Consider the following 57,671-nt stretch of genomic DNA (forward strand, 5'->3'; position numbering starts at 1 on the left):
CGCCCTGACTCGGCTGCACGTACCCGTCCGTTGCCGCGAGCGCACTGCCATTCCTCCCGGCCTGCACTTCCGAATCCCTTGGACCACCGTGTCACTCCTGGACATCCCAGACGTATTCATCGGGTCCACCGACGACGGCCACACCTTCGTCATCCTCAACCGCCCCATCCGCGACGCCGACCGGCTGCTCACCGACGCCGGCTTCCTCCCTCGTGAACACCACGGCCGCAGGCTCCACCTGCTGCCTCCAGGCATCGCGCAGGACGTACACGAGCGCGCCGGCGTGGCGATGTACGGGCTCTTGGCCCACACCCACGACCTCGTCGACCTTTCCTGGACCACCCGCTGGAGTCCCGACCAGCGGGCAGGCGGCCCAGACCTGCACTTCCAGGTCAGGGACGGCACGGTTGCCGTGACTGCCTCGACCACCGCCACCCGGTTGCTGCTGGAGCAACACGGCTTCGTCCCCACAGCAGACGGCGCGTCCTACCGCACTCGGGACGGGCTGGACGAGCGCCAACTGCTCAGCGCCGTCACCGCTGCCGAGGCACACGCGTACACCCACGGTCTCAACGCGCGTGTCCACCTGGGCATCCCCACACCAGCCGACATCCCCGCCAGCACCCGCCGCCGCTCAGCTCACGCCACCGGTCCACGAACCACACCATCGGCCCCTCGCCGCACCCGCTGACCACCCCAACGCATCCAGCACCGCCATCCGAGGAGCTTCCACGTCCTCCAACACCCCCACCGTGCATGATCTCGACCGTGCCCTCGCCGACCAGCTCCACCCCGGTGCCGCTCCCCGGGACGTGACCGTCAGCTTCGGCGCCCGCCGGCAAGCCCCCATCGAGTACCGCAGCCGCGGTCGGGGCGGACCCGTGACGGTCTACGCCCACACCCTGCACGCCGCCCTCTACGACCTTCCCACGCCCGACGAGTCGCTGCCCACCGCCCTGGACGCGCTTCTGCAAGCCACACACACCGCGACCGCCCCGGAACAGAAAACCGCCGTCCTGCGGCAGGTCGCCGAGCAGCTGCGCAACGCCGCCGAGATCATCCAGCGCTACCAGTACCGAGCCCAGTGGGACCGGTTCCCCACCGATGTTGCCGAGCAGCTCGCTACTGCTCACGACCAGGCCCGGCAGATCGCCCAGGCCCTCGACCGCGTGGCCCCCGCCTTCAGCCACCAGCCCACCACGGACACCACGCCCCGTGCCCGGGCCGCCCACGGCCAGAGCGCCACCACCCTCGTAACCTCCCCGCCTTCACCGGCCCCACGCCACCGCTGACCTGCCGCGACAGCGCCCTCCGAGAAAGACATCTCCTGGCCACCACCGACTCCCTCCAAGCTCTCCTCGCCCAACCCCGCTGCGCGCTCGGCGTGTTCGTCCCCGCCGGACTGCATCCGGCCCGCGCCGAGCGCCGTCAGCTCGACCAGATCGCCCGAGCCGGCGCCGACCTGTTCGAGATCGGCCTCGCCCACCATGACGCCGGCCTCGACGGGTCCATCATCCAAGCCGCCTACCGCCGCGCCCTGAGCCGCGGAAACGTCCTCGCCCGCGCCCTGCGCGCGGTCGAGCACGCCGCTGGCCTTCGGCCGACCGTCGTTATGACCTACTGGGATCCAGTCCACCGGCACGGCCCCGAACGCCTGGCCCGGCTGCTCGCTGACGCGGGTGCCGCCGGGGCGATGGTCGTCGACCTGCCCGACGACCAGGCAGAGCGCTGGCAGGCCGCAACGAAGGACGCGAACCTCTCCACCCCACGCCTCGTCCCGCGCCACCTCGCCGACACCGGTCTCGCCACCGTGGCCGCCGGTGCGTCGGGATGGCTCTACGCACCCGCCAGCACCGGCCCCACCGGCTACCGCGGCCCGCTCGACGTGCCCGCGCTCGCCGACTTCACGACACGCCTTCGTGCCGCGAGTCCCCTGCCCGTCGTGTCGGGCGTGGGGATCTCCACCCCGGCCCTCGCGGAACGCGTGGCGCCACTGGTGGACGCCGTCGTCATCGGCACCCCCGTCGTCCGCGCCCTGATGGCCTCCCCCGAGCAGGCCCCAGTGCTCACCACCGCGTTCGCCCACGCCCTGTACCCGTACGCCACCACGGAGACCCGTGCCTGACCCCGCCGACCCGGCCCCGGTCCTCGCCCGCATCTCGTCCGACGCGGCCTCGCTGCACCAGGCCCTGCATTTCCTGCCCGCCGAACGAGGCGCATCCGCATCCACACTGGCCGCGCGCCTCACTGACGCCCAGGACCTCGCCGGCACCGCTTTGCGGCTGTTTCTCACCCTCAGCCGCCAGACGACGCGGCCCTCCCCTCCGGACCTGCTGCTCCTTCACCGCGTCGCGCAGATCGCCAAGGCCGCCCAGGACGCCGCCGCCGAACTGACGGCTGCTCTTGCCCGCGCCGTGGAGAACCAGCGCCGCCAGGCCGCCGCCACATCACGGCGGGTGGTTCTGATCGGGCCGACACCGCAGCAGTTCATCGAGTCGGCCACCGACCTCGTCGACCGCATCCCCGCCCTCTGCGACGCCGTATCCCGCGACCGGCCGCAATCCCCCTGCCGCTGACGCGACCGCGATTCGAGCACTCCCTCCCCTTTCCCTAAACCCAGGACAGACCATTTCAGATCAGCCCCGATTCCGCGCCCTCTCCCTCGGTGCGGGAGTTCAATCCAGCACGCTCCTTGCCCTGTCAGCCGAGGGCATTCTCCCCAGGGTCGACTATGCGATTTTCGCCGACACCGAATGGGAACCCGAAGCGGTTTATGCACACCTTGACCGCCTGGAAGAAGAGATAGCCGCCCCCGCCGGGATACCCATACTGCGCGTGTCGGCCGGAAATATCCGAGACGACGCCCTGAACCCGGATCACCGGTTCGCCTCCATGCCGCTCCACATCCTCAATCAGGACGGGCGACCTGGGATGACCCGGCGGCAGTGCACCGGCGAATATAAGGTCAAGCCAATCAAGCAGAAGGTCCGCGAACTGCTCGGCTACCCCTATCCGGCACGCATCCCAAAGGGAGTTTTCGTCGAGCAATGGGTAGGAATCTCCACGGATGAATTCCACCGCGCGAAGGACGCGGACGTCAAGTACATGCGTAACCGGCATCCCCTTCTGGACATGTCCTGGAGCAGGGCCGACTGTGCGCGCTACCTGACTTCCCTCGGTCTCGCCGATACCCCGAAATCGAGTTGCCTGGGATGCCCGTTCCATGGAAATGCGCAGTGGCGGCATATCAGGGACACATCTCCGTCCGAGTGGGCGGACGTCGTCGAATTCGACACGGCCATCCGGCAGGGCAACGCCCGCGCCAACGCCACCGGCAACAGACTGCTCGGCGAGGCGTTCCTGCACCGCTCCCGCGTCCCGCTCAGCGAAGCCCCCATCGATCACGTCACCGCCGCCGAGCGGGCCGCCCTGCGGATCAGCGCGGACGAGGCCGACGTCCTGGAGAACGGTGTCGAGGACGGCTGCTCGCCCTGGGCGTGCCGGGGCGACGCCGACGCGCTGACGCAGGACGACTTCGGGCTGGCCACGTGATACTCGACCTCTTCGCGGGGCCGGGCGGCTGGAGCAGGGCACTGCACGTCCTGGGCGTGCGCGACGTCGGCCTGGAATGGGACCCGTGGGCATGTAAGACCCGTGCTGCGGCGGGGCAGTTGACCATCCGGTGCGACGTGGCGAGGTATCCGGCCTGGCCGTTCCTCGGCCGCACCCGCGGTGTGATCGCTTCGCCGCCGTGTCAGGCGTGGAGCATGGCCGGCAAGCGCCTCGGCCTGGTCGACCAGCCGCTGGTGCACGCGGCGGTCGAAGACCTGGCCGCCGGGCGCGACACCCGCGAACGCCTCCTCACCGCCTGCCGCGACGAGCGCTCCCTGCTCGCCGCCGAGCCGATGCGCTACCTGCACGCGCTGAACGCGGTCGGCGAGCCCGACTGGTTGGCCATGGAGGAAGTACCGGACGTGCTGCCCTTGTGGAAGCAGTACGCGGCCGTCCTGCGCGGGTGGGGGTTCTCCGTCTGGTACGGGATCCTCAACGCCGCCGACTTCGGCGTCCCGCAGACCAGGAAGCGGGCAATCCTCCTGGCCTCCCGCGTCCGCACGGCGCAGCCGCCCACGCCCACGCACGCCCAGCTCGCCGAGCCGGAATCGCTGTTCGGTCCGGGCCGTGCCCGCTGGGTCAGCATGGCCGAAGCCCTGGGATGGGGCGCGACCGACCGGCCCGTCCCCACCGTCTGTGCAGGAGGTGGGCCTGGCGGCGGCCCCGAGCCGTTCCCGTCGGGCTCTCGCAAGACGCTGTCCGACGCGCGGGAGCGCGGCACCTGGATGCCGCGGCCGGACGGGGTGGTTCTGCAGTCCCGCCGGGAAGGCGCGGGGTGGGCGGCCCGGCACGGCACGCGCGAGAATCGTGCGTCCGACGCTCCGGCGCCCACGTTCACCGCCGAGGCGCACCGCTGGTCCTGGTCCCTGCGCAGCAACAACCAGGCCAACGCCACCGTCCGTCCGCTGTCCGAGCCGGCCGGCACGCTGTTCTTCGGGCACCGCGCCAACGAGTGCACCTGGGTCGCCGAACCCGCCACACCTTCGGCCACGGACACCGATGCGCCGGCCGTTCCCGAGCCGATCCGGATCACCGCCCGCGAGGCGGGCCTCCTGCAGACCTTTCCCGCCGACTACCCCTGGGCCGGCAACAAGGGCCAGCAGTTCTCCCAGATCGGCAACGCCGTTCCCCCGCTGCTCGCCGGCCACCTCCTCGCCCCGCACCTCGGCGTCACCCTCGACCCCGACGACTTCACCCTCGCCGCCTGATGCCCCACACCCCCGAACCCGACGAAGACAACGTCGACACCGTCACACCGCCCCAGCCGGTATTCCACGTCGAGCAGGCCCTCCTGGGGGCTCTCCTCCTCGACCCGCACCGCCTGGACGACGTGAACGGCATCGCCGCCGACTCGTTCTCCACCGCCGCGCACGCCGCCCTGTATGCCGCGATCAGTACCCTGCCGCGGCCCGACCCCGCCGAGCACGCGAAGAACACCACGTGGATCGACCGCGTCCTCGCCACCGCCCTGGAGGAGGCGCGCGGACTGACCGCCTCCTACCTGCACGCCCTCGTTCAGGTCTGCCCCTGGCCCCGCCACGCCCCCGCGTACGCCCGGATGGTCGAGGCCGAGCACGCCCGCCGTCGCCTGCTGACGGCCGCCGAACGCCTCGTCCACACCGTCCACGACGCCTCCCTCCCGCACCCCGTCCAGACAGCGCTCGCCGAGGCGGATGCACTTGCTGCGGTCGTGGACGACATCGCGAACCGCTTCCCCCCGCGCTCCGGTGCCCTTCCCCGCACCCCGGCACCACCTCCTCCCACCGCCGCCGACGACACCGAGGCGGTCGAGGAGGAGCAGCTCCTGCTCGCGACCGCCACCGCCCGCCCGGACGACATCGACGCCGTCCGGTGGCTGCTCCCCGACGACCTCACCCTGCCCCTGCACGCCGGCCTGTGGCAGTGCCTGACCACCCTCGCCCGCCGCGACGAGCCCATCGACCCCGTCACCGTCCTGTGGGAAGCCCAGCAGCGCGGCCTGCTCGACTACGGCCGTGAACCAAGCGAGGTCCTGCGCATGCTGGCCGAACCCGCCGGATCCGTCGAGCACTGGGCCGAACGCGCCCTGCGGCGCTCCCTGCTGGCAACGGCCGAACACACCGGACGGCGCGTCGAGGCGTACGCCGGCGACTCGGCGAACACCCCCTTCCAGTTCGTCGCCGGGGCCCGTCGCGCTCTCGCTGACATCGCCGCCGTCCGCACCCGCTGGCAGCACGCCGCCGGAGCCACTCCGCCGCAGCAGCGGCGAGCGGCCCCTGCCACCCGCGCCGGCCCGCCGACCACCACGGCCGCACACGCCGCCCGGCCCACACGAGCAACCCGATAACTCCCGATTACGCCGGTGGCCGGGCCCGCGAGTCCGGCCACCGGCAGAACGGATGAGACCCCCACGTGACTGCCTCCATCGACGCCCATGTCCGCCTCGACACCCACCCCACTCACCCGAGCGCCGTGCAAGCCCACCTGACCGGCACCCAGGCCCACGTCGCCTCCACGGCTCTGGAGGCTGCCGGCTGGAGTGCCGCCGCCACAAACGTCCTGGTCCTGGCCCGCATCGATCACGAGGAGCCCTACTGGGCCGCCGACGCCGCCCAGCACCTGACCGCCGAAGGGCCACCGTCGAGATCACCCCACGGCTCCAGGAGGCCATCGACGAGGAATGGACCTGGCCGAAGTACCCGATGCCCTGGTGCACGCGCAGCGAAATCCGCGAGGTCTCCCAACCATGCGCAGAAGATCCACGACGACATCCGCAACGGCCACCTCCTGATACACGCCCACGCCCACGACGGCCACACCACCGTCGCGGTCGGCACATACCTCCACCAGGGCGGCAAGACCGTCTACCTCCACGGCGAGGACCATCTGCGTCAGATCGCCGACACCTTCGACTCACCCGCGGAAGCACTGGTGGCCTTCGAGAACGCCCACGCGGCCGAAATGCGCCCCGGCCCAGCGCCCCTGACCGACACCGAACGCGCCGCCACCGCAGCGCGTTCCGTCTTCGACATCACCACAGCCAAGCCCGAACCGCCCCGCCCCCAGCTGGAGGCCGTCCCCATCTACCTGGCCGATGCCGACGACCACGACGCCCTCCTCGACACCTTCCTCGACACGCACGGCGAGTTCGAAAAGTGGCGCACCTGGTCCGATGAAACGACCCACGCCATCCACGAATCGCAGACCCTGCGCATCGAACGCGTCCACGAAACCCAGGCCCGCGAGACCGCCTGGACCGTAGCCGCCTACGAAACGCCTGTCTCCGACCGCATGTGGCACCTCACCGCGAGCGGCGCCACCCCCGCCCCAGTACTGCAGAATCTGCTGAACCACCTCGCCGACGGAGACGGCTGGGACACGGTCATCGGCGTCCCAGTGGGCGAGAGGACGGTCACCACAGCCACGCAGCCGCTCACTGAGGCCGGGTGGAAGCACACCCTGACAGGGCACGGGATCCGGTGGACGTCCCCCGACGGGCAGGCAGGCGTCCGGTTTGACCCACTGACCGCGCAGGCCCCCCAGAGCCCAGCCACCTGGACCATCTGGGCCGGCCCCGACCCGGACCGGCCCACCTGGGCCATCACCGCGTCCCCGCACACCCCGAGTTCGCTACTGGCCGACCTCTCCGAAACTCTCGCCCACGAGACCGGCACACGCCAGCCCCAGCCGGGCCGCCGCGATCACAGGACCCGCCTCGCAGCCAGTGCGCCGGCGGCTCCGGCGGTCACGTCCGGCCGACCCGCCAGCCGTTCACGCTGATCATCACCCCCGCACGAGCGGGGCAACATAGCTTGGGATCGCCGGTTGGCCAAACCGGCGATCCCACGCACCATAGATAGTCCACCGCCACGCCCTGCCCGCACGTCGAGAGGCTCCTCCCACGACCGCAGACACCACACGTAGCGCAGCCCGTCACGAGGCCGGGAGCGCCGGGCGATCACGCCGCCGCGTAGCTCGCCCGGAACAAGTCCTGCGCCCGCTCCACGTCCCTCAGCGTACGGAGCTGGACCTCCAGATCACCCGTGCCGTGGTGACCGAGACCGGACACGTCCCGAGTGAAGCCCGGAACAAGATCGACGTTCTTCGGATCGACCTTCAGATAGACCAGCAGCTTGCTTCGCTGCGGCGGGCACAGGCAGGCAAAGTTGCGCAGCCGCTGATACGCCCGATAGGTCTTGCGCTCCACCCGGTTCACACCATCCCCGAGCCCGAGCAGGACCTCGTCGACCGCACCCGCCAACTCGCGCATCGCCGCGCCCTGGACATCAGCCGCCGACTGGGCAACCGCCTGGCGCCGTGCCCGGCGGGCCACCTGCACGCCGCCGCTCACGGAGGCCACGGTCTCAAGCCCGAGCAGGTCCCTGCCGAAGAGTCGGTAGCGAACCAGGTCGATCGACCTCCGGTGCTCGCGCACGGCATGCACGTCGTAGCGGGTGAAGTCGCCGGCGATGCAGATCAGGCGTGGTCCGCTCCACAGGACCTGGGACGCGGCCGTCACCCCGAGCCGGTCGCGGACCAGGTGCTCGAACTCCGCCCGGTGGTCCATCAGCCAGGCCAGGTAGAACAGGCCCTGGTTGACGACGCCGGCGTCCGTGCCGCGCTTGTACTCAATGATGACCGGCGATCCGTTCTCGTCCAGCCCGAGCGAGTCGATCCGGCCCCCGTGGGCGGGCCCCGTGCTGTACTCGCTCGCCAGGAAGCGGACGCCCAGCAGCGTCTCCATGTGCGCCTCGACGAGAGCCTGCACATCGGCCTCGATCTCAGCAAGACGCGGCATGACCTCCGTCATGCCGCTGTTCGTCGTGTCCGTGCGGAACAGCTTCAGGCCCGACACCTTCCCCTCCTCGGCTCGGTGATCACCAACGCCGACGGGGTGCGGGATTGTTTCCGCGAGAGCCTTCGGGGGCGTGAAGATAGTGTGAGACCCTAAGTACTGCTCGACCAGGGAGCTCGCGCCCCCCGGTCACCGGGAATCCGCGATCCCCCCATGTGTCCCCCGCGACCTGGGGGACAGCTCCCGGAAGCTGCGTTTACGCAGGTCAGCCCCCGTAGCTCAGCGGATAGAGCACGTGCCTTCTAAGCGCCTACTGCGTCTTTCAACGCGTCGGCCTCCTTCAGGCAGTGGCCTCCCAGTGGGTCCACGAGCGCCACATCCACCAGGATCTTGCGCGGCTCATGCACTGCCTGCGGCTTGCGTTACGGTGCCACCAAGGTTGCCGGCATCGCCCGATCCAGGCAGGTTTTGCGGACCCGTCTCGTCCCGCAGCACCCCGCCGACTTGGACGCCACGGCGCGACCGCTGTCTTCGGTAGGTAAGACCCCGACCGCTTGCTCGCTTGGAGGGTGCGCCATCTTTCCTACGGCGACCAGCCCTAGGCGAGTCCCATCGCTGCAGGTCAGGCGCGCTCTACGCGTTTCTGGTCACTCATTGGGCGCTTACGCAAGATCGGGCTAGTTGTCGGCCAAATCCACATGCGACGGCCGTCATCGAAGTGCCACAGTATGGCTATGCTCGTAAGCCCCCTGCCCGGCGTCGACCGGAAGCACCTGCACCAGACGCTCGACGCTGTGCGGGAAAGCGTCTCGAACCTCTTCACCAGCGGCCCTCGTGAGTATTACGAGCGGCTCTTGGCATACCTCGACTGGGCGGCCGACGCCGTTGGTCGGCTGGACACGCTCATCAGCAGCGCCGACCTGGACCGGCTCGTCCTCACGAAACGGCACGACCAGTTGCTTGCCGGGTTGGACAACTTCACCATCGGGACGACCCAGCGGCTCGTCAACCAATTGGTGTACACCGAACTGCGGCAGCGGATGGAAGCGTTCGGGGCCGCCGTCGAAACGCTCGCGCAGGAATTGCAGCGCTGGCAACTGCGCGGGGTTCCGGTGGTGGCCGACAGCAGTTTCTACATCAAGCACCCCGACAAGTTGGAGCAGGTCGACTTCGGCATGCTGCTGGATGTGACACAGCACCCCGTTCACCTCGTGGTGCCGATGGTCGTGGTGGACGAGCTCGACCAGCTCAAGGAGAGCAAGGACAGGCACGTACGTTGGCGGGCGGGGTACACACTGGCCGTATTCGACCGGTTGTTCCAGCAGAACACCGAGCACGCAGTACTGCGCGAGGCGAACGCCCTGGTACAGCGACATACCGGCCTACGACGCGGCGGAGTAACCGTTCAGCTCATGTTCGACCCACCCAGGCACACGCGGCTGCCGATCAACGATGACGAGATCATCGACAGGGCGCTTGCGCTAGAACCGCTGTCTGGTCGCAAGGTGACCGTACTCACCTACGATACCGGCCAGGCAACGCGTGCGCGCGTTGCGGGCCTGCGTGACGTCAAGCTGAGCGTCCCGGTGGGCGACGAGCCGGTGGAGCAGACGACCACGACAAAAAAGCCCCCGGCGAAAGACCGAGGACTTCAGGTGCCAGTCAGCCGTAAGGATGAGCGGGCAGATGCAAGCGCGAACGGCACGGGGCGCAGAGCGCGCTAACCTCGGCCTATAGCCTTCTTCGCATGGATGCACCTCCGGAGCGTGCGGGAACAAGAACCTAGATAGCCCTGATTCTGGGCCTTGACCCCGGTTCCTGGACACGGGTTATGCGGCTTGCGTCAGCGTAGTTGATGTCGTGCGGAAGGTGTTCTCGTAGGCGATCGGACTGCGGTGTCCGAGGCGGGAGTGACGGCGTCGGGTGTTGTAGCGGTTCAGCCAGCGGAAGGCGTCGAGGCGGGCCTCGCCCTCGGTGGACCAGTGCTTTCGACCCTGAAGCGTCTCGCGTTTGAACGTCGCGTTGAAGGACTCGGCGAGCGCGTTGTCCGCGCTGGAGCCGATCGCGCTCATGGACTGGCGGACGCCTGCCGCGCGGCAGGCGTCGGCGAAGGCCCGGCTGGTGTACTGGGCGCCGTGATCGGTGTGCAGGACCGCCCCGGCGAGGCCGCCGCGGGTCCGCTCGGCGGCGGCCAGGGCGTCGGTGACGAGGTCGGTGCGCATGTGGTCCGCGATCGCCCAGCCGGCAAGACGCCGTGAGGCGAGGTCAATGACGGTGGCCAGATAGAGGAACTTCCCGCCGTCCAGCGGGAGATAGGTGATGTCGCCGACGTACTTCGTGTTCGGCCTGCTTGCGGTGAAGTCGCGGCCGATGAGGTCTGGGGCCTTGGCCGCGGCCGGGTCGGCAACAGTGGTGCGGTGTCTGCGGCGCAAGCGCACGCCCGCCAGACCGGCACCCCGCATCACGCGCGCGATCCGCTTGTGGTTGACGCGCTCGCCCGCCTCGCGGAGCTCGGCGGTGATCCTGGGGACGCCGTAGGTGCCGTCCGACTCGTGGTGCACGGCCCGTATCCGTGCGGCGAGGCGGGCGTCGGCCGCCTGCCGGGCGGCCCGGTCCGCAGCGGTGCGGCGCCAGTAGTAGAAGCTGGAGCGGGCGATGCCGAGGATGGTGCACAGCCGCTTCACGCCGTAGCGGCGGTGGTGGTCGGCGACGAACTGGAAGCGGTTCACCAGCGCGTCTCCCCGGCGAAATACTTCGCCGCCTTCCGCAGGATCTCGCGTTCCTCCTCCAGCTCGCGGACCTTCTTGCGCAGAGCGGCGTTCTCCGCCTCCAACGGCGTGGGCGGCTCGGCCGGCACCTCGGCTCGGCGTCCCCGGGGCCGGCTCGCACCAGCGGCCCGGACCCAGTTCCGCAGGGTCTCGGGATTGATCCCCAGATCGGCAGCGACCTGCCTGATCGTCGCTTCGGGCCGCGACTGGTACAGCGCGACCGCATCCGCCTTGAACTGCGGCGGATAGTTCTTCATGACCACGAGAAGTCCGTTCTCAGATCCTCAGGATCCAGTGTCTCGCGTGTCCAAGATCAGGGGTCAAGGCCCTCTCGCTGGTCAGAGGCAATTGCACAGTCTTGCCAATCCATCCGCGCATTGTTGCTGCCCGAACGGACAGCACCGCTGTGTTTTTGTGGGCGGCCCCAGTGAGACCTCAAGCTGCGAAGCGGTTAAGGCGCTTTTCGAATGCGTCGATGTCGGCGAGGTCCGGGGCGTTGGGGCCGCGCAGGCGTTCGGTTGCTTCACGCAGTTCCGCGACGGCGCGGCGGGCTTCGGGGAAGCGTTCACGGGCCGCATAGAGGCGAGCGAGGTTGGCGAGGGCGTCCAAGTGGCGGTCGACGGCTTCTGTGTCGTCGGGCTCCCGGGCATGGGCGGTGTAGGTGCGGAACGCTTCGATCGAGGCTGTCGACTCACCAAGGGCCATGCGGCACTGAGCGGCGTAGTAGAGGCAGAGTAGGGCCTGTTCGTCGTCGGCACCGTAGCGGGCACTCCAGGCAGCGCCGACCTCGTCAAAGAGCGCGGCGGCTTCGCGGTGGGCGCCGGCCAAGAATCGGACTTGGGCCAGGGAGAACGTGAGGTCGTCGTGCAGGACGCCGTCCTGGGCGCGGTGGATAGCACCGGCTAGGAGGTCTGCTGCTTGGACGAACTTGCCGTCCTGAGCGAGCTGTGCGGCGAGATCAGCGGCTTCGTTGGCCTCGGCGTCGGTGAGGAGGGCGGGGGCTGCCTCCGTGACAGCGTTCGGTTCGGCCAGGACGATTTGCGTCGGTGAGTAACCGGTCGGAGCGGGGCGCTTGGACGGGCCGCTGAAGGGACGGTGGAAGGGCTGGCGCGGGTCGTACTCGGCCCGCATAGTGTCGGAGTCATCCTGCCTGTAGACCCAGGGCAGCAGCGCGTCGTAAACCTGGGAAGCGGCCAGGCGGCGTTCGGGTTCCTTATTCAGCATGCCCAGGAGGAGGTCCTCCAGCTCCTGGGGAAGGTCGCGGCGCCTAGTGCGGATCGGCGGTGGGTCGGTACGCACGTGGTGCCAGGCGTGGGAGCCGTTGGCATCGGCAATAAATGGCGGTCGGCCGGTGAGAAGTTCGTACAGCACGCAAGCCAAGGCGTAGATGTCGGAGGCCGGGCCGACTTCGTTGGCAAGGCTCTGCTCAGGGGACATGTAGGGCGGGGTGCCGACCGTCATGCCCTCTTGGGTAAGGCGGGGGTGGTTGCCGGAGCCGCGCAGAGCGGCAACTCCGAAGTCGAGGACCTTGACGACGCCGTCGGGGGTGATCATGAGGTTGGCGGGTTTGATGTCGCGGTGCACGACGTCGTTGCGGTGCACCTCGTCCAATACGGAGGCGATCTGTACGCCTGCTGCTGCGGCCCAGGAGATGGCCAGCGGTGAGACGTCGTAATCCGTGTCATCGATGAGGGCCTGCACTTCGCGTCCACGCAGCAGCTGCATGACCACATAGAGCTGGTATGTGGTCTCGTCGATGCCCGTGTCGTAGATGGCCGGGATGCCGAGGTGTTCCAGGGCTGCAGTGGTGCGGACTTCACGCAGGAAGCGGTCGCGGCGGTTGGCCAGCATCTCGCTGGCGCCGAGGCCGGGGACGCCGGGCAGACCGCGGGTGTCAGTGAGCATCATCTTGACCGCGACACGGCGGTCTAGGCGCTCATCGTAGGCATGCCAGACCTCGCCCATGCCGCCGGCGCCGATCGGTCGGTCCAACCGGTAGCGTCCCGCGATCACGCGGGACGACGGCCCTCCGGCGCCCTCGGTCAGCGCATCATGGAGCCCATCGTGCGGCACTGCAGCGATCCCTTCGGCCACGGTGCCTGCCCAGCACCGGAGTTCGACATGAGGCGGGACTTTCGTTGCAGGTTACGCATCGGCCGGCAGGGTGGTTCCCGCTTCGCCAGATTTGATCGCTGCGGCCCGCTCGGCGGTGGCTCGTCGCTCCGCTTCCCGGCGGGCGGGCCGGCGAATGAGCCCGTACGCCTGCTGGGTAGCGACCTGTTTGAAGATCTTATTGATGAGAGGGTCGTCGTAATACCGCACGAGCAGGGCGTCGTTGGACTTCGCCTGGTCAATCACGATGCGGTCCATGTCCTTGTCGACCTCGCGTCGGAAGGTCTCCTCGTCGTTGTGCAGGCCGATTCGCTTCAGGTCCGGATCCTCCGAGACGGCGACGACAAGCTGGCCGAGAAGGATCTGGTCGGTGGTGGACAGACCGATTCCGTACTCGTCGTTGACCGACTCGATGACCTGGGCGAGGGACTTCTCCTCGACCTCCGGGCCTGCGCCAGCGGGCTGTGGGACAAGACCGGGCAACAGTTGGAGACCCTCCGCCTTCAGGTTGAGCTCGGCCGTTCCGGTCTTGCGGACATTCATGTGGCTAGGAGTGACCTCGCCAATGTCCGCGCTTGCTGAGCCGACCGGGAGCCGGAGGCGGCGTACCAGGAACCTCCCGTATTGGTAGAGACGCTCCAGGTCCTCGTTCTCGAAGCCGATGACGTGGGAGAGCCAGCCGTACGCTTTGACGTAGGAGTCCAGGGCGCGTCGGAACTCCTGTGCTGCGTCCGGCTCGTCCTCGGCCAGGGCGTTGAACCGGTCCACGGCGGGCTGGGTATAGGCGTACAGCTTCGAGTGTGCCTTGGAGACCGCAGCGTCGGTGGCGGTGCCGTTCTTGAAGGCGGCGAAGTAGGCGGTGACGAAGGCGTCCATCTCCGCCTCGATCAGCAGCCGATAGGCCATCACCTCGTCGTGCCGGGTGAACAGAAAGTCCGGGTCAGTCGGCTCAGAGATCGACGCCTCGTAGTACTGCTGAAACGCCTCCTCGATCACCTCCGGTTTGTTCGCGAAGTCCATCACAAACAAGTCCTCGGCCGACTTCAAGGGGTGCGTGCGATTCAGCCGAGACAGTGTCTGCACAGCGGCGAGGCCGGCGAGTAGCTTGTCGACGTACATCGTCGTCAGCAGGGGCTGGTCAAAGCCGGTCTGGTACTTGTCAGCGACAACCAGGATGCGGTACTCGGGCCTGGGGACGGACGGCGGCTTGGGATCGTCCAGACGGCTGTAGGCGAAGGCTTCGGGCAGCTTGCTCTCTGGGAAGCCGTTCAACTTGGCCTCGGTGTACTCGATCTCGTCCAGAGTGAGGGTCCCGGAGAACGCCACCAGAGTGCCGCAGTCGGTGTAGCCGCAGCGCTCCACGTAGCCGCGGATCGCCTGGTAGAGGCGCACGGCGTGCTCGCGGCTGGGAGTGACGACCATGGCGCGCGCTCGGCCGCCGAGCCGATTCATGGTGTGGGTACGGAAGTGATCCACGATGATCTTCGCCCTGGACTCCAGGGAGGCCGCCGACATCAGCGCGGCCCGCACCAGCTTCGCTTTCGCCTTGCGCGGATCAACCTGCCGCTCAGCCTCGTCCGCGGCGGCCTGCTGCAGCTTGAAGTACGTGCCGTAAGTGACGTAAGTACCGAGCACGTCGAGGATGAAGCCCTCTTCGATGGCCTGCCGCATCGAGTAGATGTGGAACGGCTCCATCTGGCCCGTGACGGGTGACTCGGTCCCGAACAGCTTGAGGGTCTTGTCCTTCGGGGTTGCGGTGAACGCGAAGAAGGACAGGTTGGGCTGCTTTCCGCGGGCCAGCGCGGCCGCAGTCAGCGGATCGCCGTCATCATCGACCGAGCCATCGCCCAGCTTGCCCAGCATCCGCTTCAGCGCGTCAGTGCCCTTACCTCCCTGAGATGAGTGCGCCTCGTCGATGACGACCGCGTAGCGGCGCTCGCTACCAAGCCCGGACGCTTTATCCAGGATGAACGGGAACTTCTGGAGTGTCGTGATGACGATGCGGGCAGTCGCCCCGGTCAGTGCGTCAGCAAGCTGCTGGGAATCATCGTCGACGCGCAGCACTACGCCTGGAGTGTGGTCGAACTGGTAGATCGTGTCCTGAAGTTGCTTATCCAGCACCCGCCGGTCGGTGATGACGATGACCTTGTTGAAGACCTGCTGATTGGGCCCGAGACCCTTTGCCTGGGCGGCGTCCGGGTCCAGGAGCGCGGGGTCTTCGGGAGTGTGCAGGGAGGCTAGACGATGGGCGAGCCAGGCGATCGTGTTCGACTTGCCCGATCCTGCTGAGTGCTGGATTAGGTAATTTTCGCCCGCACCGTGAGTGGCCGCGTGGTTCGTCAGCTTCCGCACTGCGTGCCACTGGTGGAACCGCGGGAAGATCAGCGGCTGCTTGTGTGCGGAGCCGGGACGGTAGCGGGGGGCTTTGCCGGCCTTGGCCGCCTCGTCCTCCACATGCAGATACCGGTGCAGCAGATCGAGCCAGTTGTCGCGCTGCATCACCTGCTCGAACAGGTAGGAGACCGCGTACCCCGCCCCTGGAGCAGCCGGCGGGTTACCTGCGCCTCCGATGTTGCCCGGACCGCCGGTGCCCATGTTGAACGGAAGGAACCGCGTCCTCGCCCCGGCCAGACGCGTGGTCAGGAACACCAGGTCGGGATCAACCGCAAAGTGCACCAAGCTGCGACGGGCGAAGAACAGCTCGTTCGGGTCGCGGTCGGTGCGGTACTGCCGCTTCGCATCCTCGACCGACTGCCCAGTGAGGGGATTTTTCAGCTCCGCCGACGCGATGGGCAGTCCGTTCACGAAGAACGCTAGGTCCACGGACTTGGTCGGCTCCGCAGCGGAGTAGCGGAACTGCCGCACTACTGTGAGCCGGTTCGCGCTGTACTCATCCAGCGCTCCCGCGGCCAGGGTGTGGGCGGGCCGGAAGTACGCCAGCCGCAGCTTGACGTGGCGCTGGACCACCCCGTGACGCAACACGTCCAGCAGTCCCCGCTCATCTATCTGCTTGGCCACATGCGCGGCGAACCGCTTGATCGCGTGCTCCTCCGTCTCCCCGTACGTCTCCATCAATCGCTCCCACGCCTCAAGCTGAGATTCCCGCAGGAACGCTGACAACTCCGCGGTGTCGATGCCGAGCTCGTGGCTGTATGCCGTCGCAGGACCCCGCTCCCACTCGCTGCGGAGCAGGGCCGCCTCGACGGCGTCCTCGAAAGCGCCCTCGGTGTGGGCCTCGTGTGCGCGGGGCGGCATGGCGGTCAACGAAAGCTCCGTACGTGGTCGGCGGGTAGCGGGATGTTACGCGGGGGCACCCTGGCGGGCTGTGGTTACGTCGAGTTGGCCGGTCACGGCCGCGGTGATGAGGGCCTGGCGGCGCTCAGAGAGGAGGGCCAACTGGCGGCTGATCACCATACGAATCTCGCGCGTACCTCGGAGTTCCCGATCAATGGCAGCTGCGATCGATCGCTGTTGCCAGAGCGGAATCTGCGGGACACGAAGGCTGGAGACATCGGCCAGCCCCAGGCCGACTTTTGTGCCACCGTAACTATTCATGGCCAAGGACTGACGTGACCTCGGCGCTTTCACGGCATAGGCGAGCCATCGCGGGTCACAAGCGTCCTTTCGCGGGCGCAGCAAGGCAACGTGCTGACTGACGTTGCCATCGACGGCATCACCCGCTACCACAGCCACTGAACCGATGTCAGCCGTGATACTCACGAGGACATCCCCGGAGCGTGTCCGTGTGCGCTCGCGCTCAGGGCCGCTTGGAGCGGCCACTCTAGCGAGATCGGAAAGGTCCAGATCGATGCCTTTCCGGGGGATATTAGTGATCCGGATGAAGGGTGTTCCCTCATCAGCCAGATAGTCGCCCCAACCTCGCGGGCCACTAGTGACGCGCTCCACCAGGTACTTGACTGGGATCGTTGCTACATCTTTGGCGGGCTGAAACCTGTCCAGGATTGATTCTTCGCGTGCATCGATGATGGAGACTTGACGGTCGCGCGCGGCAGTCATTCTGTCCATGCGGGTCGTTTCAGCATCGAGGTAGTTGGCGATGCGGCACTGTTCCTCGAGCGGTGGGAGCGGCAGGGGAAAACTTTGGATCTTGCTGCTATTAGTGGAAGCCAGGTTTGTGGTTCTTGTTCCCGTGCTCTCGAAGTAGCACCGTCCATACAGCGATTGGGTCAAGTAGGCGAGGAATCGGCCGTTGAGGCGCTGGGGGTCCGGGCGAATTGCGAAGATGTGGTTCTGGTGCAGGCACCCTTCAAGCTCACCCCGCCAGACCGTCCCACGGCCCAGCTTGTCCAAGTCCCCGCCTTCGGTCATCAGAACGTCACCAGGGCGAAGCGTGCTGCGACGGGCCACACTTCGGGGCACGGTGATCTCCGTCACCGATTCGAGGCTAAGACTTCCTGCTTGAACGTTGGCGACACGCAAGTAGGGTCGAGTGACGACGTCGCCTGTGACGTCTCGCTTCGCGTCGACGGTCAGCCCGTTCTGCAAGCGGGCGACGTACCCGAGACGCACCAATTCGTAGGTGTCGGGAAGCCTAAGCGAACGCGGGTCGAAGACTGAGGTGGTCACCGGGCCACTTCTCCAAGTAGATCCTGGATTTCGACCTCAAGGGCCTTCAGCTTGGCGTCGATCTCTTCGAGTGGCCGTGGTGGCGTGTATACGTAAAAGTGTCGGGTGAACGGGATCTCGTATCCCACGCGGAAACGCACGGTCTCCTTGGTCTTGGGGTCCTTTGACTCAGCGATCCACGCGTCTTCGACGTGTGGTTTTACCTCCCGCTCAAAATACGCGTCGATGTCTTCGCGTAGCGGCACGTTCTCCGCGTCTCGCAGATCCGGGTCGTGCTCGACCTGCCCCTTCTTGACGTATTGAACTTCGCCGTCCGGGTCTGGAACGCCGACTGCGTCACGCATTGCCTTGTCGAAGGGCTTTGTCTGCGGCCAGCTCATTCCGGCCTGATCCAGCGCCGCACCCAGGGCCATCCACGCCTCGGCCTTGGTCTTCCACTCGTTGCCCAGTAGCGGCTTTAGCGCGTCCGCCAGCCTATCCGGCCCGCCCTCTCCAAGCTCCTTCTCCACCGCTTTGGCCACCCGCAGCGCATCCAGGGAATCCTCGGTGACCTTGAACCGCAGCTTGAGCGGCCGGTCCACGGTGATGCGCTGGTAACCGAAGTCGTCCGCGTCGAAGACCTTGACCTTGTCCGGCACGGAGTGCTGCGAACCGTCTCCAGAACGGGTGAGATGATATGCCTCTTCGTACCAGGCGCAGATCTGCTTGCGCTGGTCCCCTCTGATCTTCTTGCGCTTGTTGTTCAGCGACTTCCGCATCTTGGACCATTGGTCCCGCGCGTCGATGAGGATGATCCGGTCCTTGAGGTTCCTGGGCTTGCGGTTGGTCACGATCCAGACGTACGTCGAGATCCCAGTGTTGTAGAAGAGCTGGTCGGGAAGGGCGACGATCGCTTCCAGGTAGTTGTTCCTGATGATCCAACGGCGGATCTCGGACTCGCCGGAGCCGGCGCCGCCGGTGAAGAGCGGGGAGCCGTTGAAGACGATCGCGATGCGACTGCCGCCGATCTCCTTACCTTCGGCGTCCTTCTTCAGAGGCCGCATCTTGTGGATCATGTGCTGCAGGAAAAGAAACGAGCCGTCGTTGATTCGAGGTAGACCCGCACCAAAGCGGCCGTCGTAGCCGCGATCCTCATGCTCCTGCTTGACCTGCTTCTCGACCTTCTTCCACTCCACGCCGAAGGGCGGGTTGGCGAGCATGTATTCGAACTGCTCGTCCTCATGGCCGTCCTGGGTGAAGGAGTTACCGAAGTGGATGTTGGAGGCGGCCTGGCCCTTCAGCAGCATGTCAGAGCGGCAGATCGCGTAAGACTCGGCATTGAGCTCTTGCCCGAAGACGTTCACGCGCGCGTTGGGATTGAGCGCTTTGATGTGGTCCTGGGCCGCGGAGAGCATGCCGCCGGTGCCGCAGGCAGGGTCGAGGATGTCGATTACCGGCGCTGCACCAGTGAGGCGCTCGCCATCTGGAGCCAGGAGCAGCTCGACCATCAGTTCGATGACCTCGCGCGGGGTGAAGTGCTCACCGGCGGTCTCATTCGAGGCGTCCGCGAACTTGCGGATCAGCTCTTCGAAGACGTAACCCATGTTGTGGTTGTCCACGGCCTCGAGGCTCAGGTCGATGCCAGCGAACTTCTGGACCACGAGGTAGAGCAGGCCGGCCTTGGCCAAGCGGTCGATCTGCAGATGGAAGGCATAGTGGTCGAGGATCTCGGTGGCCTCTGAGGAGAAGCCGCCGATGAAGTCCTTGAGGTTCTTCTCGACCTTTTGCGTGTCCGGGTCGGCACCGATGGTGGCGAAGGTCTGGCGGGAGAGGTTGTAGAAGTCGCGGCCGGCTGTGGCACGCAGGACCGCATCCTTGTTCTGACCCGCGAAGGACTCGGCACGTTCCCATACGGCCTCGCGGGTGTCCTTCATCACGCAGTCCATGCGGCGTAGAAGCGTCATCGGCAGGATGACCTTGCCGTACTCGGAGCGCTTGTAGTCGCCCCGTAGCAGGTCGGCGACCGACCAAATGAAGTCGGCCAGCTCCTGATTCTTGTCGCTCACACGCCACCTTCTTGTGTTGTTCCGCATGGAGGGTTCGGCTGATCGCACCGTACCGGAGAGGTGTGACAGGGCTAGCGTACGGAAACCGGACGGGCCGCAGGGCTGCGGTCGATGATCTCAAGATGGCCGGAAGCATGCCCGTCAGGGCCGCCGACGCTGGGCTGCGCCCGCCTGGTCACCTACCAGCCAAATTCCATCTGGATGGGGATGCCGTCCACAATCTCGGTCTGTGCGTGTGGAGTGACCTCGACCGGCACGCCAAGCTGGGTTGCGATGGGGGTGTACAGGTCGGTGGAGACCTCTGGCGTGCGAAGGGAGATCAGGAGGGCGTAGCTGACAGGGCGACCGATTCGGTCATTTCGCTTGTTCGCCTTCCACCAGCCGCCGACAGGGTAGACCGCGAGCGTGCCGCAATCGGCGAGCTCGGTCGCTGATCCGCGCCAGATGTCCGCGTGCAGGGAGCCGAGATTGCGGAATCGTGGGCCGACCAGCCAGTGACTGTGGGACTCGAACGCTTTCGGGTTGCCGATCCCGTCGCTTTCGTGTTCTGCCTGTTCAGCCAACCGCCTCTGGAAGGCGTCGCCTGATTCGGTGGGGCCCTTAATGGCGAAGCGCAGGCCGTGTGAGGCGTAGCTGTAGCGGCCGAGCATGCCACGCCGGCCGGGGTTGGGCTCGATCATGTAGGCGAGCGTCACGCGCAGGTCCACGGTGGTTTCGGCCAGCTCGCGCAGTTGCTCCAGCGGCCACGGCAGTTCGTGCAGCTTGAGTTCGGCCAGCCGGACCTGCCCGCCCTTGACCCTCTTGAACGGAACCAGGGTGTTTTGAATGATCATCGTGACGGCGTTGGAGGCGCTGCTGCGGATGCGTTCGGCGGTGGGCACGCCCCAGCCGTAGCGGCGGATCACCTGCCGCATGACCTCACCCTTGGCCAGTCTGGGAGTCCCGGTCTTCTTGAAAAGTCCCTGGTCGACCATGGCCGGCGTCCATTGGGCCTCGTGGACGAGCAAGGCGCGGACAGCCTCCGGTCGTAGTCCGGGATAAGTGCTCATCGCCGTGGCGGCCAGTGCTGCCGCCTGTGCGGTGGCAGCACTGGTGGCGTTCGTCCAGGTCAGCTGACGCGCGGGGTCGTGGTGGGTGGTTGCCACGCTCACCAGTTCGTGCTCGTCCAGGAAGCTGTCGTCTGGCGCGACGAGCATATTGCCGCCTTCCAGGACGATGTCGGGCTTGGTGATGGCTGCGTTTGTGAGCGCCACCGAGGTTCGACTGAACGGCGACAGGCCGCCTTGGACGACGAGTGGCCGATACCCACGGAACAAGGGAGTGTCCGGGACGGTATCCAGGTGCGTGCAGGCCCCCACGGTGAGCACGTTGTGCGCCTGGGCAGGTTCCTCAATACGCGACAGGTCGGAGAGCAGCAGGGGATCCAGTGTGCCTTCCTCAGTGCGCATCTGATGGGGCACGGCACCACGGACGTTGCCTGCGCTGACGATGATCAGCCGCGACGCCTCAGGATCCGGTGCGCCGATCAAATCGATGCGGTCGTCTCGCACGGTCACGTCCGTGCCCGCCGCCAGAGCATCCAGGGTGGCCGACCACAGGGTTGCTGTGCCGTCGACACCGTTCTCGCCTTCCCCGGACTGCCGCGTGACAGCCATCGAGAAGACGCGGGCGGACGGCATGGGACCACCATTGCCGATTTCGGCGGTCGCTACAGCGTTCGCGGTCGTCTCGGCGCAGGTCCGCGGCGACTTTGCCGGCGCGTAGCTGTCGTCGAGGATCTTCACGGACTCCAGACCGTGGCTGAGAACCACTGGGCCTTTCGACTCAAGGGCGGCAGCGAAGTCCCCGAACAGGGCGAGGCCGGCCATCTGCGTGCCGTGTCCGCTGCGGTCGGCTGGTGTACTGCCTGGCAGCACGCTGTAGGCCCGCTCGTGCAGTGCGCGCTTGAGTAGCGAATGTTCCTGGGCTATGCCCGTGTCCAGGATGCACACCGCGGGGGCCTGCGGATCGGCCGGCTCAATGCGCTCGGCGAGATCTTCGACGAGGTCCACGCGGAAGGCGCGGTCAACAGCGTAGAGGCCCTCAGCGAAGGTCGGCCTGCGGATCTCGACAGGGCAGGCGTTCGTGGCCAGCAGGACCGTGAGCTCTTCGCCGGTCGTCGCGACGTGCGCGACAAGACGCTCGCCCACATGGATCGCCCGGTCGCTCAGGCGCCACTGCCGCTCGCCAGCAAGGGCACGCAGGGTGACAACCGGATCCGTCGGCGGGATCCGTGGATCAAACCACAGCTCCCACCACCGCTCCTCGTCCATGGGCGGCAGATCCTGCCGCTCCTGCCAGAGGTGCTCCAGAAGCGCTCGGTGGACCTGCTCCATGTTGGCCACCAAAGGGGCTTGCTTCGGGTTGCCCCCGTCGGTGTCCTCGGTGAAGGCATGGATCCGCTGCGTGAACGAGGTGACTTTGTCGAATGGGACCCAGACCAGCGCATCCTGCGGACCGTCGTCTGTCTGCGGATGGCTGCTCATGAGGGTCAGGCCCGAGCCGTCGAGACGCTCCAGCGACAGCGGGTGGTCACGCGCTGCTTCGATCCGCACGGCGAAACCGTCAGGTTGGAACGCGTCGGGGGTCTCGTGGATGAGCTGGGCCGCTTCGCGTTCGGCTTTCTCAAGGCCGTCCACCAGCGCAGCAGCGTGCCCGTGACGGTCTTCGCGCTGGGCTAGGTCAGGTCCGCCTCCGCCAGAGGGCTCGGGGCGCGGGGTCAGCGTGGCGGCCCGCCAGGGCACCACCAAGTGCGGAGTCGCTCTTGCGGGCTCAGGCATGGTGGGAGGCGTGCCGCTCGCTCAGCGCTTCCAGCAGCAGCTGCTCGTCCACTACGTCTCGTCCGGCCAGGATGGCCCGCTTGGCTGCCGCTTCCGCCGCTTTGACCAGCTCGGCATGGCTCAGACCGGATGCACTGTCTGTCACGGCGTCCCACCGTACTGTGCCTGTATCCATTCCGGCTAGCCGTCGGCGCATGACCTCCACGGCTTGCTCGGGCGTGGGGGGACCGTACGTGGCGATCATGTCGAAGCGGCGGAAGAGCGCCCGGTCCAGAAGCTGGTGGTGGTTGGTGCCGGCGACGACCAGGCTCTCAGAGGGAGCCTCGTCCAGGAACAGCAGGAACGAGTTCAGGATCCTGCGCGCCTCGCCGACGTCGTTGCCTGCCGCTCGCTCGGCGCCGAGGGCATCGAATTCGTCGAACAAGTAGACAGCGCGGGTCTGGGCGACCGCGTCGAAAACCAGGCGCAGTTTTGCTGCGGTCTCGCCCATAAACCGACTGATCAGCCCGTCCAGGCGGATGGTGAACAACGGCAGCTTCAGCTCGCCGGCCAATGCTGCGGCGGTCATGCTCTTTCCGGTTCCTGGAGGCCCGGACAGCAGGATGCGGTGCACTGGAGTGAAGCCGAAACGCTCCAGCCGGGCGCGCTGACGCTGCTCGTGCAGCACGCGGTCCAGAGACGCTCGTAGCCCCGCGTCCAGGGTCATGTCGTCAAGTTGGGTATCCGGGTAGCCCGCTGTCAGAAGACTGGTGAGCTCGCCACGGGGCTGCACTACCGGGGTTGCGGCACTCCGGCTGCTGGCTCTGCTCTGCTTCTGCTGCGCGGTCTCAACCAGCTCACGCAGTTCCACAGCGAACTTCCCCTGCCCCTGGCGAGCGGACTTTGCCGCCACCTGCAGGGCGACGCTATAGAAGAGGTCGTCGTTAGCTTCGGCGTGCGCTCGCACGAGAGCTTTCAGGTGCTCGGCGTTCGCCGCCATACGCCTGTCACCCTTCCGATGCCAGCTATCTGTGAGGGGGGTCTACCCAGGAGCCGATGGCCACCTGCGCCGCCTGCATCGTACGGCTCAAGGCGGCAGAGTGTTGCCTGGACGTTCCCGCTCACCGCCCGTAGCAGCGCACTGTCGATCAGACCCATGCGGCGAAACCTGCCCCACAGAGTGGCCATCAGAGCGTCTGAGCAGCGACACAACTGGCCTGACACCCCATCAGAACGAGCGTCAAATGAGCGTCACGAGCGTCATTTCAGCGTCAAGATATCGCCCGTAACGCCCACACCGCACATAATGCGCACGCACAAAATCGCAGGTCAGGAGCCCTTTGCGGCCGGTTCGAGGATGGCGACGCACTCCACATGATGCGTCATCGGGAACAGGTCGAACGCCCGCAGCGTGCGCACCCGGTAGCCGCCCTCGCCGAAGTACGCCAGGTCCCGCGCCAGCGCCGCCGGGTCGCACGCCACGTAGGCGATCCTGCGGGCGCCCAGCGACGACAGGTGCTGGACCGTCTTGCGGCCCGCGCCGGCCCGCGGCGGGTCGAGGACGATCAGGTCGACCTCCGAGATGCCCGTGCGCGGCAGGACCGACTCGACCTTGCCCTGCTCGATGCGCACCCGCTCGAAGTCGGCCAGGTTGTGCCGCGCGTCCTCCACCGCGCGCTTGCCGGACTCGATGCCCAGCACCGCGCCCTGGTCGCCGACCCGGTCGGCGAGCGCGCCGGCGAAGAGGCCGACGCCGCAGTAGAGGTCGAGGGCCATGTCGCCCTTGCGCGGCAGCAGCCCCTGCATGACCGCCGTCACGAGGGTGTCGGCCGCCTTCGGATGGACCTGCCAGAAGCCGCCGTTGCCCACGCGGTGCGTCCGGCCGTCCGCACGCTCGCGGACGAAGGGACGGCCGTGCACCCGGTGGACGCCGCCCGAGCGCTCGTCGACGCGCAGGACGGAGACCGGGCGGTCGAGCTCGACCAGCGGCAGCCGCGCGCCCGGCTTCGGCGTGAGGATCACCTGGCGGTCCTGGGAGCCCGTCGCGGCGATCGCCTCGACGGAGTCCATGCCCGTCCAGACCCGCTTCTCGATGCCCAGCTCGCTGACACCCTCCGCGGCGATCATGCAGTGGTCGATCGGCTCCACCTCGTGGGAGCGATGCCGGCGCAGGCCCGCCCGGCCGTCGGCGGTGACGGCGTACTGGACGCGGGTGCGCCACGCCGGGACCTGGCCGGCCGGCACCTTGTCGCCCTCGGCGGGCAGCACCGTGCCGTCCCAGCCGGCCTCCTCGGGGGTGAGCCCGGCCAGGTGCTTCAGCTGCTCGGCGACGACGTCGGCCTTCAGGCGGCGCTGCGCGCCGGGCTTGGCGTGCTGCCAGTCGCAGCCGCCGCAGCGGCCGGGGCCGGCGAAGGGGCAGGGCTCGTCGATGCGGTCCTTGGAGGCGTCCAGCACCCGCACGGCGTCGGCCCGCAGGAAGCGCGCGCCCTGCTCGCCCTCCGTCACCCGGGCCACGACCCGCTCGCCGGGCAGCGCGTGCCGGACGAACAGCACCTGCCCCTCGGAGGTGCGGGCGATGCAGTGACCGCCGTGGGCGACGGGGCCGACCTCGACCTCGTACTCCTCCCCCACCAGCGACTTCCTCGGTTCTGCCTGCATGGCGGGGTGACTCCATAACGCGTGAGGGGGAAGGGCCGCACGAAAGCGGCCGGACGACAGCCCACCAGTCTACGTGGCTGCCGCCCGGCCGATTCACACGAGCCGTCGGCTCACGGCTTGTGCTCGGTGGTCTCCTTCGACCGCACCTGGGCGGGGCCCCGGCGCACCGAGCCGGGCGCGTTCCAGTTCTGCTGCCTGCGGGCGCGCCGCTTGGCCGCCTCGGAGGACTGCAGCTGGTAGGGCACCGAGGTGACCATAATCCCCGGCGTGAACAGCAGTCGGCCCTTCAGCCGCAGGGCGCTCTGGTTGTGCAGCAGGTGCTCGTACCAGTGGCCCACGACGTACTCGGGGATGATCACGGACACCGCGTCGCGCGGGGACTCCTTGCGCAGGCTCTTGACGTACTCGATGACCGGCCGCGTGATCTCGCGGTAGGGCGAGTCCAGGACCTTCAGGGGCACGTCGATGCCGCGCCGGTTCCACTCCTCCTGGAGGGCCTTGGTCTCGGCCGGGTCGACGTTGACGCTCAGGGCCTCCAGGCTGTCCGAGCGCATCAGCTTGGCGTAGGCCAGGGCGCGCAGCGTGGGGCGGTGGATCTTGGAGATCAGTACGACCGAGTGGACGCGGGAGGGCCGGACGCTGTCGTCGCTGGGGCCCTCGGGGGCCGCGATCTCGGCGGCGACCCGGTCGTAGTGCTTGCGGATGGCCGTCATCGTCGCGTAGAAGATCACCATGCCGAGCAGGGCGACCCAGGCGCCGTGGGTGAACTTGGTGAGCAGGACGACGACGAGCACGAGGCCGGTGAAGAAGGCGCCGAAGGTGTTGATCGCGCGCGAGCGGATCATGTGGCGGCGCTTGGCCTGGTCCTTCTCGGTGGCCAGGTGCCGGTTCCAGTGCCGGACCATGCCGATCTGGCTGAGCGTGAAGGACACGAACACGCCGACGATGTACAGCTGGATCAGGCGCGTGGAGTCCGCCCCGTAGATGCCCACCAGGAGTCCGGCAGCACCGGCGAGGAGCACGATGCCGTTGGAGAAGGCCAGGCGGTCGCCGCGGGTGTGCAGCTGGCGCGGCAGGTAGCGGTCCTGGGCAAGGATCGAGCCGAGCAGCGGGAAGCCGTTGTAGGCGGTGTTGGCCGCGAGGAACAGCACCAGCGCGGTGGCGGCGGCCAGGACGACGAACAGGAAGCTGCCCTTGCCGAAGACGGCCTCGGCGACCTGGGAGATCACCGGGTTCTGCACGTAGTCGGGGCCGAGCGGGACACCGTTGTGGACGAGGTCCTTGGCCGGGTTCTCGGCCATGCGCACGTCGGTCGCGGCGGCCAGCGCGATGATGCCGCAGAACATGGTGACGGCCAGCAGGCCCATCATGGCGAGGGTGGTCGCGGCGTTCCTGGACTTGGGCTTGCGGAAGGCGGGGACGCCGTTGGAGATGGCCTCCACGCCGGTGAGCGCGGCGCAGCCGGAGGAGAAGGCCCGCAGCAGCAGGAAGACCAGGGCGAAGCCGGCCAGGCCCTGGTGCTCGGGCTTGATGACGTAGTCCGCGGTCGGCGCCCGCATGGTGTCGTCCAGGACCAGCCCGCGGAAGGCGCCCCAGGCGATCATCGTGAAGACGCCGAAGACGAAGACGTAGGTCGGGATCGCGAACAGCGAGCCCGACTCCTTCACGCCGCGCAGGTTCATCAGCGTCAGCAGCACGATCACGCCGATCGCGCACAGCACCTTGTGCTCGACGACGAACGGGATCGCCGAGCCGAGGTTCTCGATGCCGGAGGAGATCGACACGGCGACGGTGAGGACGTAGTCGACGAGCAGCGCGCTGGCGACGGTCAGGCCGGCCTTGGGGCCGAGGTTGGTGGTCGCCACCTCGTAGTCGCCGCCGCCGCTGGGGTAGGCATGCACGTTCTGCCGGTACGAGGCCACCACGGTGAACATCAGCACGACGACCGCGACGGCGATCCAGGGGCTGAAGTGGTACGCCGTGACGCCCGCGATCGACAGGACCAGCAGGACCTCGCCGGGCGCGTACGCCACGGAGGACAGCGGGTCGGAGGCGAAGACGGGGAGTGCGATGCGCTTCGGCAGGAGCGTTTCCCCGAGCCGGTCACTGCGCAGGGCGCGCCCGATCAGGAGCCGTTTGGGCACGTCGGTCAGTTTGGACACAACAGAGGATCGTAAGCGTTCGATTGCGGGGGTGCCCACCCGCCACCCCCCATCGGCGTTCCCTCTGCTCTCCGAGTGAAATCAGAGGCTGGTGCGGCTGGGGATTACGCAGGTCACCCGCTTCCCATGCCTATATGACTAGGCCCCGTCCACGCCCGGCCGCCCCGCCCCCGGAGGTCCCATGCACCCGACCGCAGAACTGATCGGCGCAGCGGCCACACTGCTCGTCCTCGGAATCCTCACGGTGGCGAGCGTGCGGAGCATCAGCCGGCGCAAGAACGGCTCGCCGGACATGCGCGGCGGGGGCATGCCGTGACCCGGGGTCTCAGCGGCCCCGCAGCCGTTCCTGTTCGGCCACCCCGGCCCGCAGTTCCGTGAGACCGATGCTGTCCGCGCGGGTCGCCGGGACCGTGCACGCGTAGGCGCCCGCCACGGTGCCGTGCAGGGCGCAGCGGCGCGGCGGTTCACCGTTCAGCCAGGCGTGCAGGAACGCGGCCGCGAAGGCGTCGCCCGCGCCGTTGGAGTCGACGACGGGGGCCGGAGGCCGGGCGGCGGGCACGTGGGCCGGCTCCCCGTCGGCCAGGAGGTACGCCCCGTCGGCCCCGGCGGTGGCGACGACGACGCGGGCCCGTCCCCGTTCGGCGATCGAGCGCATGGTGCGCTGCGGGTCGTCCAGTGCCGCGGCGGACAGGAAGACCAGGTCGGCCTGGTGGGCGAAGGTCTCGTGGTAGGGGTCGGCGCCGTTCCAGTCGTGCAGGTCGGTGGAGATCGTGACGCCCGTCTCGCGCAGGAGGGGCAGCGCGTGGGCGCACGGCTGGGTGATGACGACGTGGGCGTGCCGGGCGGCCCCGGCCAGGTCGCGCACCAGGGTCTCGGGCAGCCGGTCGGAGTCGGCGGAGCGCGTGGCGTCGTACAGGGACGTCCGGCGGCCGTCGGGGCCGACGAGGTTGACGGCGCGCTTGGTGCCGAGCGGCTGGTGGACGGCGGTGAGCGGGACGGCCCGGTCGCGGTGCAGTGCGCGGACCAGGTCGCCCTCGGGGTCGTCGCCGAGCAGGTCGAGGTGGTGCGTGCGCAGGCCCAGCGCGCCGGCCGCGAGGGCGACGAAGTCCCCGCTCTGTCCGGCCCGGGTGACGATGCCGGGGCGGATCATGTGGCTGTCCGCGAAGGGCACGGGCAGTTCGGGCACGTGGACGATGGTGTCCACGCCCGCTCCGCCCAGCACCAGTACGTCGATCTCGTGGTCCATGAGGGCCCTTCCCCGGTCCCGGGGTCCGCCGGAGCCCTCGCGGGCCCGTCGGCAACCCCCCGCGCTTTGCCGATACGTTGGAGCCGGACGGTCGGACAGTCGAACACCGCACCGGCCCCGGAGGGCATCATGGCGTGATTCCACCGGCATGATGTTGCCTGGCGGCCCGCACGCAGGCCGCGACGTGAAGCCTGGCGAGCCGAAAGAGAGACATGAGCACGACATTCATGAAGGTCAGAGGGCCTGCAGGAAGCACGGTGTGACGCGATGCATATTGTCATCATGGGTTGCGGAAGGGTGGGTTCCGCTCTGGCCCAGAACCTCGAGCAACAGGGGCACACGGTCGCCGTGGTCGACCAGGACCCCACCGCCTTCCGCCGGCTGGGCTCGGGCTTCGGCGGCCGCCGCGTCACCGGCGTCGGCTTCGACCAGGACACCCTGCGCGAGGCGGGCATCGAGGAGGCCGGTGCCTTCGCCGCCGTCTCCAGCGGTGACAACTCCAACATCATCGCCGCGCGCGTGGCCCGTGAGATGTTCGGCATCGAGAACGTGGCCGCCCGCATCTACGACCCCCGCCGCGCCGAGGTCTACCAGCGCCTGGGCATCCCCACCGTCGCGACGGTCCGCTGGACGGCCGACCAGATGCTGCGCCGGCTGCTGCCCTCCGGGGCCGAGCCGCTGTGGCGCGACCCCACCGGTGGGGTCCAGCTCGCCGAGGTGCACACCTCCACGGCCTGGGTCGGCCACAAGATCAGCCGCATCCAGGAGGAGACCGGTGTGCGCGTGGCGTTCCTGACCCGGCTCGGCGAGGCGGTCCTGCCCAGCTCGCAGACCGTGCTGCAGGAGGGCGACCTGGTGCACGTGATGATGCGCACCGACGAGGTCGACAAGGTCGAGGCGGCGTTCGCCAAGGGTCCCGACGAGGAGGGCGGTCACTGATGAGGGTCGCCATTGCCGGAGCCGGCGCGGTCGGCCGTTCGATCGCGGGCGAACTGCTGGAGAACGGCCACGAGGTCCTGCTCATCGACAAGGCGCCGACCGCCATCTCGGTCGAGCGCGTCCCCCAGGCGGAGTGGCTGCTCGCCGACGCCTGTGAGATCACGTCCCTGGACGAGGCCGCGCTCCAGCGCTGCAACGTGGTCATCGCCGCGACCGGCGACGACAAGGTCAACCTGGTCGTGTCCCTGCTGGCCAAGACCGAGTACGGCGTCCCGCGCGTCGTCGCCCGGGTGAACAACCCCAAGAACGAGTGGCTGTTCAACGAGTCGTGGGGCGTGGACGTCGCCGTCTCCACCCCGCGTCTGATGTCGGCCCTGGTCGAGGAGGCGGTGAGCGTCGGCGACCTGGTCCGTCTGCTCCGCTTCAGCCACGGTGACGCCAACCTGGTGGAACTGACCCTGCCGGAGGAGTCGGCCCTGGCCGGCACGCAGGTCGGCGACGTCCAGTGGCCCGAGGACACGTCCCTGGTGACGATCATCCGCGGCACCCGCGTCCTGACCCCCACCCGGGAGGACTCCCTGGAGGCGGGCGACGAGCTCCTCTTCGTCGCCGCCCAGGCCCGCGAGGAGCAGCTGGAGGACCTGCTGTCGGTGCGCCGGGACAGCGCGGCGGGCTGACACCCGCCCGGTGGATCTGACGAAGGAGGGGCGCCCCCGGCCGGGGGCGCCCCTCCTTCGTCAGATCCGGGGGCTCACTGCTCGGCGGACCGGGCGGCGGCCTGCCGCTCCCGCTCCTCGGCGGCCTTCTCCTCGGCCTCCATCTCGGCGAACACGTCGATCGGCGCCGGCGCCTTGGCCAGGAAGACCCAGGTCAGCCACACGGCGAGCAGGAAGGGCGGGATCTTCAGGGCGACCAGGACCCAGCCCAGCTGCGTGGTGTCGGCCCACCAGTACAGCGGGAAGAGGATCGCGCACTTGGCGAGCAGGATCGCGCCCCAGGCGTAACTGGCCTTCGCGTACGCCTTCTTGCGGCCGGGGTTGCGCGTGCGCCAGGACAGGTTCTCCTTGAAGACCGGTCCCAGGATCAGCCCGATCAGCGGCACCCCGCACAGGGTCGTGACGATGTAGGCCAGCCCCAGACCCAGCGTGTACAGCATGCCGGGCAGGTAGAAGTCCTTGGCGTTGCCGGTCATCATCGCGAAGACGACACCGAAGGCCACGCCGAAGACACCGCTGAAGGCGTGCTTGACGGTGTCCTTCATCACCAGGCGGACCGCGACCAGCACCACCGACACCGCGAGCGCCGCGATCGCGGACAGGTGCAGGTCCTTGTTGATCGTGTAGATGGTGACGAACAGCAGGCCGGGCAGCACCGTCTCGACCATGCCCCGCACGCCGCCGAACGCCTCGAACAGGGCGGCCTCGGTCACCGCCCGGGCGTCGTGCGCGGCATTCTCTTCGGTCGGCTTGTCGAGCGACGTCACCGGCTACTCCCGTCCGAGGGGTCTCAGTTCGTACTTGGGGTTGAACAGCACCCGGCGGCCCCGGCTCATCGAGATCCGGCCCGACGCGATCAGCTTGCGCCCCGGCTCTATCCCCACGATGGAGCGCCTGCCGAGCCACACCACGTCCAGGGCGGCCGTGCCGTCGAACAGCTCGGCCTCCAGCGCCGGGACTCCGGCCCGCGGCCGCAGGGTGACCGTGCGCAAGGTACCAGTAACCGTGACTATCTCGCGGTCCTGGCAGTCTCCGATCCGGATGCAGCCGGTGGTCTCGGTGTCCTCCCGCAGCTCCTCCGACTCCAGGTCCTCCTGCGACGAGGAGAGCCGGTCGAGCATGCGCCGGAACCGGCCCGCCGGCTTCTCGGAACGAGGAACAGCACTCATATCTGAAGCGTACCGGGGCCTGCCGCCAACTCCGTACCCGTGTGGTGAGGCCCCTATTTCTCGAACCGGTACCCCATTCCGGGCTCCGTGATGAAGTGCTCGGGGTGGGAGGGGTCGGCCTCCAGTTTGCGGCGCAGCTGGGCCATGTACACGCGCAGGTAGTTGGTCTCCGTCCCGTACGACGGCCCCCACACCTCCTGCAGCAGCTGCTTCTGCCCGACCAGGCGGCCGCCGTTGCGCACGAGGACCTCCAGCAGGTGCCACTCCGTGGGCGTCAGCCGTACGTCCCTGCCCGCGCGGTTGACCTTCTTCGCGGCCAGGTCGACGGTGAACTCGCCGGTGTCCACGAGCACGTCGGCCTCCCCGTCGCGGCCGGGCTCGGCCCGACGCACGGCGGCCCGCAGCCGGGCCAGCAGCTCGTCCATCCCGAACGGCTTGGTGACGTAGTCGTCGGCGCCCGCGTCCAGCGCCTGCACCTTCTCGTCGGAGGAGTGCCGGGCGGACAGCACCAGGATCGGCACCCGGGTCCAGCCGCGCAGCCCCCGGATCACGTCGACGCCGTCCATGTCCGGCAGCCCGAGGTCCAGGACGACCACGTCGGGGTGGCGGGCGGCGGCGAGCCGGAGGGCGGTGGCACCGTCGTGGGCCGCGTCGACCTCGTAGCTGCGTGCCTTCAGGTTGATCACGAGTGCGCGCACGATCTGCGGCTCGTCGTCGACCACCAGGACGCGGGTCATGAGGCCTGCCTTTCGGAGTCTGCCGCGGGGCCCCGCCCGGGGCCGTCCGCGGGAAGCGGTGAGGGGCGGGAGCGCGCCGCGCGGAGGGTGAGGACCATGGTCAGTCCGCCGCCGGGGGTGTCCTCGGCGCTCAGCGTGCCGCCCATGGCCTCGGCGAAGCCGCGCGCCACCGCCAGGCCGAGTCCCACGCCGGCTCCGCGCGGGGCGTCGCCGTAGCGCTGGAAGGGCTCGAAGATCCGGTCCTTGGCCGCGTCGGGCACACCCGGCCCCCGGTCGACGACCCGCACCTCGACCCGGTCGGCGAGCGCGCTGGCGGCGACCACCACAGGCGTGCCGGGCGGGGCGTACTTGACCGCGTTCTCGACGAGGTTGGCCACCGTCCGTTCCAGCAGTCCGGGGTCGACGGCGACCATGGGCAGCGTCTCGGGGACGTCCAGCACGGCGCTGCCCTCGGGCACGCCGCCGAGCGCCACCGGCACCACCTCGTCCAGGTCGATCTCGCGGATGAGCGGGGTGACGGTGCCGGTCTGGAGGCGGGACATGTCGAGCAGGTTGCCCACGAGGTGGTCGAGGCGGTCGGCGCCCTCCTCGATGCCCTCCAGCAGCTCCGCGCGGTCCTCCTCGGACCAGTCGACGTCCTCCGAGCGCAGCGAGGACACCGCGGCCTTGATGCCGGCGAGCGGGGTGCGCAGATCGTGGCTGACCGCGGCGAGCAGGGCCGTGCGGATGCGGTTCCCCTCGGCCAGCGTGCGGGCCCGGTCGGCCTCCTCCTGGAGCCGGCTGCGGTCCAGGACCACGGCGGCCTGGGCGGCGAAGGCCGCCAGCACCCTGCGGTCCTCGGCGGGCAGGACGCGCCCGGTGAGAGCCAGGGCCATGTGCTCCCCGACCGGCACGTCCACGTCGGCCTGGTCGGGCCGTCCGACGGGGCGCCCGCGGCCGACACGTGCGGCGCAGGTCCAGGGCTCGATGTCACCGGCCCGTTCCAGCAGGGCCGCGGAGTCCATGCCGAAGGTCTCCCGGACCCGTTCCAGCAGTTCCTCCAGGCCGGTCTCGCCGCGCAGCACGTTGCCCGCGAGGAACGACAGGATCTCGGACTCCGCCCGCAGCCGGGCCGCCTGATGGGTGCGGCGGGCTGCGAGGTCGACCACGGAGGCGACCGCCGCCCCGACCGCCACGAAGATCACGATGGCGACGATGTTCTTCGGGTCGGAGATGGTCCACCGGTGCAGGGGCGGTGTAAAGAAGTAGTTGAGCAGCAGGGAGCCCACGGCCGCCGAGGCGAGCGCGGGGAGCAGGCCGCCGAGCAGGGCCGCCGCCACGGTCAGCGCGAGAAACAGCAGCATGTCGTTGGCGAGGCCGAGGTCGACGGCGCTGAGCAGGGCCGCCAGGAGCGGCGGCCCGGCGACGCCGACGAGCCAGCCCCACATCCGCCGGGACCGTCCGAGGCGCGCCCCCCGGGCGACCGGGAGCCCGCGGCCCTTGGCGATCTCGCCGTGGGTGACGATGTGCACGTCCAGGTCGGGTCCGGATTCGCGGGCGACGGTCGCCCCGACGCCGGGCCCGAAGACGTACTGCCAGGCCTTGCGGCGTGAGGAGCCGAGCACGATCTGGGTGGCGTTCACCCCGCGGGCGAAGGCGAGCAGCGCGGCCGGTATGTCGTCGCCGACGACGTGGTGGAACGTTCCGCCCAGGTCTTCGGCCAGGGTCCGCTGCAGCGCCAGTTCCTTCGGCGAGGCGGAGGTCAGCCCGTCGCTGCGGGCTATGTAGACGGCGAGCACCTCGCCGCCGGCCCCCTTCTCGGCCAGCCGCGCGGCCCGGCGGATCAGGGTCCGGCCCTCGGGGCCGCCCGTCAGGCCGACCACGATCCGCTCGCGCGAGCCCCAGATCCGCGACACCCCCTGCTCGCTGCGGTACCGCGTCAGGTGGGCGTCCACCCGGTCGGCCACCCACAGCAGCGCCAGCTCGCGCAGCGCGGTGAGGTTGCCGGGCCGGAAGTAGTTGGACAGGGCGGCGTCGACCTTGTCGGGCCGGTAGATGTTGCCGTGCGCCATCCGGCGCCGCAGCGCCTCCGGCGACATGTCGACCAGCTCGATCTGGTCGGCCCGGCGGACCACCTCGTCCGGCACGGTCTCCTGCTGCCGCACCCCGGTGATCGACTCGACCACGTCGCCGAGGGACTCCAGATGCTGGATGTTGACGGTCGACACGACGTCGATCCCGGCGGCGAGGAGTTCCTCCACGTCCTGCCAGCGCTTGGCGTGGCGGGAGCCGGGGACGTTGGTGTGGGCGAGTTCGTCCACCAGGGCGACGCCGGGGCGGCGGGCGAGGACCGCGTCGAGGTCCATCTCGGGGAAGACCCCGCCCCGGTGCTCCAGCTCCCGGCGAGGCACCTGCTCCAGCCCGTGGAGCAGGGCCTCGGTGCGGGGGCGGTCGTGGTGCTCGACGAAGGCGACCACGCAGTCGGTGCCCCGCTCCACCCGGCGGTGCGCCTCGGAGAGCATCGCGTACGTCTTGCCGACGCCCGGTGCCGCACCGAGGTGGATACGGAGCTTGCCGCGTGCCATGGCCTCATTGTCTTCCGGTCTGCTGCTTTCGCAGCGTCGACCCTACGGCCACCGGGGGCCCCGCGGCGGTGCCGGGCACGTCGTCGGTGCCGTCCTTGACGGAACCCTGACGCGCCCGGGCCGGTCAGCGGCTCACCCGGGGTTGTCGCCGTGGGTGAGCGTCTCCCAGGCGACGAAGAGGTTGTTGGAGCCGGCGGGCCGGTTGCGCAGGGTCAGCGTCTCGGTGTTCGTCATGGCGTTCCCGAGGCGGTTGGCGAGGGCGTTGTGCCCCACCTCCGTGACCGGCCCGAGCCCCGGCTTGAGGGAACCGCCGCACAGCCAGCTCGGGACGGCGGTGCCGAGTTCGTACTTGGCGTGGAAGCCCAGGCCGTGCCGCAGCCGTTCGCCCACGTCCGTGCCGTAGAGGTCCTGGCCCTGGATGCGGCTGGTCTCGGCGACGTGCGAGATCGCCGAGAGTCCGTAGCCGGTGTGGGTGAAGTCGCGGCAGGTCTCCTGGCTGAGCCCGTTGACGAAGGTGGACTGGCCCTGCCAGTACTTGACGACCTTGTCCCGGGTGTCGAGGTTCTGGCTCGGCACGGTCCTGGGCAGGGCCCCGTCGGACTCCAGGTACACATAGGCGGCCGTGCGGGTGCGGAACTTCGCCATGGCCTTGTCGTAGGACGTCCTGTCCTCCAGGAAGACGGAGATGCCGACGGCCGCCTCCATCATCGACAGTTCCCAGTTCCCGTTGGAGTTCGAGCCGTTGATGATCTCGGGCAGGTAGACGGTGCGCAGCATGGTGGCGAAGCGTCCGGAGTTCGCCCAGCCGCCGGAGTAGGTGTGCTTGATGATCTCGGCGGCCCTGGGCCAGGAGGACCCGGCCCAGCCGGTCTGGAGCGGTGCGTTGCTGTTGGTGTGGTCGCGGATCACCGCCGACCACGCGTCCATCAGCTCGATCGCCTTGCGGGCGTGCCGCTCGTCGCGGGTGATGTACCAGGCCAGGGCCTGGGTGTAGGCGGCGATCGCGTCCTCGCGCTCGTCGGTGCAGCCGTAGTTGGGGTTGGAGTAGGAGCCGCACTCCACGACCGCCCTGGGCTTGGGCGCGCGGTTCAGGTCGGCGTACTTGCTCGCCATCATCCGGTCGAAGGCGCCCTTCCAGGGCTGGGCGCCGGCAGTGACCTGGGAGCGGGCGAAGTCCAGCTGACCCTTGGAGACGGTGACGCCGGGGTGGGCGAAGACGGCAGGGGCGGCAGGGGCAGCAGGGGCGGTGGGGGCGGCACCGGCGGGCCAGGCGAGGGCCCCGGCGACGAGGGCGGCCGAGGCGGCGAGGAGAGCGGTTCTGCGCATGTGTGGGGGGCCTTCCGTTCTCGTATGTGAACGTTAAGCGCCTTTATGAACGGGCGCGTTGGTCGGAGACGGTAGGTACAGACCAATGCGCCGTCAAGGTTCCGCGCACGAGAAAGGGCCGCACCCCCTCCGGGATGCGGCCCTGCCGTTGCGTGGGGTCAGCGGACCTCGGTGATCTCCGGTCCACGCTGGAGCTGTCCCATTCCGCCGGCGAAACGGGAGCCCTCCTCCTGCTGCACGCCCTCGGGCACCATCTGCGCGTCGTTCGGCAGCTTGAGGACGATGGGGTCGCGCGGCGCCATCGGGCCCTCGCCGCGCACGACGACGGTGTCCCGGAAGATCTGCTCCAGCAGCCCGGCGGCCTGCGGCTGCACCGCGCCCTGACCCGAGATCACCCCGCGCAGGAACCAGCGGGGGCCGTCCACACCGACGAACCGCACGACCTGGAAGCCGCCGGTGCCGTCGGGCAGCTGCACCGGTACCTGCGCGCGCAGCTCCCAGCCCAGCGGACCCTCGACCTCGTCGATGATGCCGCCCTGCTGGGTGATGCCGGTGCCGATCTCCTCGCGCACCTCGCCCCAGATGCCCTCGCGCTTGGGCGCGGCGAAGGCCTGCAGCTGGATGGCGCTGTCACGCAGGACGACCGTCGCGGCGACGATCGCGTCCCCGGCGACCTCGACCCTGAGTTCCATGCCGTCGACGCCCGGCACGAACAGACCGCCCAGGTCGACGCGGCCCTCTGCCGGGTCGCGGACCTCGGAGCTGTCCCAGGGCCCGTCGGGGCGGGGCGCCGGCTCGAGCCTCAGGCGCTCGCCCTTGTCGTCCGCCTCGGTGTCGACACCGTCGACGACCTGCTCGGCCTCGCCGGCCGCGTCCTCGGCGGCATCCCTCTTCTTGCGACGTCCGAACACGTCACTGTCCTTCCCGGTCGGATACGACCGAAGCGTATCGATTCCCACCCGTCCGACCGCCCACGGCGGCCTGACCGCTTGTGCCGCTCGTCCCGTCCACCGCGGCATGGCCTCCGGTGGAGCCGAAGCCCCCCTCGGCGCGCACGGAGCCGGGAAGCTCCGCCACCTCACGGAAGCGGACCCTCTCGACCTGCTGGACGACCAGTTGGGCGATCCGGTCGAAGCGCTCGAACCGCACGGCCTCGCGCGGGTCGAGATTCACCACGATCACCTTGATCTCCCCACGGTACCCGGCATCAACCGTCCCCGGGGCATTCACCAGGGCGACGCCGCAGCGAGCGGCCAGACCGGATCGCGGGTGCACGAAGGCCGCGTACCCCTCCGGCAGTGCCACAGACACTCCCGTGGGCAGCACCGCCCGCTCGCCCGGCGCCAGTTCGCACGACTCGGTGGTCCGCAGATCGGCCCCCGCGTCCCCGGGGTGCGCGTACGACGGGAGCGGTACGTCGGGGTCGACGCGCCGGATCAGCAGCTCCACCGGGTCGCGGCTCACGGGTTCACCTCGAAGGCGCGGGCGCGCCGGACCTGGTCCGGGTCGCTCATGGCGGCCCGGATCTCCTCGGGGCGGCCGTGGTCGACGAAGTGGTCGACCTTGACCTCGACGAAGAGCGCGTCCGCCCGCACGGCCATGGGCCCGTCGGGGCCGCCCACGTGTCCCGTCGCGGTCGAGTAGATCTTCCGGCCGGCCACCGCCGTGACCTCGGCCCGCAGGTGCAGCGTGGTGCCGACGGGCACGGGCCGCACGAAGTCGGTCTCCAGCCGTCCGGTCACGGCGATCGTGCGCAGCAGCCAGTTCAGCGAGCCGAGGGTCTCGTCGAGGGCGCTGGTGAGCACCCCGCCGTGCGCCAGTCCGGGAGCGCCCTGGTGGGCGGGCTGCACGGTGAACTCGGCGGTGAGGGACACGCCTTCGCCGGCCCGGGCCTCCAGGTGCAGTCCGTGCGGCTGCTCGCCGCCACAGCCGAAGCACTGGCCGTAGTGCGCGCCGAGGAGCTCACCGGGCGCCGGGGCGTCCGGGTGCCGCACCGGGGGCACGGCGTCGGCCGGGGGCTGAAGAGCTGCGGAAGTACGACTCACAGCCGCAGACCTTACCCGCGCGTCGGCCCGCCGCGGACACCGTGCCAAGCTTGGCTCCATGCAGCTCTCCGCCGCCCCGTACGAAGAACGCCTGACCGCCCCGCGGACCTGGTGGCTGATCTCGTTCCTCGTGGGCGTCTCCCTGGCCCTGGTCCTGCTCCCCTTCGGGACGCTGCCGATGCTCGGCGGGCTGGCCGGGGGCACCGCGGTCGCCGCCGTCGCCGCCAGCTCGTACGGCTCGGTGCGCATCCGGGTCGTGGGGGACCACCTGATCGCGGGCGAGGCGAGGATCCCGGTGGCGGCCCTGGGCGAGGCGGAGGTGCTGGACGCCGAGGAGGCGCGTGCCTGGCGCACGTACAAGGCCGATCCGCGCGCCTTCATGCTGCTGCGCGCCTACATCCCGACGGCGCTGCGCGTAGAGGTCACGGACCCGGAGGACCCCACTCCCTACCTGTACCTGTCCACGCGCGAGCCGGAACGCCTGGCGGCGGCGCTCACGGCGGCGAAGGCGGCGTAGCACACCCGCGCGGGCCGTCACTGCGCCGGAGGACGGACCGGGCCGCGGACGCACCGGGCCCCCGCCCGGACAGCGGGCAGGCCGGCCGGGCTTCCGGGTGGAACGGCGATCCAATCGACGTGGGCCCCCGCCGCCGGGACGGCGGGTCAGCTCCTGGCGCCGGGCGGGCCGTCCGCCGAGCCGTCCTCCCCGTGGCCACCGGGCCGCCGCGCACGGCGGTTCAGCGGGTCGTGCTCGATCTCGCCCATCTCCAGGGCGTCGGCGGGGCGCTCGAGGGCGGGGAGGGCCTCCAGGGCCTCCCAGGGCACCTGCGTCCTGCGCAGGTCGGCACGGATCCGGCCGGCGAGCTTCCTGGTCTCGCTGCGGTTCATCGCGGCGCCCACGGCGGCGCCCACCAGGAAGGGCATCAGGTTCGGCATGTTGCGGACCATCCGCTTCATGATCCGCTGCCGCAGCTCACGCTTCATGCGGCTGTTCAGCGCCGTGCTGACGGTCGACGGCTTCGTCGCGTCGATGCCGCGCTCGCCCGACCACGAGTGGAGGTAGGCGGTGCTGCGCTGCGTGAGGTTGCCGGCCGGCCGCGCGCCGTACACCTCGTGCAGTTCCGCGATCAGTTTCAGCTCGATCGCCGCAACGCCGGTGACCTCGGCGGCCAGTTCCGCCGGCATCGCCATGGGTACGGGCAGCATGGCCGCCGCGCCGATGCCGGCGCCGACCGTCGCCGTCGCCCTGGTGGCCCCCGCCACCAGCTTGTCGGCGAGCTCCTCCGGCCCGAGACCGGGGAACTGTCTGCGCAGGGTCGCCAGGTCCCGCACGGGGACCCGGGGGGCCATCTCAATGATCCGGTCGGCGAGGTAGGACATTCCTGCCCGGGCCCGGTCGCCGCCCTTGCGGGCGCCTTCCCTGGCCCGCTGCCGGATCGCCCCCGCCCGCCGCCGGGCGACGGGCACGGGGACGTCCACGGACGCCGGGAGGTCACCCCGGTCCGCCGCAGGTTCGAGCGAGGCCGCCCCCGTGCCGGTGGCGCCTCGCTCGTCGTCACGCGCGTCGTACCGCGGGCCGCTCTCCGTCGGCCCTTCGTCCGCCCTCCGCTTGGAGAAGCGGCGCTTCCAGGGAGGGGTCGAGCCAGTCACGGCCGACCCGCCCTCAGTCGCAGTCGCGGCAGATCGGCTGACCGTTCTTCTCCCGGGCCAGCTGGCTGCGGTGGTGCACCAGGAAGCAGCTCATGCAGGTGAACTCGTCCTGCTGCTTGGGGAGGACCCGGACGGCCAGTTCCTCGTTCGAAAGATCGGCGCCGGGCAGTTCGAGGCCTTCCGCGGCCTCGAACTCGTCGACGTCCACGGCGGAGGCCGACTTGTCGTTCCTCCGAGCCTTCAGCTCTTCGAGACTGTCCGAGTCGACGTCGTCGTCGGTCTTGCGTGGAGTGTCGTAATCGGTTGCCATGGTCGCTCTCCCCCTCTGGGTGTCTGCGGTGTCTCCAGCGCACGTAACGCGTGAGAGGCCGGACTTGTGCCCGACCTGAGGCGGAGATTTTGCCTCACATCAAGGTCTGTTACTCAATCGACACCCAACCGGACCCCTCACGAGTGATCGGCTTGGATGGCGATGGGGACCGTACACGGTCCGAATGCCGCACTACAAAGGCGTCTCACCGTGTACTTCCCGTGATCAGGACCCCCGAAAACCGGGATTTTCCCGGCTTTCCGACCGGACTCATGATCACGGAGAGTAGATGGCCGGAATGTCGCCCCTGTGATCGATCACACACGGGACACGCGGGGCGATGGGGTGGAAATTCCGCTTAAAGCGAACAACTCCGTGTGCCGCCGAGTTGATCGGCGCCATGATCTCAGACGGGAAGCGTCACCCGCATCACGAGCCCACCTCCCTCACGCGGCTGGGCGTAGATGTGCCCGCCGTGCGCCCGGGCCACCGACCGGACGATGGACAGACCCAGTCCGACGCCCTTGTCGCTGCCGGTGCGCTCGGTGCGCAGCCGCCGGAACGGCTCGAAGAGGTTGTCGATCTCGTATGCCGGCACCACCGGGCCCGTGTTGGACACGACCAGGACCGCCTGGCCGTGCTGGACGTCCGTGGTGACCTCCACCCAGCCGTCCTCGGGCACGTTGTAGCGCACGGCGTTCTGCAGCAGGTTCAGCGCGATGCGCTCCAGCAGGACCCCGTTGCCCTGGACGACCGCGGGCTTCTGCTCCCCGCGGATGCGCACGCCCTTGCTCTCGGCCTCGCCGTGCACCTGGTCGATGGCCTGTCCGGCGACCTCGGCGAGGTCGACCGGACCGCGCTCGACGATCTGGTTGTCGCTGCGGGCGAGCAGCAGCAGCCCCTCCACGAGCTGCTCGCTGCGCTCGTTGGTGGCCAGCAGCGTCTTGCCGAGCTGCTGGAGCTCCACGGGGGCGCCCGGATCGGACAGGTGCACCTCCAGGAGCGTGCGGTTGATCGCCAGCGGCGTCCTCAGCTCGTGCGAGGCGTTGCCGACGAAGCGCTGCTGGGCGGTGAACGCGCGCTGGAGGCGCGCCAGCATGTCGTCGAAGGTGTCCGCCAGCTCCTTCAGCTCGTCGTCCGGGCCGTCCAGCTCGATCCGGCGCGAGAGGTCCGAGCCCGCCACCGCGCGGGCGGTGCGAGTGATCCGGCCCAGCGGCGACAGCACCCGCCCGGCCATGGCGTAGCCGAAGGCGAAGGCGATGACCGCCAGGCCCAGCAGCGCCAGCAGCGAGCGGCTGAGCAGGTTGTCGAGCGCGGCCTGGCGCTGGTCGTCGATGCACCTGCTGATCGCGGCGTTGAACTCGGACAGCGTGGGGCTGGCGGAGTTCACGGCAGGGCAGTTCTCACTGGCCACCTTGATCTCCGTGCCGCCGACGATCTTGAACAGCGGTTCGTTGCCGGTGTTCAGGGCCTGCGCGGCCAGCAGGTAGATGATCGACAGCAGCAGGATGCCGGCGATCAGGAACATGCCGCCGTACAGGAGCGTGAGCCGTATGCGGATGGTCGGGCGCAGCCAGGGGAAGGGCGGTACGGGCCGCCTGGGGTCCCAGGTGGGCTTCGGGGGCGCCTGCGGGGGTGCGGGAGTCGCTGCCACGGGGGATCAGATCCGGTAGCCGGAGCCGGGGACGGTGACGATGACGGGCGGCTCGCCCAGCTTGCGGCGCAGGGTCATGACCGTCACGCGCACGACGTTGGTGAAGGGGTCGGTGTTCTCGTCCCAGGCCTTCTCCAGGAGCTGCTCCGCCGAGACCACCGCGCCCTCGCTGCGCATGAGGACCTCCAGGACGGCGAACTCCTTCGGCGCGAGCTGCACCTCCCTGCCGTCGCGGAAGACCTCGCGGCGGTTGGGGTCCAGCTTGATCCCGGCCCGCTCCAGGACGGGCGGCAGGGGCACGCTGGTGCGCCGGCCCAGGGCCCGCACGCGCGCGATGAGCTCGCTGAAGGCGAAGGGCTTGGGCAGGTAGTCGTCCGCCCCGATCTCCAGGCCCTCCACCCGGTCGCTGACGTCGCCGGAGGCGGTGAGCATCAGCACGCGCGTGGGCATGCCCAGCTCGACGATCTTGCGGCACACGTCGTCGCCGTGCACGAGCGGCAGGTCGCGGTCGAGGACGACCACGTCGTAGTCGTTCACCCCGATGCGCTCCAGGGCGGCCGCACCGTCGTAGACGACGTCGACGGCCATGGCCTCCCGGCGCAGTCCGGTGGCCACCGCATCGGCGAGCAGCTGCTCGTCCTCGACGACGAGTACGCGCACGTCCCTTGTCCTTCCTGATGTCCGCCCGCCGGACGCGGGGCGCGGGCGGGCAGGGGTGTTCGGGGTCTCGGTGTTGCCCTCCATCCTGCCCTTTTCGGTCGTAAGTCGGCGGTAAGGCGGGTGGGACTGCGGGGGCCGGGAGGGGAATAGGAGATTTTCTCGGGCGGTTAGGTTTCCACGGAAGGGAGCTTGGGGAGGACGGCTTTACATCCCACGATCACGCTCTGCTGGCACCGCGCCACCATGCGGTGCGGTGCAATCCGCTTTCCGCAGGGCGGGGGCGTGGGTGTCCGGCATCGTCGCCGCCCGGCCGAGCGGCGCCGGGCATCCACATGCGGCGTGATCGTCCCTTCCGAACGGCACACCCCCGTGCCATCGACCCACGACCCAGGACGAGGGGGCGCAGCATGGACGCATTCACCGCAGGACTTCTGCAGCGCATAAGGGCGACCGAGTCCGATCTGTCCCGGGCTCGAGACGAGGGCGACGAGTTCCTCGTCGACGTGGAACAGGGCGAGCTCGACGACCTGCGCCGCCTCGCCGCCGAGCACGGTGTGGAGGTCAGCGCGATCAGCGTCTGATCCTCAGCGAACGAGAGCGGGCCCCGGCGAATCCAGCGCCGGGGCCCGCTTCGCCGTCCACGGCCGGGTTCACCTCGTGTCCGGCCTGCGGCCGCCCGCTGTTCGGCGCCCCGGGGGCCCGCCCCCGGGGCGGGCCGGGGCCCGTTCAGTCATGCCAGGCGCCGAAGTCCTCCAGGAGGCGCTGGAGGGGCTCGAAGACGCCGGGGCTCCCGGCGATCGCGAGGTCCCCCGACGGGCGCTCTCCGGGGCGGCCACCGGTCAGCGCGCCCGCCTCCCGGGCGATGAGGTCCCCCGCCGCGAGGTCCCAGGGGTGCAGCCCGCGTTCGTAGTACCCGTCCAGGCGTCCGGCCGCCACGTCGCACAGGTCGACGGCGGCCGACCCGCCCCGGCGGATGTCGCGCAGCATCGGGATCAGCCGCTGGGCGACGTCGGCCTGGTGGGCGCGGACCTCGGCGACGTAGTTGAAGCCGGTGGAGACGAGCGCCTGGTCCAGAGGCGGTGCGGGGCGGCAGGCCAGCCGGCGCTCCCTCTCCTGGGCACCGGTCAGCCAGGCCCCGCCGCCGCGCACGGCGTGGAACGTCTCCCCGCGCATCGGGGCCGCGACGACCCCGACGACGGTCTCGCCGTCCTGCTCGGCCGCGACGGAGACGGCCCAGGTGGGCAGGCCGTACAGGTAGTTGACGGTGCCGTCGAGCGGGTCGATCACCCAGCGGACGCCGCTGGTGCCCTCGGTGGAGGCGCCCTCCTCGCCGAGGACGCCGTCGTCCGGGCGGCGTTCGGCGATCAGGCCGGTGATCAGCTTCTCCGCCGCGATGTCCATCTCCGTCACGACGTCGATGGGGCTGGACTTGGTCGCGGCGACGGCGAGGTCGGCGGGCCGGCCGTCCCGCAGGAGAGCGCCGGCGCGGCCGGCGGCCTCCAGCGCGAGGGCGAGCAGGTCCGCGTGCAGGGGGTCGGTCACGGGGCTCCTCACGCGTAGGGGCTGTCGGCGCCCGCCGCGGCGGGCCGGGGGGCGCGGGCCGGGCAGCAGCCGACCGGGCACACCTGGTGGCTCGCCCCGAGGGAACCCAGGGCGCACGGCGTGACCTCCTGGCCCCGCTCCAGGGCGGCGCGCTCCACGACGAGGTCGCGGACGGCGGCGGCGAAGCGGGGGTCGGCGCCGACGGTGGCGGAGCGGCGCATGGGCAGTCCCAGTTCCTCCGCCTTGGCCTTGGCCTCGGTGTCGAGGTCGTAGAGGACCTCCATGTGGTCGGAGACGAAGCCGATGGGGGCGATCACCACGGCCGGGACGCCGGCCGCGTGCCGCTCGTCGAGGTGGTCGCAGATGTCCGGCTCCAGCCAGGGGATGTGCGGGGCGCCGGAGCGGGACTGGTACACGAGCTGCCACGGGTGGTCGACGCCCGTGCGCTCCCGGACCGCCTCCGCGACCAGCTTCGCCACCTCCAGGTGCTGCGCCACGTACGCGCCGCCGTCGCCGTGGGCGTCGACGGGGCCGGAGGTGTCGGCGGAGGCCGTCGGGATGGAGTGCGTGGAGAAGGCGATGTGCGCCCCGTCCCGCACGTCCTCGGGCAGCTCCTCGAGGGAGCGGAGCACCCCGTCGATCATGGGCTCGAGGAAGCCGGGGTGGTTGAAGTAGTGCCGCAGTTTGTCGATCCTCGGCGGCTCCAGGCCCTCCTGCTCCAGCGCGGCGAGCGCGTCGGCGAGATTCTCCCGGTACTGGCGGCAGCCCGAGTAGGAGGCGTAGGCGCTGGTGGCCAGGACCAGGACGCGGCGGCGGCCGTCGCGGACCATCTCGCGCAGGGTGTCCGTCAGGTACGGCGCCCAGTTGCGGTTGCCCCAGTAGACGGGCAGCTCCAGGCCGTGGTCCGCGAAGTCCTTGCGCAGGGCGTCCAGCAGGGCGCGGTTCTGGTCGTTGATGGGGCTGACCCCGCCGAACAGGAAGTAGTGCTGCCCGACCTCCTTGAGGCGTTCCTTGGGGATGCCCCGGCCGCGTGTCACGTTCTCCAGGAACGGGACCACGTCGTCCGGGCCTTCCGGGCCGCCGAAGGAGAGCAGGAGCAGGGCGTCGTAGGGGCTGACATCGCGCGCGTCTGGCATGGGTCCGATCCTGCCACCCGGCACCGACAGCCGGGAAACGGCGGACGCCCGCGCGGCGGGCCGGGGCGGGGAATCTCGCGCGGCGGGCCCGGCCCGGGCATCTCGCGCGGCGGGCCGAATCGAGGGATCTCGCGCGGGGGCCGGGTGCCGGGACCTGCCGGACCGGTGCGTCCGGAAGCCGCGGGACGTAAGCTGTGTCGACTGCGTTGGCAGCTTACCGAGCCTCCCGGAGACCCCGTTGCCCAGCCCTTACCGCGCCCTGTTCGCCGCGCCCGGCACCAAGGGTTTCTCCGCCGCGGGCTTCCTCGGCCGGATGCCGCTGTCGATGATGGGCATCGGCGTGGTCACGATGGTCTCCCAGCTCACCGGGCGGTACGGCCTGGCGGGCGCCCTGTCGGCGACCATCGCGCTGTCCGCGGCGGTGGCCGGGCCGCAGGTCTCCCGGCTGGTGGACCAGTACGGGCAGCGGCGGGTGCTGCGCCCGGCGACGCTCGTCTCGCTCGCCGCGGCGGCCCTCCTGCTGCCGGCCGCGCACTACGGCTGGCCGGACTGGGTGCTGTACGTGGCCTGTGTCGGCATCGGCTGCGTGCCGAGCGTCGGCGCGATGGTCCGGGCCCGCTGGGCGGTGCTGTACCGGGGGACGCCGAAGCTGCACACCGCGTACTCCTTCGAGTCCGTGGTGGACGAGGTGTGCTTCATCTTCGGGCCGATCATCTCCATCGGCCTGTCCACGGCGTGGTTCCCGGAGGCCGGGCCGCTGCTGGCCGCGTGCTTCCTGGCCGCCGGCGTGTTCTGGCTGACCGCGCAGCGCGCCACCGAGCCCGCACCGCACCCGCGCGAGCGCACGGGCGGGGGCAGCGCGATGCGCGCGCCGGGGCTTCAGGTGCTGGTGGGGACGTTCGTCGCCACCGGCGCGATCTTCGGTGCGGTGGACGTGGTGACGGTGGCCTTCGCCGACGAGGAGGGGCACAAGGCGGCGGCCAGCGTCGTCCTCGCGGTGTACGCAGCGGGGTCCTGTGTAGCGGGCATGGTCTTCGGGCTGCTGCACTTCGCGGGGGCCCCGGAACGCCGGTGGCTGCTGGGCGTGTGCGCCATGGCCGTGAGTATGATCCCCCTCCTACTGGTCGGAAACCTGCCGTCTCTGGCCGTGGCGCTGTTCGTTGCGGGTCTGTCCATCGCTCCGACGATGATTACGACGATGTCCCTCATCGAAGAGCACGTACCACGCGCTCAGCTCACCGAGGGCATGACCTGGGTGAGCACCGGGCTCGCGGTGGGGGTCGCGCTCGGCTCCTCCGCAGCCGGCTGGGTGATCGACGCGGCCGGGGCGCGCGCGGGGTACGGGGTTCCGGCCGTGTCCGGAGCCGTCGCGGTGGCGGTGGGTTTCCTCGGGTTCCGCCGGCTCAAGCGACCGGCAGCGGGTCGGGGAGGCTCCGTTGAGCAGCACAGCGAACGGAAAGAACGGCACGTGGCGTAACTGGGGCGGCAACGTCTCGGCGCGCCCCGCCCGGGAGGTCACCCCGGCCTCCGTCGACGAGCTGGCCGCCGCCGTGCGGCGGGCCGCCGAGGACGGGCTGCGGGTGAAGGCCGTCGGCACGGGGCACTCCTTCACGTCCATAGCCGCGACGGACGGCGTGTTGATCCGTCCTCAACTGTTGACCGGCATACGCAGGATCGACCGCGAGAACATGACGGTCACGGTGGAGGCCGGCACCCCGCTCAAGAGGCTCAACGTGGCGCTCGCGCGCGAGGGCCTGTCGCTCACGAACATGGGCGACATCATGGAGCAGACCGTCTCCGGCGCCACCAGCACGGGCACGCACGGCACCGGCCGCGAATCGGGCTCGATCGCCGCCCAGATCAAGGGCCTGGAGCTGGTCACGGCGGACGGCTCGGTCCTCACCTGCTCCGAGAAGGAGAACCCGGAGGTCTTCGCCGCCGCGCGGATCGGCCTCGGGGCCCTGGGCATCGTCACCGCGATCACCCTCGCCGTCGAGCCGGTCTTCCTGCTCACCGCGCGTGAGGAACCGATGCCGTTCGACCGGGTGCTCGCGGACTTCGAGGAGCTGTGGGCCGAGAACGAGCACTTCGAGTTCTACTGGTTCCCGCACACGGGCAGCACCACTACCAAGCGCAACAACCGCAGCGCCGGCCCGGAGAGGCCCGTGCCGCAGGTCAAGGGCTGGATCGAGGACGAGCTGCTGTCCAACGGCGTCTTCCAGGTGGCCAACTGGGTCGGCCGGGCGGTGCCCGCCGCGATCCCCGCCATCGCGCAGGTCTCCAGCAAGGCCCTGTCCGCCCGCAGCTACACGGACGTCCCGTACAAGGTCTTCACCTCCCCGCGCCGGGTGCGCTTCGTGGAGATGGAGTACGCCGTCCCGCGCGCGGCCGTGACCGACGCGCTGCGCGAACTGAGGACGATGGTCGACCGCTCCGGGCTGCGGGTCAGCTTCCCCGTCGAGGTGCGGACCGCCCCCGCCGACGACATCACCCTGTCCACCGCCTCCGGCCGCGACAGCGCCTACATCGCCGTCCACATGTTCCGCGGGACGCCCTACCAGCGGTACTTCACCGCGGCCGAGCGCATCTTCACCGCCCACGAGGGCCGTCCGCACTGGGGCAAGATCCACACCCGGGACGCCGAGTACCTCTCCGAGGTGTATCCGCGCTTCGGCGAGTTCACGGCGCTGCGGGACCGTCTGGATCCTGACCGCCGGTTCCAGAACGACTACTTGCGGAGGGTCCTGGGGGCGTAGGCGTCGCCTCGGGGGTCGCGCGCCCGGCGTTCTCGCTCCCCGTCGGGGTGGGCGTCGGGCCGGGTGTCGCGGTCCCCTCTCCCCCGCCGGGGGAGGACGAGGCGTCCCCGCTGCGGGAAGCACCCGCGGACGGATCAGCCGTCGCGCCGCCGTCACCCTCCGAATGCGAGTCGGAACCCGCGGAGGATTCCGGCTCGTCCGCATCCCGCGACGCACCGGATTCGCCCGGCTTGCCGGAATCACCCGGATCCTGGGCGGAGTTGCGGCCGCCGGTGAGGGCGTCACCGACGGTGGTGCTGCGCCCGCCACCGAGGGTGTGGCCGGACAACAGCTCGTAGGAGGTGATTCCGGCCATCGTCACGCCGAAGACCACGGCCGCGGCGAGGACCGGCCGTTTCCAGCCCCGGACACGGGCCCGGTGGACGGTGGCCTCGCTGAACTCGCCCGGGCGCGGCGGGATCCGCGTCTCCCGGGCGGCCGCCCCGCGGGGCGCCACGGCCGGCGCGCCGCGGATCTGCTCACCCGTGCGCGTGAAGAAGTGCTGGAAGAGGGAGCCCCCGCAGGTGGCGACGACGCTCACCACACCGGCTCCGAGGATCGTGCCGTACACGCCGAAGTACGAGGCCAGCTTGGCGGCCAGGACCGCCGCCACGGCTCCGCCCGCGACCTGGGGCACGTTCAGGTCGATCCGTTTCGGCTTCTCCGCCACGGTTTCGCTCACCACACCGACACCATCGGGCCTTTCACGCATCCCCGGACCTTGCCTCCCTTTCCCGTACACGGCCTTCCAACTGCACAAGAAGGGGGACGAGCGGCCGAAACGCCCAGTTCCGGTTCCGGCGATGACGTGAACTTCCCCACGTTCAAGATCGCGGAGCAGGGGCACACGAAGGCCAAGTCTCAGTCCTTGCCAGAAGTTGGACGGCGTGCCAATCCACGCACGTGGCCCAAATGGAGTACTGTGGCGAGCCCTGGGTCCGGTCTCCCGTCAGGGTGCCCGGGGCCGTCAAGGACCGCCGGGAGGGGGCTAGTTGCACAGGGTGACGGAGTTCGTCACTTAGCGTTGCGAATAGGTAACCGTGCCATAACGGCGATCCCGGGCCCGCGCCCGACACGCCGGGCAACTCGGCAAGGTTGTGGCAGGCTGCACCCGGGCAGGCCACACTCGACTAGCGGAAGCAGCGACGCACGTGACGTCGGCAGGCACCACCCGGGAGGTCCCCATGCCCGAACTGCGTGTCGTGGCCGTCTCGAATGACGGCACACGGCTGGTGCTGAAGGCTGCGGACAGCACGGAGTACACGCTTCCCATCGACGAACGGCTCCGCGCCGCCGTGCGTGGCGACCGTCCCCGCCTCGGCCAGATCGAGATCGAGGTGGAGAGCCACCTCCGCCCCCGCGACATCCAGGCGCGTATACGTGCCGGCGCGACGGCGGAAGAAGTCGCGCAGATGGCAGGCATCCCCGTCGACCGGGTGCGCCGCTTCGAGGGCCCCGTGCTCGCCGAGCGCGCCTTCATGGCCGAGCGGGCCCGCAAGACTCCCGTGCGCCGTCCCGGCGAGACCTCCGGCCCCCCGCTGGGCGAGGCCGTGCAGGAGCGGCTGCTGCTGCGCGGCGCCGACAAGGACACCGTGCAGTGGGACTCCTGGCGCCGCGACGACGGCACCTGGGAGGTCCTGCTGGTCTACCGCGTCGCCGGTGAACCGCACTCGGCGAGCTGGACGTACGACCCGCCCCGGCGGCTCGTCCAGGCCGTCGACGACGAGGCCCGCTCGCTGATCGGGGAGTCCGACGACCTCGCCGCGCCCGAGCCGAGCTTCCCGTTCGTGCCGCGGATCGCCCGGCTGCCGCGCGACAGGCCGCTGGACCGTTCCGGCGACCGGGAGCGGCTGAGCCTGCCCGCACCGGTGACCGAGCCCGACGAGGAGGCCACCGCCCTCACAGCCTCCGCCGAACGGGACTCGCTGACCAGCCTGCTGGAAGCGGTGCCCAGCTTCCGCGGTGACCTCGTGGTGCCCGAGCGCCCCGCCCCGGAGGCCGAGGACGAGCCCATCGTGGACGTGGAGGTGGAGGAGGCCCCGGCACCCGCCGCCTCGGCCGGTTCCGCCTACGCGGACGTCCTCATGCCGCGTTCCGTCGGCAGCCACCGCGACCGGCTCGTCGGCGCCACCGACCGGCAGGCCGAGGCCGACGGCGTCCGCCCGGGCCGCCGGGCGGCCGTCCCGAGCTGGGACGAGATCGTGTTCGGGACCCGGCGCAAGAAGCAGGAGTAGCTCCGGCCTCCGGCCACAGCACCACGGCAACGACGGCATACGAGGGCCGCGCCCACCGGGGCGCGGCCCTCGCCCGTGCCGTCCTACTGGGGGTCCGGTCCCGTCGCCACCGGGCGGTCCGGGTCCGAGGACCACTCCGACCAGGACCCCGCGTACAGGTCCGCGGGAATCCCCGCGACCGCGAGCGCCAGGATCTGGTGCGCCGCGGAGACGCCGGAACCGCAGTAGACGCCGACGCGGGAACTCCCGGTCACACCGAGCCCCTTGAAGCGTTCACGCAACTCCTCGGCGGGCAGGAGCCGGCCGTCCGCGGCCACGTTGTCCGTGGTGGGCGCCGAGACGGCACCCGGGATGTGCCCGGCCACCGGGTCGATGGGCTCCACCTCGCCGCGGTACCGCTCCCCCGCCCGCGCGTCCAGCAGTACCCCGGAACGCGCCAGCGAAGCGGCGGCATCCGCGTCGAGCAGGCCGCTCTCCCCCGGCACGGGCGCGAAGTCGCCCTCGACCGGGTCCGGTACGGACGTCTCCAGCGGACCCCGCCAGGCCGGCAACCCGCCGTCGAGGACTCGCACGTCCGGGTGACCCGTCCAGCGCAGCAGCCACCAGGCCCGGGCCGCGGCCCAGCCCTGGCCGCCGTCGTAGACGACCACCGGCGTCCTGGACGACACGCCCGCCCGGCGCATCGCGGCGCCGAAGAGCCCCAGGTCGGGCAGCGGGTGGCGGCCGCCCTCGCCCGGTGCGGAGGCCAGCTCCCGGTCCAGGTCGACGTAGACGGCGCCCGGAAGGTGCCCGGCCTCATAGGCGGCACGGCCGTCGAAGGGCGGTTCGCCGGCCGCCTTGGCCGCGGTGAGCTGCCAGCGGACGTCGAGCAGGACCGGCGGTCGCGAGCCCGCCAGCTCGGTCACGAGGTCGGGTGCGGAGATGATGGCGTTCATGGCCCCCATCCTCGCGCACGGGGTGGCCGAGCCGCCCGCGTCCGGCTACTCTGCTCCGCCGGACCCGGACGGTCACCATGCGTACGGGAACAAGCACATGCTGTACAGCTGAACGCATGTGCCCACGAGCGCGCCGCGAGGGACAGGGGCCCGCACTTCGGGCATTCTCCCGGGCAGGGCCGCCCCACAGGGCATGCCCCACGCAGGCTGCGGAGAGCACGGCCACCGCGAGGCCGAGAAGAGAGTGACGATGACCGACGCACGGGGGTCCGCCCGCCGGAACGGCGCAGCGCCCGATCGGCACACGCCCGGCGCACCCTGCTGGGTGAGCCTGATGGTGCACGGCCTTGACGCGACGGAGGAGTTCTACGGGGCGCTGTTCGGCTGGGAGTTCCGTCCCGGGCCGCAGCAACTCGGCCCGTACGTGCGCGCCCTGCTCGACGGGCGCGAGGTGGCGGGCATCGGTCGGCTGCCTCCGGACCGCCATCTGCCCGTCGCGTGGACGCCCTACTTCGCCTCGGACGACGTGGACCTGACCGCCGACACCGTGCGCAGCCGCGGCGGCACGATCGGCGTGGGCCCCCTGGACGCCGCCGACGCCGGGCGGCTGGCCATCGGTGCCGACCCCTCGGGCGCCGTGTTCGGTGTCTGGCAGGCCGCCGCGCACCTCGGCACGGCCGTCTCCGGTGTCGCGGGCGCCCCCGCGTGGAACGAGTTGCTGACCTTCGAGTCCGCGACCGTCGCCAAGTTCTACCGGACGGTGTTCGGCCACGAGGAGGAGCCGGTGGTCTCCGCCGACTTCGACTACGTCACGTTGCAGCTGGGCGGCCGGCCCGTCGCCGGGATCCACGGCCTGGGCCGGGTCCTGCCCCGCGACCGGGGGCCGCACTGGGTCACGTACTTCCAGGTCACGGACGTGTCCGACGCCGCGGACCATGTCGTGCACCTGGGCGGGCAGGTGCTCGGGCCGGTGCACGACACGGCGCAGGGGCGGGTGGCGGCGGTGGCGGATCCGGAGGGGGCGCGGTTCGCGCTGTTGCAGCCGTCGGGCTGACGGCGCAGGGGGCACGAGCGAAGGTGCGCCGACCGTTGCCGCGTCCCGGCCGGTGTCCCGTCAGGCGGACGACACCGGCAGCACGTCCGGGGACAGGGCCGCCGCTCTGGCCGACGCCGCGGTCAGGCGGCGCCGGTGGTGGCGGCGGCACAGGACCTCGTAGCCGATCTCGTCGGCGGAGTGGGTGACGTCGCCGACGACGACCTGGGCGCCCTCGACGACCATGACGCCGCCTATCGTGCGGGCGTTGTGCGTGGCCCGGGCGCCGCACCAGCACAGGGCCTCCACCTGCAGCACCTCCACCCGATCGGCCAGTTCCACCAGCCGCTGCGAGCCGGGGAACAGCTTGGAGCGGAAGTCGGTCGTGATGCCGAAGGCGTAGACGTCCAGGCTCAGGTCGTCGACCACGCGCGCGAGTTGGTCGATCTGCTCGGGCGAGAGGAACTGCGCCTCGTCGGCGATCACGTAGTCGGCGCGGCCGCCCTGGGACAGGTGGTCGACGAGGTAGGCGTACAGGTCCTGGCCGTCCTCGACCTCCACCGCGTCCGTGACCAGGCCGAGGCGGGAGGAGAGCTTGCCCTCGCCCGCCCGGTCGTCACGGGAGAAGATCATGCCCTGCAGACCGCGGGCGGAGCGGTTGTGCTCGATCTGGAGAGCCAGTGTCGACTTCCCGCAATCCATCGTTCCGGAGAAGAACACCAGCTCGGGCATGTCGGGTCGAGCACCTTTCGGCGGGTGGGGCCGGCCGGACGGGCCGGTCCGGCGGCGGGGACGTCAGGAGCGTACTTCGAGCAGGGGGACCAGTTGCTCGGCGGGGGTCATCGAACCGTGGTTGCCGACCATCGCCGACTCCTTGGGCTCCCGCTCGGAGGCGATGAGCAGCACGTCATCGCGGGCGGCGGCGATCACGTCACCGAGCCGGTGGTACACGCGTTCGTCGATCTGCGGGCCGAACCAGCCCGCCGCGACGGCCTCGTCGCGTGAGGCGACCCAGAACTGCTCGCCGAGCACCTCGCGCCAGCAGGTCAGGACGTCGTTCGCGGCGCCGGGCACCGCGTACACGTGCCGGGCGCGGCCCTCGCCGCCGAGCAGGGCGACGCCCGCGCTCAGCTCCCAGTCCTCGTCGAAGTCGATGCGGTGCTGCTCGTCGAACGGCACGTCGACCATGCCGTGGTCGGCGGTGACGTAGAGCGCGCTGCGCGGCGGCAGTTGCTCGGCCAGGCGCTGGACCAGGCGGTCGGCGTACATGAGCTGGCCGCGCCAGGCGTCGGAGTCCACGCCGAAGCGGTGACCGGCTCCGTCGACCTCGGCGAAGTACGTGTAGACCAGGGAGCGGTCGCCCGCGGCCAGTTGCTCGGCCGCAAGGTCGACGCGGTCCTCGCCGGACAGCCGCCCGAGGAACCGGCCGCCGCTGAGCGCGACCTTCGTCAGCGGGGTGTTCTCGAAAGTGGGGGACGACACCTGCGCGGCGTGCACCCCCGCCTGGTGCGCCAGTTGGAACACCGTCGGGTACGGCTGCCAGGAGCCGGGCGGGGTCCAGGGCTGCCAGCGCAGCTGGTTCATCAGCTCGCCGGTGTCCGGGTTGCGCACGGTGTAGCCGGGCAGGCCGTGCGCGCCGGGCGGCAGCCCGGTGCCGACCGAGGCGAGGGAGGTCGCCGTCGTCGCGGGGTATCCGGCGGTCAGGGGGCGTCCGGTGCCGCCGCGCGAGCTGGCGAGCAGGGACGCCATGAACGGCGCCTCCTCCGGGTGCGCCTTGAGCTGCTCCCAGCCGAGGCCGTCGATCAGGAACACGCAGTTGCGGTCGGCCGGGGTCAGCTCGGTGATCGCGGCGGTCATGCCCGGCACGTCCAGGCCGGCGGCCAGGGTGGGCAGGAGGTCGGCGAGCGATCCGCTGCCGTACTCGGGTGCGGGCGCGGAGGCGACGGTGAGCGGTTCGGGATGGGGGTCCCAGGCCGTCGTGGGATGAGACATCAGCGGGTGGTGTCCGCGGTCGCCTCGGAGAGGGCCTGCGCGAAGGCGAGGGCCTCGCGCACGGTCTCCGGTCCGTCCCCGGCCTCGCTCACGCGCAGGCTGAGGTCGTCCGCCGTGGAGTTGCCCGTGTAGCCGTGGTCCGCCTCGCAGTTGGGGTCGCCGCAGGCCGCCGGCTCCAGGTCAATCCGGGAGACGGCGCCCCAGCCGATGGTTAGGACGACCTCGCGCGGCAGGGTGCCCGGCTTGTACGACTCCGGGTTGGCGACCATGCGGCTGACCACGATCGACGAGATGCGGCCGATCTTCACGGACTCCGTCGACGTCGTGGCGTAGGGCGTCGGGGAGGTGCTGTCGGCGGCCTGCTCGTCGGTGTGGCTGACGATGAAGCGGTGGTCCGTGAGGACGAGCACCGTGACGTGCCGGCGCACCTCGTTCTGGTCGAACGTCGTCTCCTGGTGGACCAGGTACGACCGGATGGGCTCGCCGCCCACGGCGGCCTCCACCGCCTCGGCCACGAGGGCCGGGTAGTAGCCGCTGCGCTCGATCGCCGCCCGCAGCCCCTGGGTCGTCGTACTGGTCTTGGCCATGACGCCCATCCTACGGGGGACCACTGACTGCGAGGCACCGCTCGCCCCGCGTCAGTGGGCGGGGAGGGTCCTCGTCGGTACGCGGGGAGCGTCCTCGTCAGTACGCGGGGAGCGTCCTCGGGCCCAGGTCGTCCCGGGCGGGCGGCGGTGCGAGACGGACGGAGGCGCCCAGGACGCTCAGCCCGTGCGAGGCGACGACCACCGGTTCCAGGGTGACCGCGACGACCTCGGGGTGGTCGTCCACCAGCCGGGACACGCGCAGCAGCAGTTCCTCCAGGGCGCGGGTGTCGGCCGGGGCCGAGCCGCGCCAGCCGAACAGCAGGGGCGCGGTGCGGATCGACCGCACCAGTGAGTGCGCCTCGCGGTCGGTGACCGGGATCAGCCGGTGCGCGGTGTCCCCGAGCAGCTGGGAGGCGGCCCCGGCGAGCCCGAAGGAGAGCACCGCCCCGGCCGCGGGGTCGATCACGGCCCGTACGACGACGTCGACACCGCGCGGTGCCATGCGCTGCACGACCGGGCGCAGCTCCTCGGCGGCGCCGAACATCTCGGTCAACTCCGCGTACGAGCGGCGCAGTTGCTCCTCGTCCGTGAGGTCGAGGCGTACCCCGCCCAGGTCGGCCCGGTGCCTGAGGTGCGGGGCGGTGGCCTTCAGCGCCACCGGGTAGCCGAGTGCGCGGGCGGCCTCGGCGGCCGCGTCGGGCGTCGGGGCGGGCAGGGAGCGGTGGACCTCGATGCCGTAGTGGCCGAGGAGGTCACAGGCCTCGTCCGGGCCGAGGGCGGGGCTCTGCCCGCGCGTGAGCAGGCCGTCGATCAGCCCGGCGGCGCCCTTCACGTCGATGTCGTCGTACTCGGGCACCCTGCCCGGGTCGGCGGCGTCGCGCCGCCACTGGGCGTAGGCGACGGCCTGGGCGAGGGCGCGGACGGCGCGCTCCGCGGCGGGGTAGGCGGGGATGAGGTGGGCGCCCTCCGCCGCCTCGGGGGCCGCCTCGGGGGCCGCCGGGGGTTCGTACCCGGGTGTGCGTGGCTGGGCCGCGGTCGTGCGGGGCTCCTCCGTCGGTGCCGGTCGCGGGTCCGGGGCCGCCCGGTGGGGAGCGGCCTGCGGTGCGTCGTCGGTCCTGGCCTGCGGGGCCGTGCTGGCCGCCGCCGACAGGGCCGCGGCGAGACCGCCCAGTTCCACGTGCACGACGAGGACCGGCTTGGACGGGGCCGCGGCCGTCGCGGAGCGCAGGGCCTGCGCGAGGGCCGCGTCGGCGACGGAGCCCTCCCCCACCGCCGGGATGGCGGTGACGACGACCGCGTCGCAGCGGTCGTCGGCGAGCGCCCGGGACAGGGCCGCGTGGAAGTCCGCCGCCGACGCCGCCGTGGTGAGGTCCTGCGGCGGGTGCGGCCGCAGGCCCTCGGCCAGGCACGCGTCGTAGGTGAGCAGGCCGAGCGACTCCGAGTTGCCGAGGATGGCCACCCGGGGTCCGGCGGGCAGTGGCTGGCGCGCCAGCAGCAGGCCCGCGTCCACCAGGTCGGTGATGGTGTCGACGCGTATCACCCCGGCCTGCCGCAGCAGGGCCGAGACGGTCGCGTGCGGCAGGCGCGTCGCCCGCACGGCATGCCCCTGGGGGGCGGCGCCGTGCCGGGCGCCCTGGACGACGACCAGGGGCTTGGCGGCGGCGGTGCGCCGGGCGAGGCGGGTGAACTTGCGGGGGTTGCCGATGGACTCCAGGTACATCAGGACCACGTCCGTGTCGGGGTCCTCGTACCAGTACTGCAGGACGTCGTTGCCGGAGACGTCGGCGCGGTTGCCCGAGGAGACGAACGTGGACACGCCGGTCACGCCCGTGACGCCGCCGCCGCGCCGGTGCAGCCGGGACAGCAGGGCCACGCCGATGGCACCGGACTGGGCGAACATCCCGATGCGGCCCGGGCGCGGCACCTCGGGGGCGAGGGAGGCGTTGAGCCGCACCCGGGGCGAGGTGTTGATGACGCCGAAGGCGTTGGGCCCGATGATGCGCATGCCGTACGTGCGGGCCTGCCGGACGAGCGCACGCTGGCGCTCGCGCCCTTCGAGCCCGCTCTCGGCGTAGCCGGCGGACACCACGACCAGTCCCTGCACCCCGTGTTCGCCGCACTCGGCGACGACCTCGGGCACGTGCTCGGCGGGCACGGCGACGACCGCGAGGTCGACCGGGCCGTCGATGTCGCGCACCGACCGGTGGGCGGGCACCCCGTCGAGTTCCTTCTGCTCGTCGGGCAGGGCCCTGTTCACGGCGTACAGGCGGCCGGTGTAGCCGGCGTCGCGGATGTTGCCGAGGACGCTGCGCCCCACGCCGCCGGGGGTGCGTCCCGCGCCGATGACGGCGACCGAGCCGGGCGCCAGCAGCCGCTGCACCGAGCGGGCCTCCGCGCGGTGCTCGCGCGCGTACTGCACGGCCAGGGAGCGGTCGGTGGGTTCGAGGTCGAACTCCAGACGGACCACGCCGTCCTCGAAGCTGCGCTTCTGGGTGTACCCGGCGTCCGTGAACACCTTGATCATCTTGGTGTTCGCGGGCAGCACCTCGGCGGCGAACCGGCGGATGCCGCGCTCCCGGGCGACCGCGGCGATGTGCTCGAGCAGGGCGGAGGCGACTCCGCGGCCCTGGTGGGCGTCCTGGACGAGGAAGGCGACCTCGGCCTCGTCGGCGGGAGCGGACGCGGGCGTTCCGTCGGCGCCGATGCGGTCGTAGCGTACGGTGGCGATGAACTCGCCGCCGACCGTGGCCGCGAGTCCCACCCGGTCCACGAAGTCGTGGTGCGTGAAGCGGTGGACATCCTTGGCGGACAGGCGAGGGTACGGCGCGAAGAAGCGGTAGTACTTCGACTCGTCGGAGACCTGCTCGTAGAAGCTGACGAGGCGA

General features: G+C 70.3%; 48 protein-coding genes and 1 pseudogene (1 of these 49 running past the window's edge). 18 read left to right on the forward strand and 31 right to left on the reverse strand.

Annotated elements, in window-relative coordinates:
- Nucleotides 1-88: 88 nt before the first annotated feature.
- The 8 genes and pseudogenes from ACZ6ZN_RS06855 to ACZ6ZN_RS06890 all read left to right on the forward strand — a co-directional run bounded on the left by ACZ6ZN_RS06855 (nucleotide 89) and on the right by ACZ6ZN_RS06890 (nucleotide 7,371).
- Nucleotides 89-691: a hypothetical protein gene (locus ACZ6ZN_RS06855; RefSeq protein ID WP_469643662.1), complete on the forward strand. Its 603-nt coding sequence runs from the start codon at nucleotides 89-91 to the stop codon at nucleotides 689-691.
- Nucleotides 692-752: 61 nt separating this feature from the next.
- Nucleotides 753-1,292 carry a hypothetical protein gene (locus tag ACZ6ZN_RS06860; RefSeq protein WP_469643664.1) on the forward strand — a complete coding sequence of 180 codons (540 nt, stop codon included), beginning with the start codon at nucleotides 753-755 and terminating at the stop codon, nucleotides 1,290-1,292.
- A 92-nt stretch (nucleotides 1,293-1,384) separates the two neighbouring features.
- Nucleotides 1,385-2,125, forward strand: a complete 741-nt coding sequence (trpA, locus tag ACZ6ZN_RS06865; RefSeq protein ID WP_469643666.1) for a tryptophan synthase subunit alpha — start codon at nucleotides 1,385-1,387, stop codon at nucleotides 2,123-2,125.
- Complete coding sequence (locus ACZ6ZN_RS06870) at nucleotides 2,118-2,576, forward strand: hypothetical protein (protein WP_127433513.1); 459 nt, start codon at nucleotides 2,118-2,120, stop codon at nucleotides 2,574-2,576. Before trpA ends, ACZ6ZN_RS06870 begins: the two co-directional genes overlap by 8 nt.
- A 52-nt stretch (nucleotides 2,577-2,628) precedes the next feature.
- On the forward strand, nucleotides 2,629-3,552 hold the full coding sequence (locus tag ACZ6ZN_RS06875) for an adenine nucleotide alpha hydrolase family protein (protein ID WP_469644005.1): 924 nt from the start codon (nucleotides 2,629-2,631) through the stop codon (nucleotides 3,550-3,552).
- The gene (locus ACZ6ZN_RS06880) at nucleotides 3,549-4,820 is read left to right on the forward strand and encodes a DNA cytosine methyltransferase (protein WP_469643669.1); all 1,272 of its coding nucleotides are present in this window, start codon (nucleotides 3,549-3,551) and stop codon (nucleotides 4,818-4,820) included. The genes ACZ6ZN_RS06875 and ACZ6ZN_RS06880 overlap by 4 nt, the downstream gene beginning before the upstream one ends.
- Nucleotides 4,820-5,938, forward strand: coding sequence for a DnaB-like helicase N-terminal domain-containing protein (locus ACZ6ZN_RS06885; RefSeq protein ID WP_469643671.1), 1,119 nt, complete (start codon nucleotides 4,820-4,822; stop codon nucleotides 5,936-5,938). Before ACZ6ZN_RS06880 ends, ACZ6ZN_RS06885 begins: the two co-directional genes overlap by 1 nt.
- A gap of 65 nt (nucleotides 5,939-6,003) precedes the next feature.
- Nucleotides 6,004-7,371 (forward strand): annotated as a pseudogene (locus ACZ6ZN_RS06890) (SPDY domain-containing protein).
- A 178-nt stretch (nucleotides 7,372-7,549) separates the two neighbouring features.
- On the opposite strand, the gene ACZ6ZN_RS06895 reads toward ACZ6ZN_RS06890, so the two are convergent.
- Nucleotides 7,550-8,446 (reverse strand): DUF5655 domain-containing protein, encoded by an 897-nt coding sequence (locus ACZ6ZN_RS06895; protein ID WP_469643674.1) that lies wholly within the window; start codon nucleotides 8,444-8,446, stop codon nucleotides 7,550-7,552.
- A gap of 674 nt (nucleotides 8,447-9,120) precedes the next feature.
- On the opposite strand from ACZ6ZN_RS06895, the gene ACZ6ZN_RS06900 reads away from it, so the two are divergent.
- Nucleotides 9,121-10,110, forward strand: coding sequence for a PIN domain-containing protein (locus tag ACZ6ZN_RS06900; RefSeq protein WP_469643677.1), 990 nt, complete (start codon nucleotides 9,121-9,123; stop codon nucleotides 10,108-10,110).
- 105 nt (nucleotides 10,111-10,215) lie between these two features.
- Here ACZ6ZN_RS06900 and ACZ6ZN_RS06905 read toward each other — a convergent pair.
- From ACZ6ZN_RS06905 to ACZ6ZN_RS06945, 9 genes are all read right to left on the reverse strand, one after another.
- A protein-coding gene (locus ACZ6ZN_RS06905; RefSeq protein WP_469643679.1) for an IS3 family transposase occupies nucleotides 10,216-11,417 on the reverse strand; the annotation gives its coding sequence in 2 pieces (ribosomal slippage) (nucleotides 10,216-11,132 and nucleotides 11,132-11,417; 1,203 coding nt in all).
- 172 nt (nucleotides 11,418-11,589) lie between these two features.
- A complete protein-coding gene (locus ACZ6ZN_RS06910) occupies nucleotides 11,590-13,248 on the reverse strand; it encodes a protein kinase domain-containing protein (protein WP_469643681.1) in 1,659 nt (552 codons plus the stop codon).
- Between the two features lie 51 nt (nucleotides 13,249-13,299).
- Complete coding sequence (locus tag ACZ6ZN_RS06915) at nucleotides 13,300-16,521, reverse strand: type I restriction endonuclease subunit R (protein ID WP_469644008.1); 3,222 nt, start codon at nucleotides 16,519-16,521, stop codon at nucleotides 13,300-13,302.
- A gap of 45 nt (nucleotides 16,522-16,566) precedes the next feature.
- Nucleotides 16,567-17,853: a restriction endonuclease subunit S gene (locus ACZ6ZN_RS06920; protein WP_388232765.1), complete on the reverse strand. Its 1,287-nt coding sequence runs from the start codon at nucleotides 17,851-17,853 to the stop codon at nucleotides 16,567-16,569.
- A complete protein-coding gene (locus ACZ6ZN_RS06925; RefSeq protein WP_469643684.1) occupies nucleotides 17,850-19,925 on the reverse strand; it encodes a type I restriction-modification system subunit M in 2,076 nt (691 codons plus the stop codon). Before ACZ6ZN_RS06925 ends, ACZ6ZN_RS06920 begins: the two co-directional genes overlap by 4 nt.
- A 152-nt stretch (nucleotides 19,926-20,077) precedes the next feature.
- Nucleotides 20,078-22,576: a S8 family peptidase gene (locus ACZ6ZN_RS06930; RefSeq protein WP_469643685.1), complete on the reverse strand. Its 2,499-nt coding sequence runs from the start codon at nucleotides 22,574-22,576 to the stop codon at nucleotides 20,078-20,080.
- 133 nt (nucleotides 22,577-22,709) lie between these two features.
- Nucleotides 22,710-23,696 (reverse strand): AAA family ATPase, encoded by a 987-nt coding sequence (locus ACZ6ZN_RS06935; RefSeq protein ID WP_469643688.1) that lies wholly within the window; start codon nucleotides 23,694-23,696, stop codon nucleotides 22,710-22,712.
- 329 nt (nucleotides 23,697-24,025) lie between these two features.
- Entirely contained in the window at nucleotides 24,026-25,354 is a 1,329-nt protein-coding gene (locus ACZ6ZN_RS06940) for a class I SAM-dependent RNA methyltransferase (protein WP_469643691.1), read from the reverse strand.
- Between the two features lie 110 nt (nucleotides 25,355-25,464).
- A complete protein-coding gene (locus ACZ6ZN_RS06945; protein WP_451880130.1) occupies nucleotides 25,465-27,516 on the reverse strand; it encodes an APC family permease in 2,052 nt (683 codons plus the stop codon).
- A 181-nt stretch (nucleotides 27,517-27,697) separates the two neighbouring features.
- Between ACZ6ZN_RS06945 and ACZ6ZN_RS06950 the strand changes: the two genes are divergently transcribed.
- On the forward strand, nucleotides 27,698-27,832 hold the full coding sequence (locus tag ACZ6ZN_RS06950) for a hypothetical protein (RefSeq protein ID WP_398109946.1): 135 nt from the start codon (nucleotides 27,698-27,700) through the stop codon (nucleotides 27,830-27,832).
- Nucleotides 27,833-27,841: 9 nt separating this feature from the next.
- Here the strand turns inward: ACZ6ZN_RS06950 and ACZ6ZN_RS06955 are convergent, their stop codons facing one another.
- On the reverse strand, nucleotides 27,842-28,762 hold the full coding sequence (locus ACZ6ZN_RS06955; protein ID WP_469643694.1) for an adenosine kinase: 921 nt from the start codon (nucleotides 28,760-28,762) through the stop codon (nucleotides 27,842-27,844).
- A gap of 267 nt (nucleotides 28,763-29,029) precedes the next feature.
- On the opposite strand from ACZ6ZN_RS06955, the gene ACZ6ZN_RS06960 reads away from it, so the two are divergent.
- Together ACZ6ZN_RS06960 and ACZ6ZN_RS06965 are read left to right on the forward strand one after the other, a co-directional pair.
- A complete protein-coding gene (locus ACZ6ZN_RS06960; protein ID WP_398109815.1) occupies nucleotides 29,030-29,701 on the forward strand; it encodes a potassium channel family protein in 672 nt (223 codons plus the stop codon).
- On the forward strand, nucleotides 29,701-30,378 hold the full coding sequence (locus ACZ6ZN_RS06965) for a potassium channel family protein (RefSeq protein ID WP_398109816.1): 678 nt from the start codon (nucleotides 29,701-29,703) through the stop codon (nucleotides 30,376-30,378). The genes ACZ6ZN_RS06960 and ACZ6ZN_RS06965 overlap by 1 nt, the downstream gene beginning before the upstream one ends.
- Before the next feature lie 74 nt (nucleotides 30,379-30,452).
- Here ACZ6ZN_RS06965 and ACZ6ZN_RS06970 read toward each other — a convergent pair whose 3' ends face one another.
- The 8 genes from ACZ6ZN_RS06970 to ACZ6ZN_RS07005 all read right to left on the reverse strand — a co-directional run bounded on the left by ACZ6ZN_RS06970 (nucleotide 30,453) and on the right by ACZ6ZN_RS07005 (nucleotide 38,258).
- A complete protein-coding gene (locus tag ACZ6ZN_RS06970) occupies nucleotides 30,453-31,184 on the reverse strand; it encodes a DUF3159 domain-containing protein (RefSeq protein ID WP_398109817.1) in 732 nt (243 codons plus the stop codon).
- A 3-nt stretch (nucleotides 31,185-31,187) separates the two neighbouring features.
- On the reverse strand, nucleotides 31,188-31,586 hold the full coding sequence (locus tag ACZ6ZN_RS06975) for an OB-fold nucleic acid binding domain-containing protein (protein WP_398109818.1): 399 nt from the start codon (nucleotides 31,584-31,586) through the stop codon (nucleotides 31,188-31,190).
- 53 nt (nucleotides 31,587-31,639) lie between these two features.
- Nucleotides 31,640-32,323: a response regulator gene (locus tag ACZ6ZN_RS06980; protein ID WP_451876947.1), complete on the reverse strand. Its 684-nt coding sequence runs from the start codon at nucleotides 32,321-32,323 to the stop codon at nucleotides 31,640-31,642.
- Complete coding sequence (locus ACZ6ZN_RS06985; RefSeq protein ID WP_469643700.1) at nucleotides 32,320-34,887, reverse strand: ATP-binding protein; 2,568 nt, start codon at nucleotides 34,885-34,887, stop codon at nucleotides 32,320-32,322. Before ACZ6ZN_RS06985 ends, ACZ6ZN_RS06980 begins: the two co-directional genes overlap by 4 nt.
- 132 nt (nucleotides 34,888-35,019) lie before the next feature.
- Complete coding sequence (locus tag ACZ6ZN_RS06990; RefSeq protein WP_469643703.1) at nucleotides 35,020-36,213, reverse strand: alginate lyase family protein; 1,194 nt, start codon at nucleotides 36,211-36,213, stop codon at nucleotides 35,020-35,022.
- A gap of 158 nt (nucleotides 36,214-36,371) precedes the next feature.
- On the reverse strand, nucleotides 36,372-37,124 hold the full coding sequence (locus tag ACZ6ZN_RS06995; RefSeq protein ID WP_398109822.1) for a DUF3710 domain-containing protein: 753 nt from the start codon (nucleotides 37,122-37,124) through the stop codon (nucleotides 36,372-36,374).
- A gap of 1 nt (nucleotide 37,125) precedes the next feature.
- Nucleotides 37,126-37,677, reverse strand: a complete 552-nt coding sequence (gene dut, locus ACZ6ZN_RS07000; protein ID WP_451876944.1) for a dUTP diphosphatase — start codon at nucleotides 37,675-37,677, stop codon at nucleotides 37,126-37,128.
- A complete protein-coding gene (locus ACZ6ZN_RS07005; protein WP_398109824.1) occupies nucleotides 37,674-38,258 on the reverse strand; it encodes a PaaI family thioesterase in 585 nt (194 codons plus the stop codon). Before ACZ6ZN_RS07005 ends, dut begins: the two co-directional genes overlap by 4 nt.
- A gap of 58 nt (nucleotides 38,259-38,316) precedes the next feature.
- On the opposite strand from ACZ6ZN_RS07005, the gene ACZ6ZN_RS07010 reads away from it, so the two are divergent.
- Nucleotides 38,317-38,775, forward strand: a complete 459-nt coding sequence (locus ACZ6ZN_RS07010) for a DUF3093 domain-containing protein (protein WP_469643708.1) — start codon at nucleotides 38,317-38,319, stop codon at nucleotides 38,773-38,775.
- 146 nt (nucleotides 38,776-38,921) lie between these two features.
- On the opposite strand, the gene ACZ6ZN_RS07015 is transcribed toward ACZ6ZN_RS07010, so the two are convergent.
- The 4 genes from ACZ6ZN_RS07015 to ACZ6ZN_RS07030 form a co-directional block, all read right to left on the reverse strand.
- On the reverse strand, nucleotides 38,922-39,908 hold the full coding sequence (locus ACZ6ZN_RS07015; protein ID WP_469643711.1) for a hypothetical protein: 987 nt from the start codon (nucleotides 39,906-39,908) through the stop codon (nucleotides 38,922-38,924).
- 13 nt (nucleotides 39,909-39,921) lie between these two features.
- Nucleotides 39,922-40,218 carry a DUF4193 domain-containing protein gene (locus ACZ6ZN_RS07020; protein ID WP_003993510.1) on the reverse strand — a complete coding sequence of 99 codons (297 nt, stop codon included), beginning with the start codon at nucleotides 40,216-40,218 and terminating at the stop codon, nucleotides 39,922-39,924.
- Nucleotides 40,219-40,624: 406 nt separating this feature from the next.
- Entirely contained in the window at nucleotides 40,625-41,872 is a 1,248-nt protein-coding gene (locus ACZ6ZN_RS07025; RefSeq protein ID WP_398109827.1) for a sensor histidine kinase, read from the reverse strand.
- Nucleotides 41,873-41,878: 6 nt separating this feature from the next.
- A complete protein-coding gene (locus tag ACZ6ZN_RS07030) occupies nucleotides 41,879-42,532 on the reverse strand; it encodes a response regulator transcription factor (RefSeq protein WP_010353034.1) in 654 nt (217 codons plus the stop codon).
- A 407-nt stretch (nucleotides 42,533-42,939) separates the two neighbouring features.
- Here ACZ6ZN_RS07030 and ACZ6ZN_RS07035 point away from each other — a divergent pair, with 407 nt between their 5' ends.
- The gene (locus tag ACZ6ZN_RS07035; protein WP_398109828.1) at nucleotides 42,940-43,113 is read left to right on the forward strand and encodes a hypothetical protein; all 174 of its coding nucleotides are present in this window, start codon (nucleotides 42,940-42,942) and stop codon (nucleotides 43,111-43,113) included.
- Between the two features lie 145 nt (nucleotides 43,114-43,258).
- On the opposite strand, the gene ACZ6ZN_RS07040 is transcribed toward ACZ6ZN_RS07035, so the two are convergent.
- Complete coding sequence (locus ACZ6ZN_RS07040) at nucleotides 43,259-44,074, reverse strand: inositol monophosphatase family protein (RefSeq protein WP_451876941.1); 816 nt, start codon at nucleotides 44,072-44,074, stop codon at nucleotides 43,259-43,261.
- A gap of 8 nt (nucleotides 44,075-44,082) precedes the next feature.
- On the reverse strand, nucleotides 44,083-45,210 hold the full coding sequence (locus ACZ6ZN_RS07045) for a ferrochelatase (protein ID WP_469643715.1): 1,128 nt from the start codon (nucleotides 45,208-45,210) through the stop codon (nucleotides 44,083-44,085).
- Between the two features lie 238 nt (nucleotides 45,211-45,448).
- Between ACZ6ZN_RS07045 and ACZ6ZN_RS07050 the strand changes: the two genes are divergently transcribed.
- Complete coding sequence (locus tag ACZ6ZN_RS07050) at nucleotides 45,449-46,687, forward strand: MFS transporter (RefSeq protein WP_451876939.1); 1,239 nt, start codon at nucleotides 45,449-45,451, stop codon at nucleotides 46,685-46,687.
- Nucleotides 46,647-47,966, forward strand: a complete 1,320-nt coding sequence (locus ACZ6ZN_RS07055) for a D-arabinono-1,4-lactone oxidase (RefSeq protein WP_451876938.1) — start codon at nucleotides 46,647-46,649, stop codon at nucleotides 47,964-47,966. Before ACZ6ZN_RS07050 ends, ACZ6ZN_RS07055 begins: the two co-directional genes overlap by 41 nt.
- Here ACZ6ZN_RS07055 and ACZ6ZN_RS07060 read toward each other — a convergent pair.
- Nucleotides 47,890-48,717, reverse strand: a complete 828-nt coding sequence (locus tag ACZ6ZN_RS07060; protein WP_469643717.1) for a hypothetical protein — start codon at nucleotides 48,715-48,717, stop codon at nucleotides 47,890-47,892. The genes ACZ6ZN_RS07055 and ACZ6ZN_RS07060 overlap by 77 nt on opposite strands.
- Nucleotides 48,718-49,189: 472 nt before the next feature.
- Between ACZ6ZN_RS07060 and sepH the strand changes: the two genes are divergently transcribed.
- The gene (gene sepH, locus ACZ6ZN_RS07065) at nucleotides 49,190-50,239 is read left to right on the forward strand and encodes a septation protein SepH (RefSeq protein ID WP_398109834.1); all 1,050 of its coding nucleotides are present in this window, start codon (nucleotides 49,190-49,192) and stop codon (nucleotides 50,237-50,239) included.
- 83 nt (nucleotides 50,240-50,322) lie between these two features.
- On the opposite strand, the gene ACZ6ZN_RS07070 is transcribed toward sepH, so the two are convergent.
- Nucleotides 50,323-51,174 (reverse strand): sulfurtransferase, encoded by an 852-nt coding sequence (locus ACZ6ZN_RS07070; protein ID WP_469643720.1) that lies wholly within the window; start codon nucleotides 51,172-51,174, stop codon nucleotides 50,323-50,325.
- A 250-nt stretch (nucleotides 51,175-51,424) separates the two neighbouring features.
- Between ACZ6ZN_RS07070 and ACZ6ZN_RS07075 the strand changes: the two genes are divergently transcribed.
- A complete protein-coding gene (locus tag ACZ6ZN_RS07075) occupies nucleotides 51,425-52,228 on the forward strand; it encodes a VOC family protein (protein ID WP_469643723.1) in 804 nt (267 codons plus the stop codon).
- A gap of 60 nt (nucleotides 52,229-52,288) precedes the next feature.
- On the opposite strand, the gene ACZ6ZN_RS07080 is transcribed toward ACZ6ZN_RS07075, so the two are convergent.
- The 4 genes from ACZ6ZN_RS07080 to ACZ6ZN_RS07095 all read right to left on the reverse strand — a co-directional run.
- Entirely contained in the window at nucleotides 52,289-52,939 is a 651-nt protein-coding gene (locus tag ACZ6ZN_RS07080; RefSeq protein WP_398109837.1) for a thymidine kinase, read from the reverse strand.
- Nucleotides 52,940-53,002: 63 nt separating this feature from the next.
- On the reverse strand, nucleotides 53,003-54,199 hold the full coding sequence (locus ACZ6ZN_RS07085) for an alkaline phosphatase family protein (RefSeq protein WP_469643726.1): 1,197 nt from the start codon (nucleotides 54,197-54,199) through the stop codon (nucleotides 53,003-53,005).
- Nucleotides 54,199-54,786: a DUF5998 family protein gene (locus ACZ6ZN_RS07090; RefSeq protein ID WP_469643728.1), complete on the reverse strand. Its 588-nt coding sequence runs from the start codon at nucleotides 54,784-54,786 to the stop codon at nucleotides 54,199-54,201. Before ACZ6ZN_RS07090 ends, ACZ6ZN_RS07085 begins: the two co-directional genes overlap by 1 nt.
- Before the next feature lie 97 nt (nucleotides 54,787-54,883).
- Nucleotides 54,884-57,671, reverse strand: partial view of a bifunctional acetate--CoA ligase family protein/GNAT family N-acetyltransferase gene (locus ACZ6ZN_RS07095; RefSeq protein WP_469643731.1) — the 3' portion only. 110 nt of this gene lie beyond the right edge of the window; 2,788 of the gene's 2,898 nt are visible here — the last part of the coding sequence; its start codon lies beyond the right edge, outside the window; the stop codon is at nucleotides 54,884-54,886.

Source organism: Streptomyces sp. NPDC053665 (assembly GCF_055585285.1).

Bases quoted from the DNA above. Each gene is read 5' to 3' on its own strand.
- ACZ6ZN_RS06985 (WP_469643700.1), bottom strand. From the start codon at position 34,887: ATGGCACGCGGCAAGCTCCGTATCCACCTCGGTGCGGCACCGGGCGTC.
- ACZ6ZN_RS06975 (WP_398109818.1), bottom strand. From the start codon at position 31,586: ATGAGTGCTGTTCCTCGTTCCGAGAAGCCGGCGGGCCGGTTCCGGCGC.
- ACZ6ZN_RS06940 (WP_469643691.1), bottom strand. From the start codon at position 25,354: ATGCAGGCAGAACCGAGGAAGTCGCTGGTGGGGGAGGAGTACGAGGTC.
- ACZ6ZN_RS07010 (WP_469643708.1), top strand. From the start codon at position 38,317: ATGCAGCTCTCCGCCGCCCCGTACGAAGAACGCCTGACCGCCCCGCGG.
- ACZ6ZN_RS06900 (WP_469643677.1), top strand. From the start codon at position 9,121: ATGCTCGTAAGCCCCCTGCCCGGCGTCGACCGGAAGCACCTGCACCAG.
- ACZ6ZN_RS07075 (WP_469643723.1), top strand. From the start codon at position 51,425: ATGACCGACGCACGGGGGTCCGCCCGCCGGAACGGCGCAGCGCCCGAT.
- sepH (WP_398109834.1), top strand. From the start codon at position 49,190: ATGCCCGAACTGCGTGTCGTGGCCGTCTCGAATGACGGCACACGGCTG.
- ACZ6ZN_RS07045 (WP_469643715.1), bottom strand. From the start codon at position 45,210: ATGCCAGACGCGCGCGATGTCAGCCCCTACGACGCCCTGCTCCTGCTC.
- ACZ6ZN_RS06915 (WP_469644008.1), bottom strand. From the start codon at position 16,521: ATGCCGCCCCGCGCACACGAGGCCCACACCGAGGGCGCTTTCGAGGAC.
- ACZ6ZN_RS07020 (WP_003993510.1), bottom strand. From the start codon at position 40,218: ATGGCAACCGATTACGACACTCCACGCAAGACCGACGACGACGTCGAC.
- ACZ6ZN_RS06960 (WP_398109815.1), top strand. From the start codon at position 29,030: ATGCATATTGTCATCATGGGTTGCGGAAGGGTGGGTTCCGCTCTGGCC.
- ACZ6ZN_RS06935 (WP_469643688.1), bottom strand. From the start codon at position 23,696: ATGGCGGCGAACGCCGAGCACCTGAAAGCTCTCGTGCGAGCGCACGCC.
- ACZ6ZN_RS07080 (WP_398109837.1), bottom strand. From the start codon at position 52,939: ATGCCCGAGCTGGTGTTCTTCTCCGGAACGATGGATTGCGGGAAGTCG.
- ACZ6ZN_RS07070 (WP_469643720.1), bottom strand. From the start codon at position 51,174: ATGAACGCCATCATCTCCGCACCCGACCTCGTGACCGAGCTGGCGGGC.
- ACZ6ZN_RS06965 (WP_398109816.1), top strand. From the start codon at position 29,701: ATGAGGGTCGCCATTGCCGGAGCCGGCGCGGTCGGCCGTTCGATCGCG.
- ACZ6ZN_RS06990 (WP_469643703.1), bottom strand. From the start codon at position 36,213: ATGCGCAGAACCGCTCTCCTCGCCGCCTCGGCCGCCCTCGTCGCCGGG.
- ACZ6ZN_RS07035 (WP_398109828.1), top strand. From the start codon at position 42,940: ATGGACGCATTCACCGCAGGACTTCTGCAGCGCATAAGGGCGACCGAG.
- ACZ6ZN_RS06950 (WP_398109946.1), top strand. From the start codon at position 27,698: ATGCACCCGACCGCAGAACTGATCGGCGCAGCGGCCACACTGCTCGTC.
- ACZ6ZN_RS06955 (WP_469643694.1), bottom strand. From the start codon at position 28,762: ATGGACCACGAGATCGACGTACTGGTGCTGGGCGGAGCGGGCGTGGAC.
- ACZ6ZN_RS07090 (WP_469643728.1), bottom strand. From the start codon at position 54,786: ATGGCCAAGACCAGTACGACGACCCAGGGGCTGCGGGCGGCGATCGAG.
- ACZ6ZN_RS06885 (WP_469643671.1), top strand. From the start codon at position 4,820: ATGCCCCACACCCCCGAACCCGACGAAGACAACGTCGACACCGTCACA.
- ACZ6ZN_RS06925 (WP_469643684.1), bottom strand. From the start codon at position 19,925: ATGCGGAACAACACAAGAAGGTGGCGTGTGAGCGACAAGAATCAGGAG.
- ACZ6ZN_RS07085 (WP_469643726.1), bottom strand. From the start codon at position 54,199: ATGTCTCATCCCACGACGGCCTGGGACCCCCATCCCGAACCGCTCACC.
- ACZ6ZN_RS06980 (WP_451876947.1), bottom strand. From the start codon at position 32,323: ATGACCCGCGTCCTGGTGGTCGACGACGAGCCGCAGATCGTGCGCGCA.
- ACZ6ZN_RS07060 (WP_469643717.1), bottom strand. From the start codon at position 48,717: ATGCGTGAAAGGCCCGATGGTGTCGGTGTGGTGAGCGAAACCGTGGCG.